General features: G+C 65.6%; 59 protein-coding genes and 1 pseudogene (1 of these 60 running past the window's edge). 34 read left to right on the top strand and 26 right to left on the bottom strand.

Translation table 11 applies throughout. The features are described 5' to 3' along the window. From SM191_RS10465 to SM191_RS10455, 3 genes are all read right to left on the bottom strand, one after another. Nucleotides 1-265, bottom strand: partial view of an aspartyl protease family protein gene (locus SM191_RS10465; RefSeq protein WP_341506148.1) — the beginning only. It extends 980 nt beyond the left edge of the window; 265 of the gene's 1,245 nt are visible here — the first part of the coding sequence; its start codon is at nt 263-265; its stop codon lies beyond the left edge, outside the window. Nucleotides 266-319: 54 nt separating this feature from the next. Next, nucleotides 320-1,480 (bottom strand): GGDEF domain-containing protein, encoded by a 1,161-nt coding sequence (locus SM191_RS10460; RefSeq protein WP_341506147.1) that lies wholly within the window; start codon nt 1,478-1,480, stop codon nt 320-322. 253 nt (nt 1,481-1,733) lie between these two features. Further along, nucleotides 1,734-3,260 carry a CpaF family protein gene (locus SM191_RS10455; RefSeq protein ID WP_341506146.1) on the bottom strand — a complete coding sequence of 509 codons (1,527 nt, stop codon included), beginning with the start codon at nt 3,258-3,260 and terminating at the stop codon, nt 1,734-1,736. 109 nt (nt 3,261-3,369) lie between these two features. On the opposite strand from SM191_RS10455, the gene SM191_RS10450 reads away from it, so the two are divergent. Beyond that, nucleotides 3,370-4,884, top strand: a complete 1,515-nt coding sequence (locus tag SM191_RS10450) for a S1C family serine protease (RefSeq protein ID WP_341506145.1) — start codon at nt 3,370-3,372, stop codon at nt 4,882-4,884. On the opposite strand, the gene SM191_RS10445 is transcribed toward SM191_RS10450, so the two are convergent. Then, a complete protein-coding gene (locus SM191_RS10445; RefSeq protein WP_341506144.1) occupies nt 4,860-5,699 on the bottom strand; it encodes a bifunctional transcriptional activator/DNA repair enzyme AdaA in 840 nt (279 codons plus the stop codon). The two genes, SM191_RS10450 and SM191_RS10445, sit on opposite strands and share 25 nt — an antisense overlap. Nucleotides 5,700-5,978: 279 nt before the next feature. Between SM191_RS10445 and SM191_RS10440 the strand changes: the two genes are divergently transcribed. From SM191_RS10440 to SM191_RS10415, 6 genes are all read left to right on the top strand, one after another. Continuing rightward, entirely contained in the window at nt 5,979-6,548 is a 570-nt protein-coding gene (locus SM191_RS10440) for a F0F1 ATP synthase subunit delta (protein WP_341506163.1), read from the top strand. A gap of 7 nt (nt 6,549-6,555) precedes the next feature. Beyond that, nucleotides 6,556-8,085, top strand: coding sequence for a F0F1 ATP synthase subunit alpha (gene atpA, locus SM191_RS10435; protein WP_007406897.1), 1,530 nt, complete (start codon nt 6,556-6,558; stop codon nt 8,083-8,085). Between the two features lie 99 nt (nt 8,086-8,184). Beyond that, on the top strand, nt 8,185-9,060 hold the full coding sequence (locus tag SM191_RS10430) for a F0F1 ATP synthase subunit gamma (RefSeq protein ID WP_341506143.1): 876 nt from the start codon (nt 8,185-8,187) through the stop codon (nt 9,058-9,060). Beyond that, nucleotides 9,060-9,641 carry a hypothetical protein gene (locus tag SM191_RS10425; protein WP_341506142.1) on the top strand — a complete coding sequence of 194 codons (582 nt, stop codon included), beginning with the start codon at nt 9,060-9,062 and terminating at the stop codon, nt 9,639-9,641. Before SM191_RS10430 ends, SM191_RS10425 begins: the two co-directional genes overlap by 1 nt. After that, entirely contained in the window at nt 9,641-11,113 is a 1,473-nt protein-coding gene (gene atpD, locus SM191_RS10420) for a F0F1 ATP synthase subunit beta (protein ID WP_341506141.1), read from the top strand. Before SM191_RS10425 ends, atpD begins: the two co-directional genes overlap by 1 nt. A gap of 74 nt (nt 11,114-11,187) precedes the next feature. Beyond that, entirely contained in the window at nt 11,188-11,439 is a 252-nt protein-coding gene (locus tag SM191_RS10415; protein WP_007405041.1) for an ATP synthase F1 subunit epsilon, read from the top strand. 396 nt (nt 11,440-11,835) lie between these two features. Here SM191_RS10415 and SM191_RS10410 read toward each other — a convergent pair whose 3' ends face one another. Both SM191_RS10410 and SM191_RS10405 read right to left on the bottom strand, forming a co-directional pair. Next, on the bottom strand, nt 11,836-14,007 hold the full coding sequence (locus tag SM191_RS10410; RefSeq protein WP_341506140.1) for a primosomal protein N': 2,172 nt from the start codon (nt 14,005-14,007) through the stop codon (nt 11,836-11,838). A gap of 41 nt (nt 14,008-14,048) precedes the next feature. After that, nucleotides 14,049-15,512, bottom strand: coding sequence for a sensor domain-containing diguanylate cyclase (locus SM191_RS10405; RefSeq protein ID WP_341506139.1), 1,464 nt, complete (start codon nt 15,510-15,512; stop codon nt 14,049-14,051). 394 nt (nt 15,513-15,906) lie between these two features. On the opposite strand from SM191_RS10405, the gene SM191_RS10400 reads away from it, so the two are divergent. The 10 genes from SM191_RS10400 (at nt 15,907) to SM191_RS10355 (ending at nt 25,203) form a co-directional block, all read left to right on the top strand. After that, nucleotides 15,907-16,599, top strand: a complete 693-nt coding sequence (locus tag SM191_RS10400) for a response regulator transcription factor (RefSeq protein WP_341506138.1) — start codon at nt 15,907-15,909, stop codon at nt 16,597-16,599. After that, complete coding sequence (locus tag SM191_RS10395; protein ID WP_307002260.1) at nt 16,596-17,951, top strand: sensor histidine kinase; 1,356 nt, start codon at nt 16,596-16,598, stop codon at nt 17,949-17,951. Before SM191_RS10400 ends, SM191_RS10395 begins: the two co-directional genes overlap by 4 nt. Nucleotides 17,952-18,120: 169 nt before the next feature. Further along, nucleotides 18,121-18,369 carry a hypothetical protein gene (locus SM191_RS10390; RefSeq protein WP_341506137.1) on the top strand — a complete coding sequence of 83 codons (249 nt, stop codon included), beginning with the start codon at nt 18,121-18,123 and terminating at the stop codon, nt 18,367-18,369. 158 nt (nt 18,370-18,527) lie between these two features. After that, a complete protein-coding gene (gene rpsM / locus SM191_RS10385) occupies nt 18,528-18,896 on the top strand; it encodes a 30S ribosomal protein S13 (RefSeq protein WP_058718060.1) in 369 nt (122 codons plus the stop codon). Between the two features lie 106 nt (nt 18,897-19,002). Continuing rightward, on the top strand, nt 19,003-19,392 hold the full coding sequence (gene rpsK / locus SM191_RS10380; protein WP_007405180.1) for a 30S ribosomal protein S11: 390 nt from the start codon (nt 19,003-19,005) through the stop codon (nt 19,390-19,392). 88 nt (nt 19,393-19,480) lie between these two features. Continuing rightward, complete coding sequence (locus SM191_RS10375; RefSeq protein ID WP_267434549.1) at nt 19,481-20,545, top strand: DNA-directed RNA polymerase subunit alpha; 1,065 nt, start codon at nt 19,481-19,483, stop codon at nt 20,543-20,545. Nucleotides 20,546-20,800: 255 nt separating this feature from the next. Then, nucleotides 20,801-21,223 carry a 50S ribosomal protein L17 gene (rplQ, locus tag SM191_RS10370; protein WP_341506136.1) on the top strand — a complete coding sequence of 141 codons (423 nt, stop codon included), beginning with the start codon at nt 20,801-20,803 and terminating at the stop codon, nt 21,221-21,223. A 266-nt stretch (nt 21,224-21,489) separates the two neighbouring features. Further along, nucleotides 21,490-22,044: a hypothetical protein gene (locus SM191_RS10365; RefSeq protein WP_341506135.1), complete on the top strand. Its 555-nt coding sequence runs from the start codon at nt 21,490-21,492 to the stop codon at nt 22,042-22,044. A gap of 32 nt (nt 22,045-22,076) precedes the next feature. Continuing rightward, nucleotides 22,077-23,630, top strand: a complete 1,554-nt coding sequence (gene guaA, locus SM191_RS10360; RefSeq protein ID WP_341506134.1) for a glutamine-hydrolyzing GMP synthase — start codon at nt 22,077-22,079, stop codon at nt 23,628-23,630. Nucleotides 23,631-23,874: 244 nt separating this feature from the next. After that, nucleotides 23,875-25,203 carry a tyrosine-type recombinase/integrase gene (locus SM191_RS10355; RefSeq protein WP_445949841.1) on the top strand — a complete coding sequence of 443 codons (1,329 nt, stop codon included), beginning with the start codon at nt 23,875-23,877 and terminating at the stop codon, nt 25,201-25,203. Between the two features lie 17 nt (nt 25,204-25,220). Here the strand turns inward: SM191_RS10355 and SM191_RS10350 are convergent, their stop codons facing one another. From SM191_RS10350 to SM191_RS10300, 11 genes and pseudogenes are all read right to left on the bottom strand, one after another. Further along, entirely contained in the window at nt 25,221-25,463 is a 243-nt protein-coding gene (locus SM191_RS10350; RefSeq protein WP_445949840.1) for a helix-turn-helix transcriptional regulator, read from the bottom strand. 151 nt (nt 25,464-25,614) lie between these two features. Beyond that, nucleotides 25,615-25,950: a DUF736 domain-containing protein gene (locus SM191_RS10345; protein WP_341506133.1), complete on the bottom strand. Its 336-nt coding sequence runs from the start codon at nt 25,948-25,950 to the stop codon at nt 25,615-25,617. Continuing rightward, entirely contained in the window at nt 25,947-26,177 is a 231-nt protein-coding gene (locus SM191_RS10340) for a DUF2274 domain-containing protein (protein ID WP_341506132.1), read from the bottom strand. Before SM191_RS10340 ends, SM191_RS10345 begins: the two co-directional genes overlap by 4 nt. 10 nt (nt 26,178-26,187) lie before the next feature. Continuing rightward, nucleotides 26,188-27,474 (bottom strand): TrbI/VirB10 family protein, encoded by a 1,287-nt coding sequence (locus SM191_RS10335; RefSeq protein ID WP_341506131.1) that lies wholly within the window; start codon nt 27,472-27,474, stop codon nt 26,188-26,190. Next, on the bottom strand, nt 27,471-28,481 hold the full coding sequence (gene trbG, locus SM191_RS10330; protein ID WP_341506130.1) for a P-type conjugative transfer protein TrbG: 1,011 nt from the start codon (nt 28,479-28,481) through the stop codon (nt 27,471-27,473). The genes SM191_RS10335 and trbG overlap by 4 nt, the downstream gene beginning before the upstream one ends. Then, nucleotides 28,478-29,041: a conjugal transfer protein TrbF gene (gene trbF / locus SM191_RS10325; RefSeq protein WP_445949842.1), complete on the bottom strand. Its 564-nt coding sequence runs from the start codon at nt 29,039-29,041 to the stop codon at nt 28,478-28,480. The genes trbG and trbF overlap by 4 nt, the downstream gene beginning before the upstream one ends. Before the next feature lie 92 nt (nt 29,042-29,133). Further along, nucleotides 29,134-29,313 (bottom strand): annotated as a pseudogene (locus SM191_RS19855) (DUF3363 domain-containing protein); the annotation flags it as partial. 1,146 nt (nt 29,314-30,459) lie between these two features. Beyond that, nucleotides 30,460-30,618, bottom strand: a complete 159-nt coding sequence (locus SM191_RS10315; RefSeq protein WP_341506129.1) for a hypothetical protein — start codon at nt 30,616-30,618, stop codon at nt 30,460-30,462. A 309-nt stretch (nt 30,619-30,927) separates the two neighbouring features. After that, the gene (locus tag SM191_RS10310) at nt 30,928-31,590 is read right to left on the bottom strand and encodes a lytic transglycosylase domain-containing protein (RefSeq protein WP_341506128.1); all 663 of its coding nucleotides are present in this window, start codon (nt 31,588-31,590) and stop codon (nt 30,928-30,930) included. Beyond that, on the bottom strand, nt 31,578-32,150 hold the full coding sequence (locus tag SM191_RS10305) for a S26 family signal peptidase (protein WP_341506127.1): 573 nt from the start codon (nt 32,148-32,150) through the stop codon (nt 31,578-31,580). Before SM191_RS10305 ends, SM191_RS10310 begins: the two co-directional genes overlap by 13 nt. Beyond that, on the bottom strand, nt 32,143-32,382 hold the full coding sequence (locus tag SM191_RS10300; RefSeq protein WP_341506126.1) for a helix-turn-helix transcriptional regulator: 240 nt from the start codon (nt 32,380-32,382) through the stop codon (nt 32,143-32,145). The genes SM191_RS10305 and SM191_RS10300 overlap by 8 nt, the downstream gene beginning before the upstream one ends. A 40-nt stretch (nt 32,383-32,422) precedes the next feature. On the opposite strand from SM191_RS10300, the gene SM191_RS10295 reads away from it, so the two are divergent. Further along, nucleotides 32,423-32,557: a helix-turn-helix domain-containing protein gene (locus tag SM191_RS10295; protein ID WP_341506125.1), complete on the top strand. Its 135-nt coding sequence runs from the start codon at nt 32,423-32,425 to the stop codon at nt 32,555-32,557. 22 nt (nt 32,558-32,579) lie between these two features. Here SM191_RS10295 and SM191_RS10290 read toward each other — a convergent pair whose 3' ends face one another. The 4 genes from SM191_RS10290 to SM191_RS10275 form a co-directional block, all read right to left on the bottom strand. After that, nucleotides 32,580-33,005, bottom strand: a complete 426-nt coding sequence (locus tag SM191_RS10290) for a hypothetical protein (protein WP_341506124.1) — start codon at nt 33,003-33,005, stop codon at nt 32,580-32,582. 51 nt (nt 33,006-33,056) lie between these two features. Beyond that, complete coding sequence (locus SM191_RS10285; protein ID WP_341506123.1) at nt 33,057-33,398, bottom strand: hypothetical protein; 342 nt, start codon at nt 33,396-33,398, stop codon at nt 33,057-33,059. A 61-nt stretch (nt 33,399-33,459) separates the two neighbouring features. Next, on the bottom strand, nt 33,460-34,152 hold the full coding sequence (locus tag SM191_RS10280) for a response regulator transcription factor (RefSeq protein ID WP_341506122.1): 693 nt from the start codon (nt 34,150-34,152) through the stop codon (nt 33,460-33,462). 5 nt (nt 34,153-34,157) lie between these two features. Continuing rightward, nucleotides 34,158-34,529: a helix-turn-helix domain-containing protein gene (locus tag SM191_RS10275; RefSeq protein WP_341506121.1), complete on the bottom strand. Its 372-nt coding sequence runs from the start codon at nt 34,527-34,529 to the stop codon at nt 34,158-34,160. A gap of 38 nt (nt 34,530-34,567) precedes the next feature. Here SM191_RS10275 and SM191_RS10270 point away from each other — a divergent pair, with 38 nt between their 5' ends. The 3 genes from SM191_RS10270 to SM191_RS10260 all read left to right on the top strand — a co-directional run bounded on the left by SM191_RS10270 (nt 34,568) and on the right by SM191_RS10260 (nt 37,320). Then, nucleotides 34,568-34,900 (top strand): hypothetical protein, encoded by a 333-nt coding sequence (locus SM191_RS10270; RefSeq protein WP_341506120.1) that lies wholly within the window; start codon nt 34,568-34,570, stop codon nt 34,898-34,900. After that, nucleotides 34,897-36,606: a hypothetical protein gene (locus tag SM191_RS10265; RefSeq protein ID WP_341506119.1), complete on the top strand. Its 1,710-nt coding sequence runs from the start codon at nt 34,897-34,899 to the stop codon at nt 36,604-36,606. Before SM191_RS10270 ends, SM191_RS10265 begins: the two co-directional genes overlap by 4 nt. Nucleotides 36,607-36,798: 192 nt before the next feature. Further along, nucleotides 36,799-37,320 (top strand): GNAT family N-acetyltransferase, encoded by a 522-nt coding sequence (locus tag SM191_RS10260; RefSeq protein ID WP_341506118.1) that lies wholly within the window; start codon nt 36,799-36,801, stop codon nt 37,318-37,320. 154 nt (nt 37,321-37,474) lie between these two features. On the opposite strand, the gene SM191_RS10255 is transcribed toward SM191_RS10260, so the two are convergent. Beyond that, nucleotides 37,475-38,365, bottom strand: coding sequence for an SDR family oxidoreductase (locus SM191_RS10255; RefSeq protein ID WP_341506117.1), 891 nt, complete (start codon nt 38,363-38,365; stop codon nt 37,475-37,477). 95 nt (nt 38,366-38,460) lie between these two features. Between SM191_RS10255 and SM191_RS10250 the strand changes: the two genes are divergently transcribed. Then, nucleotides 38,461-39,282 (top strand): helix-turn-helix transcriptional regulator, encoded by an 822-nt coding sequence (locus SM191_RS10250; RefSeq protein ID WP_341506116.1) that lies wholly within the window; start codon nt 38,461-38,463, stop codon nt 39,280-39,282. A gap of 121 nt (nt 39,283-39,403) precedes the next feature. Here SM191_RS10250 and SM191_RS10245 read toward each other — a convergent pair whose 3' ends face one another. Further along, nucleotides 39,404-40,288, bottom strand: a complete 885-nt coding sequence (locus SM191_RS10245) for a LysR family transcriptional regulator (RefSeq protein ID WP_320451407.1) — start codon at nt 40,286-40,288, stop codon at nt 39,404-39,406. A 166-nt stretch (nt 40,289-40,454) separates the two neighbouring features. Here SM191_RS10245 and SM191_RS10240 point away from each other — a divergent pair, with 166 nt between their 5' ends. The 8 genes from SM191_RS10240 to SM191_RS10205 all read left to right on the top strand — a co-directional run bounded on the left by SM191_RS10240 (nt 40,455) and on the right by SM191_RS10205 (nt 50,509). Beyond that, complete coding sequence (locus SM191_RS10240) at nt 40,455-41,525, top strand: catalase family peroxidase (RefSeq protein ID WP_306996648.1); 1,071 nt, start codon at nt 40,455-40,457, stop codon at nt 41,523-41,525. Beyond that, the gene (locus tag SM191_RS10235; RefSeq protein ID WP_306996646.1) at nt 41,522-42,118 is read left to right on the top strand and encodes a cytochrome b; all 597 of its coding nucleotides are present in this window, start codon (nt 41,522-41,524) and stop codon (nt 42,116-42,118) included. The genes SM191_RS10240 and SM191_RS10235 overlap by 4 nt, the downstream gene beginning before the upstream one ends. A gap of 114 nt (nt 42,119-42,232) precedes the next feature. Continuing rightward, entirely contained in the window at nt 42,233-43,120 is an 888-nt protein-coding gene (locus SM191_RS10230) for an SDR family oxidoreductase (RefSeq protein ID WP_341506115.1), read from the top strand. A gap of 116 nt (nt 43,121-43,236) precedes the next feature. Next, nucleotides 43,237-43,491, top strand: a complete 255-nt coding sequence (locus tag SM191_RS10225; RefSeq protein ID WP_341506114.1) for a hypothetical protein — start codon at nt 43,237-43,239, stop codon at nt 43,489-43,491. A 135-nt stretch (nt 43,492-43,626) separates the two neighbouring features. Continuing rightward, nucleotides 43,627-44,844 carry a TetR/AcrR family transcriptional regulator gene (locus SM191_RS10220; RefSeq protein ID WP_341506113.1) on the top strand — a complete coding sequence of 406 codons (1,218 nt, stop codon included), beginning with the start codon at nt 43,627-43,629 and terminating at the stop codon, nt 44,842-44,844. Between the two features lie 227 nt (nt 44,845-45,071). After that, nucleotides 45,072-47,321 (top strand): TonB-dependent receptor, encoded by a 2,250-nt coding sequence (locus SM191_RS10215; protein WP_341506112.1) that lies wholly within the window; start codon nt 45,072-45,074, stop codon nt 47,319-47,321. Next, on the top strand, nt 47,321-48,961 hold the full coding sequence (locus tag SM191_RS10210; protein WP_341506111.1) for an alkaline phosphatase D family protein: 1,641 nt from the start codon (nt 47,321-47,323) through the stop codon (nt 48,959-48,961). The genes SM191_RS10215 and SM191_RS10210 overlap by 1 nt, the downstream gene beginning before the upstream one ends. 105 nt (nt 48,962-49,066) lie before the next feature. Further along, entirely contained in the window at nt 49,067-50,509 is a 1,443-nt protein-coding gene (locus SM191_RS10205; protein ID WP_341506110.1) for an IS1182 family transposase, read from the top strand. 176 nt (nt 50,510-50,685) lie between these two features. On the opposite strand, the gene SM191_RS10200 is transcribed toward SM191_RS10205, so the two are convergent. Then, entirely contained in the window at nt 50,686-51,372 is a 687-nt protein-coding gene (locus SM191_RS10200; RefSeq protein ID WP_341506109.1) for a B3/B4 domain-containing protein, read from the bottom strand. A gap of 286 nt (nt 51,373-51,658) precedes the next feature. Then, entirely contained in the window at nt 51,659-52,552 is an 894-nt protein-coding gene (locus SM191_RS10195; protein WP_341506108.1) for a LysR family transcriptional regulator ArgP, read from the bottom strand. Between the two features lie 68 nt (nt 52,553-52,620). Between SM191_RS10195 and SM191_RS10190 the strand changes: the two genes are divergently transcribed. The 4 genes from SM191_RS10190 to SM191_RS10175 all read left to right on the top strand — a co-directional run bounded on the left by SM191_RS10190 (nt 52,621) and on the right by SM191_RS10175 (nt 55,227). Further along, nucleotides 52,621-53,244, top strand: a complete 624-nt coding sequence (locus tag SM191_RS10190) for a LysE/ArgO family amino acid transporter (protein ID WP_341506107.1) — start codon at nt 52,621-52,623, stop codon at nt 53,242-53,244. A 127-nt stretch (nt 53,245-53,371) separates the two neighbouring features. Continuing rightward, on the top strand, nt 53,372-53,689 hold the full coding sequence (locus tag SM191_RS10185) for a DMT family transporter (protein ID WP_341506106.1): 318 nt from the start codon (nt 53,372-53,374) through the stop codon (nt 53,687-53,689). A gap of 10 nt (nt 53,690-53,699) precedes the next feature. Then, complete coding sequence (locus SM191_RS10180) at nt 53,700-54,314, top strand: LysE family translocator (RefSeq protein WP_341506105.1); 615 nt, start codon at nt 53,700-53,702, stop codon at nt 54,312-54,314. A gap of 16 nt (nt 54,315-54,330) precedes the next feature. Next, nucleotides 54,331-55,227 (top strand): dihydrodipicolinate synthase family protein, encoded by an 897-nt coding sequence (locus SM191_RS10175; protein WP_341506104.1) that lies wholly within the window; start codon nt 54,331-54,333, stop codon nt 55,225-55,227. Here the strand turns inward: SM191_RS10175 and SM191_RS10170 are convergent. Then, nucleotides 55,220-55,631, bottom strand: a 412-nt coding sequence (locus SM191_RS10170; RefSeq protein ID WP_341506103.1) for a hypothetical protein, incomplete at its 5' end; no start/stop codon positions are given. The two genes, SM191_RS10175 and SM191_RS10170, sit on opposite strands and share 8 nt — an antisense overlap.

Here is a 55,631-nt window from a genome sequence, read left to right as displayed (position 1 = left end):
TGACCCCGGTATCCAGGATCGCGGTGACGGCCTGTCCGTCGATGGTCATCTTGAAGCGGACCTGGTTGCCGGGCGTCAGCTGGAACGGGATCCAGCGGGCCTCGGCATCGGGGGCCAGCGTCATGGTGCCGGGATCGCGCGCGGCGGCGGCGACGACGTCCTCTTCGGCGGCAGGGGCGGGTCGGGACGAGCGCGAGGCCAGCGGAGCCATCATCGCGGCGGCCAGCAGCAAGGGCAGGGGAAGCAGGTAGATCGACCGAGGCATCACGGCCCAACGCCTAGCCGAAGCGGAAGCTGCGCGCGCGACAAATCGGTGCGTTCAGGCCGCCTCGGCGATGCGGAGCAGGCCCTTGCCGCCGCGTTTGGCGGCGTAGAGCATGGTGTCGGCGGCATGGAGCGTGCGACGGACATCGGGGGGCAGGCCCAGTGCGACGCCGCCGATGCTGACCCCGATGCTGATCGGGGGATGGCCATCGAGATGAAAGGGGTCGCGCGCCGCCGCGATCAGTTTCTCGCCGATCTGCTCGGCCTCCTTCTGGCTGACGCCGCGCAGTATCGCCGCGAACTCGTCGCCGCCCAGCCGACCGATCACGTCCTGTACGCGAACGACCTTGCAGAATCGATCGGCTACGGCGCGCAACAGGTCGTCGCCGGTCAGATGCCCGTATGTGTCGTTGACCGGCTTGAACTCGTCCAGGTCGAGATAGAGGATATAGCTGTGGCTCGTGCTGTCACGCGACGCACGCTGGCATTCGGCGGACAGCGCTTCCATGAAATGCGCTCGATTGGGCAGGCCGGTGAGACTGTCGTGCAACGCCAGATGGCTGGCGAGATGCCGGGCCCGGATGAGCTTCACATGGGTGGCGTAGATCTGGCGGATCAGGGTGAAGATTCCGATGATCCAGAACGGCAACTGGATCAGGAACAAGTGCATTCCCGGCACGCCGGAAAAGGCGCCGAAGGTCGAATAGGGCGCAAGGAAGAGGATGATCTGGATAAACGCGAAGCGCGGCGCGCCAGCATTGTTATAGGCGCCGCCAAAGGCGACCGCGACGCAGATGATGCCGCTGAGCGTGGTCAGCATGACGTTGTTGGTTCGGGCCCCCTCGCCACATAGCAGCCCGACCATGGCCGCCCAAAAAAGACCGGCCAGCAACAGCGCCTTGAGCGACGAGGGACTGGGACTGGCGCCGATGGTCACATAGCGCAGGATCGCGGCGGGCGCGAACAAGGCCGTCAGCAGCGCGGCCAGCTCGACGTCGAGGAACACCGCATAGCAAAGCAGGACCACGCCGAGGCACAGCACGGCGAAGATGATACTGATCCGGTTGCCGAACAGAAGGTCGGTCAGTTCGGGGCGAAGGGTCTCCTCCGCCGGATCGAGCGGTGCGGTCAGCCAGGCGACCCAGCCTCCCTCCGTCGGGCGATATCGCGCACCGTGCTGGGCTGCGACGGCCGCCAGAGGCGCGCGATATGTCACCAGCCCCATTCCTTCCGTTCGTATGCCTGACCAGCCGCTGTCGTCCTGCGTCGATAAGCGAAATGTCGACCAGGGAAATTAGAAAGCGTGGATGGAAGATAGTATAAATAATGAGGCCCCCGCAACACCGTCATGAGGATCACATGGTCATTATTTCTCTATCACTCTGTATTGCGGCGATTTACTTCTGGTCGTAAATGGACCGAATGTTCGGCAGGCATAGCGGATTAATTGTTCCCCATGTTGCGGAACGTTACAAACATGCTTCCAACAGGGCCTTGTCGAATCCGAATTGCTTCGCCTTATCAAGCGTATAGGGGCGCAATCCTGCGGACCGGTACTCGCCGATGATCTTCCCGTCGGTGCCTTCGTCCAGATATTCGAAGCTGAACAGCTCCTGCGTTACGATGACGGGGCCCTCCATGCCGATGACTTCGGTGATGTTGGTCACGCGGCGGCTGCCGTCGCGCAGGCGCTTGACCTGGATGACCATGTCGACCGAGTCGGCGATCTGGCGGCTGATCGCGTCCTTGGGCACCTTGATGTCCGACATCATCACCATATTCTCCATGCGGGCCAGCGCCTCGCGCGGGGAGTTGGAGTGGAGCGTGCACATCGACCCGTCATGGCCGGTGTTCATCGCCGCCAGCATATCGAAACACTCCGCGCCGCGAATTTCGCCCAGGATGATCCGGTCGGGCCGCATGCGCAGCGCGTTCTTGACAAGGTCGCGGATGCTGATCTCACCCTGACCCTCCAGATTGGCGGGCCGGGTTTCCAGCGGCAGCCAGTGCGGCTGTTGCAGGCGGAGTTCGGCGGCGTCCTCGATGGTCAGCACGCGCTCACCCGGGTCGATCATCTTGGACAGGGCGTTCAGCATCGTCGTCTTGCCCGAGCCGGTGCCGCCCGAAATCACGATGTTGAACCGCGACGCGCCCGCGATCTTCAGCAGCGTCGCCATGTCCTGGCTCATCGACCCGCCCGCCGCCATCATGTCGAGGGTGATCGGTTTCGCCGAGAATTTGCGGATCGAGATGGCGGTGCCGCGAAGCGACAGCGGCGGCACGATCACGTTGACGCGGCTGCCGTCCTTCAGGCGCGCATCGGCCAGCGGCGTGGTCTGGTCTACGCGCCGGCCGACCGAATTGACGATGCGCTGGGCGACCTGGAACAGATGCTCCTCGTCGCGGAAGCGGATATTGGCAAGTTCCAGCTTGCCCTTGCGCTCGACATAGGTCTGCTCGGGGCCGTTGACCATGATGTCGGTGATGTCGGCATCGGCGAGCAGTTCCTCCAGCGGCCCCAGGCCCAGCAGCTCGTCGACCAGCACCTTTTCCAGCGCGAACTGTTCGCGCCGGTTGAGCGTCAGCTTCAGCTCGGCCAGCACCTCGCCGATGATCGGGCGGAATTCCTCGGCCAGTTCGTCCTTGCCCAGCGTCGCGGCGGCTTCGGGATCGACGCGCTCGAGCAGGCGGGGGAGCACCTGTTCCTTGATCCGGTGGATCGACGCCTCGAAACCCTCGCTCCGCGCCGGGGCCGGTTCGGCGGCGGCGGCCTGGCGGTCGGCCAGCCGCTGCATCGCGTCGGCGGCGGTGGCGGGCAGCGCGTGTTCCGCCACGGACAGCGCGCCAAGCGGCGGAAATTGCTGTCCGCCGGGGCCTCCTGCCTCGCTTTCGGGGCGGGGGGCGGGGCCGGGACCGTGCATCGGTCGCGCGACGCCGAAGGCCGGGCGGCTCCCCGTTGCGTTACCCAAACCCTGACGACGACCAAAGGCATTCATCGCGCAATTTCCCATGACATGCGCCCGGTCAGTAAATGCCAAGATTTACCATAAGCCTAACCGATCGCGGTTGCGGGGGATGGAAAGGGCGGGATATGGCCCTGATCCGATGCTCAGCCGGTTCGTCCTCGCAATCCTTTTGACCCTGGTCGGACTGGTACCCGCCGTCGCCGGGGCCGACGACATCGCCGCGACCGCGCGCGGCGTCGTGCGGGTCGTCACCATCGCGATGGTCGATAACGAAGTGGCGGGGTTCGGCCATGGATCGGGCTTTGCCGTCGCACCCAACCGGATCGTCACCAACGCGCATGTCGTCGAACTGGCGGAGCGCTATCCCGACAATGTCGTGATCGGCGTCGTGCCGTCGGAGGGCAGCAAATCCTATCAGGGCCGGGTCGTCGCCTATGATTCGCGCCGCGACCTGGCGCTGATCGAGGTGAGCGAGGCCAAGCTGCCGCCCGCCGCGCTCTTCACCGGTCCGGTGACCGAAGGCGATCAGGTGATCGCACTGGGCTATCCCGGCAATGTCGACCTGGCGACGGCACAATCGGCGGCAGACTATATCCGCCCGCTCTCTCCCGTCCGGTCGCAGGGTGTCGCCTCGGGGCGTCGCGCGCTGACGGGTATCGAGGTGCTGCTCCATACCGCCAGCATCGCGCGGGGCAATTCGGGCGGTCCGCTGCTCGATCCGTGCGGCCGGGTGATCGGGGTCAACTCCGCGCTGACCCGTGCCGATGACGGCGATTCGACCTTCGGCTTCGCGATCGCCGACACCGAACTCATGGCATTCCTGCGGGCCGCGCAACAGCCTTACACCTCGGTCGGCATGCCCTGCACCTCGATCGAGGAGCGGCTGCGCGAGGATAGCGCGGCGGACGCCCGCGCGCTCGCCGATGCCGCCGCGGCCAGGCGCGAGGCGGCCAATGCCGCCGCGATTCGTCGGGAAGAGGCGCTCGACGCCGCCCGCGCGGGGGCCGAGCGCACGCGCGAGAATGTCATGGCGATCGCCGCGCTGCTGCTGGTCGGCGGCGCGCTGGCGCTGGGCGGGGCGGGGCTGCTCGAATCGCGGGGGCAGCGGCGCCGGGCGATCTGGACCGGCGTGGGCGGTGGCGTGGCGATCGTCGCGGCGGTGGTCGTCTTCCTGCTGCGCCCCTCGGGCGAGATAACCCTGCCGCGCGAAACCGCCGCACTGCCCAGCGCGACCCCGCCGGGCAAGGCGCTGGGGCCGATGATCTGCACGCTGCAACCCGATCGCAGCCGGATCACCATCTCCTCGACGGCGGAAACGCGCATCGACTGGGGCGCGAACGGTTGCGCGGACGGCACCACCCAGTTCCTGGAAGGCGAGGGGAACTGGCAGCGGATCCTCGTTCCCGACGAGGAACCGACCGTGACCGTGGCGCGCTTCGATCCCGTGACGCGCAGCTATACCCAGACGCGCTATCTGCTGCCCGCCGCGACGATGGACGCGATCCGCAAGCTGCACCAGCCGACCACGCCCAGGGGCTGTGTGAAGACGGACACCGCGCTTCAGAATCTGGAAGGCGAACAGGCTCAGATCCGCCAGCAACTGCCGCCGCTGCCCAATGAAAAGCTGGTCTATAGCTGTCGTTCGGCACGCTGAGCGTGAGCCGACAGTTCCCGAGTCACCGCCTCGATAAAGGCGATGCGACGGGCCTGTTCGGGCAAATCATGGTCGGGCAAGGGGAGGGCGGCAATCATGCGAGAGATCGCGGCTGCTTCCTCGCCACCTAACGGCGTGATCCGGGCGGTGGAGAAATGCCCGGTCAGCGCCTGGTCATCCTCGTCAAAGGCCAGACGTGCTGGCCCGCGTGCCGTCAGGGCGATCAGCATGGCCCCAAGCGGCGTCGCCACCATCGTCCAGCCGATCGCCACACCGTCCCCGCCGCGCCGCCACTGGCCCGGCGCCATGCCGCGCCGCGCCTCGCTATCGGCATAGAAGCGGCTGGGGGCGGAATAGCCCGCTTCATAGACCGCCGCCGTCACGCTCCCCTCTTGCCGGAGCGCCTCATCGGCGCGCCGGTTGCGCAGGCTGCGGGCGTAAGCGGCGGGCGTCACGCCGGTCGCGCGCTTGAACAGCCGGTGGAAATGGTGCGGGGCATAGCCGACCGCCTCTGCCAATTCGGTCAGCGAGGGGGCGGCATCGCTTTCCTCCAGCAGCGCCACGGCACGCGCCACCGCCTGCCGATCGCGAGTGACCTGATCGGGCAGGCAACGGAGACAGGCGCGAAAGCCGGCGGCCCGTGCGGCCTCCGGCGTCGGATGAAAGCGGACATGCTCGCGTCGGGGACGGCGTGCGGCGCAACTCGGGCGGCAATAGATGCCGGTCGAGGTCACCGCGACCACGAACCGCCCGTCCGCCGCCCGGTCGCGGCGGGAGAAGGCGTCCCAGGCCGCGTTCTCATCCAGGGCGGACACGATATCATGACGAACGGGGTGGGACATGAAAGGCACAATCCATCGCCCCGAACCGCCGGGGCGCGACCATCCTAGCAAAGCCGCTGTGGCATTCATCCCACGGCTTGCGGCCAAAGCGGTTAACTTCGCGTCACCATCCTGTCACAAGATGCGCCACGCAGCTTGCATCCATGGGTTCCCGATGCTAACCGCCCGCCAACCCATCGGAGGCGCGTTTTTCGCGCCCCGTTCCCCATGGGGCCAACCCGTTCGTTGTTCGAGGAATTCGCATCCGTGGAGATGTCCGGCGGTACTATAAGCGGCACAGGCGGCATCCAGGCGAGCCTGGGTGGACGTTATGCGCTCGCGCTGTTCGAAACGGCCGCCGAGAGCCGTTCGATCGACACGATCGAGGCGAGCCTCGTGACCCTTCGCGATGCGCTGGCAGCCGACAAGGATCTGGCCGCGCTGACCAAGAGCCCGGTCGTGGCGCGTGGCGCCGCAGTCAAGGCGATCATGGCGGTCGCCGATACGCTGGGCCTTGACGGCGTGACCAAGAATTTCCTCGGCGTGCTCGCCGAGAATCGGCGCCTGTCGGCGTTGCCGCAGATCATCCGCGCGTTCCGCCAGTTGGCCAGTCGCCATCGCGGCGAGGTCGCGGCCGAAGTGACGAGCGCCCACCCGCTGACCGAGGATCAGGTCGCCGAGTTGAAGCAGCAGCTTTGCACCCGTGTCGGTCGCGACGTGTCGGTCGACCTGTCGGTCGATCCCGACCTGCTCGGCGGGCTTGTCGTCCGCATCGGTTCCCAGATGATCGATAGCTCGATCCGCACCCGTTTGAATGCGCTCGCCAGCGCGATGAAAGGCTGACGTTCCCATGGATATCCGCGCCGCAGAAATCTCCAAGGTCATCAAGGACCAGATCGCCAATTTCGGCACCGAGGCCCAGGTCAGCGAGACCGGGCAGGTGCTGAGCGTCGGTGACGGCATCGCGCGCATCTACGGCCTCGACAATGTCCAGGCGGGCGAGATGGTCGAGTTCGCCAATGGCGTGCAGGGCATGGCCCTGAACCTCGAAGCCGACAATGTCGGCGTCGTGATCTTCGGCTCGGACGCCGAGATCAAGGAAGGCGACACCGTCAAGCGCACCGGCACCATCGTCGATGTGCCTGTCGGCCGTGGCCTGCTGGGCCGCGTCGTGGACGGCCTGGGCAACCCGATCGACGGCAAGGGCCCGATCGAGGCGACCGAGCGCCGCCGCGTCGAGGTGAAGGCGCCGGGCATCATCCCGCGCAAGGGCGTGCACGAGCCGGTGCAGACCGGCCTGAAGGCGATCGACGCGCTCGTTCCCGTCGGCCGTGGCCAGCGCGAACTCATCATCGGCGACCGCCAGACCGGCAAGTCGGCCGTCGCGATCGACGCCTTCATCAACCAGAAGACGGTCAACGCCGGCACCGACGAGTCGAAGAAGCTCTACTGCATCTACGTCGCCGTGGGTCAGAAGCGCTCGACCGTGGCGCAACTCGTCAAGACGCTCGAAGAGAATGGCGCGATGGAATATTCCATCGTCGTCGCCGCGACCGCGTCGGAGCCCGCCCCGCTTCAGTTCCTCGCGCCCTACACCGGCACCGCGATGGGCGAGTATTTCCGCGACAATGCGATGCACGCGCTGATCGTGTTCGACGATCTGTCGAAGCAGGCCGTCGCGTACCGCCAAATGTCGCTGCTGCTGCGCCGTCCGCCGGGCCGTGAAGCGTACCCTGGCGACGTGTTCTATCTGCACAGCCGTCTGCTCGAGCGTGCGGCCAAGATGAACGACGCCAACGGCGCCGGTTCGCTGACCGCGCTGCCGATCATCGAGACGCAGGCGGGCGACGTGTCTGCCTATATCCCGACCAACGTGATCTCGATCACCGACGGCCAGATCTTCCTCGAAACCGACCTGTTCTTCGCAGGGATTCGCCCGGCGATCAACGTCGGCCTGTCGGTCAGCCGCGTCGGCTCGGCCGCGCAGACCAAGGCGATGAAGAAGGTGTCGGGCTCGATCAAGCTGGAACTGGCCCAGTATCGCGAAATGGCCGCCTTCGCGCAGTTCGGCTCGGACCTCGACGCCTCGACGCAGAAGCTGCTCAACCGCGGTGCGCGCCTGACCGAGTTGCTCAAGCAACCGCAGTTCAACCCGCTGCCCTTCGAGGAGCAGACGGCGTCGATCTTCGCAGGGACGAACGGTTACATCGATAACGTGCCGGTCGCGCAGGTCGTTCGCTACGAAGCGGCGATGCTGGCGTATCTGCGCAACGATCATGCCGATGTGCTGGCGATGATCCGCGACACCAAGGATCTGGGCGACGAGGCCAAGGGCAAGCTCAAGGCCGCGCTCGACCAGTTCGCGAAGATTTTCGCATAATTGTCCGTCGCCCCGGCGAAAGCCGGGGTCTCGTGCCGCAAGCGCGCGCTCGAGGTGAGAGATCCCAGCCTGCGCTGGGATGACGAAGTGGGAAACTAGATGGCGAGCCTCAAGGCCCTCAAGATCCGGATCAACTCGGTCAAGTCGACCCAGAAGATCACCAAGGCGATGAAGATGGTCGCGGCCGCCAAGCTGCGCCGTGCGCAGGAGTCGGCGCAGAACGGCCGTCCCTATGCCGAGCGGCTGGAAGCGGTGATGGCCGGCCTGGCCACCCGCGTCGGCGGCGTCGGCGCGTCGCCGCTGCTGGCGGGCACCGGCAAGGACGATGTCCAGTTGCTGGTCGTCGCGACCTCGGAGCGTGGCCTGGCGGGTGCGTTCAACACGAACATCGTCCGCGCCGCGCGCCGCAAGGCCGAAGAACTGACCGCGCAGGGCAAGACGGTGAAGTTCTACATCGCGGGCAAGAAGGGGCGCGTGCTGAAGCGCTTCTTCCCCAACGCGATCCTCGCCGATCATGACATGAGCGCGATCAAGGCGGCCAAGTTCGACGACGCGCGGGTCATCGCCGACGACCTGATCGCCCGGTTCGAGCGGGGCGAGTTCGACGTGGCGCACCTGTTCTATTCCAAGTTCGTCTCGGCGCTGGTGCAGGACCCGGTCGCGCAGCAGTTGATCCCGGTGCCGATGCCCGCGCCGAGCAAGGCGGAGGCTTCGGTCGAGGCGGTCGCCGAATTCGAGCCGAGCGAAGAGGACATTCTCGACGCGCTGCTGCCGCGCAACGTCGCGGTGCAGATCTTCCGCGCGCTGCTGGAGAACCAGGCCGGTTTCTACGGCTCGCAGATGAATGCGATGGACAATGCCACGCGCAATGCGGGCGACATGATCCGTCGCCTGTCGATCCAGTATAACCGCACCCGCCAGGCCGCGATCACCACCGAACTGGTCGAGATCATCTCGGGCGCCGAGGCGCTCTGATGCGTCTCGCGCTCCTTCTGGGCCTGACGGTCGCTCTGGCCGGATGCGGCCAGGCGTCCGATCAGCCGAAGGACGCAGCCCGCGCGACGCCGACGCCGTTCGTGAAGGGCGGCTGGGCGACCGTGCTGGGCGATGCGCCCGAGACGGTCAGCCTGCTCGACCGGATGGGCTTTCGCATGAGCGGTTACGCCCCCGTTCAGGGCACGTACCGTGCGATCGCGCAAGCCACGCCGATGGCCGATCCGTCGGTGACGCCGATCAACATGGCCAATCTGATCGTCGAGGGCGATGCGAAGCGGTTGAACGAAGTCCGTTTCTCGCTCGATCTCGTCAATCTCGACACCAGCCCGTTCGCCAAGACGCAGTTCATCCGTTGGGTGACCAAGCCGATGGGTCAGCTCGGTCTGGACGGCAAGGACGCGGTTGCGGCTGCGATCCAGACCGAAAGCGCCACCTCCGGCCACCTGACCGGCGCCGATTACCATGTTACCCGTGACAAGATCGACGGTGGCCGCCGTCTGGTCGTGACCTTTACCCGCCCCGAAGCTATGTCGGGCTCTACCGAACCAAGGAAGCAATGATGGCAACCGCCGCTGAGGACATCCGGCCGACCACGGCCACCAACAATGTCGGCACGATCGCCCAGGTCATCGGCGCGGTCGTCGACGTTCACTTCCCCGAAAACCTGCCCGCGATTCTGTCGGCGCTGGAGACGGACAATAACGGCAACCGCCTGGTGCTCGAAGTCGCGCAGCATCTGGGCGAGAACACCGTCCGTACGATCGCGATGGACACGACCGAGGGCCTGACCCGCGGCCAGACCGTGACCGACACCGGCAACCAGATTCAGGTGCCGGTCGGCCCCGCGACGCTGGGCCGCATCCTGAACGTCGTCGGCGAGCCGATCGACGAGCGCGGCCCGGTGGCGACCGACCTGCGCGCGCCGATTCACGCCAAGGCTCCCGAGTTCGTCGAGCAGTCGACCGAGAGCGCGATTCTCGTCACCGGCATCAAGGTCATCGACCTGCTCGCGCCTTATGCGAAGGGCGGCAAGATCGGCCTGTTCGGCGGTGCGGGCGTCGGCAAGACGGTTCTGATCCAGGAACTGATCAACAACATCGCCAAGGGCCATGGCGGCACCTCGGTCTTCGCGGGCGTCGGTGAGCGCACTCGTGAGGGCAACGACCTGTATCACGAGTTCCTCGACGCGGGCGTGATCGCCAAGGACGCCGAGGGCAACGCGATCAGCGAGGGCTCGAAGGTCGCGCTGGTCTATGGCCAGATGAACGAGCCGCCGGGCGCGCGCGCTCGCGTCGCGCTGTCGGGTCTGGCGATCGCGGAATATTTCCGCGACCAGGAAGGCCAGGACGTGCTGTTCTTCGTCGACAACATCTTCCGCTTCACCCAGGCGGGTGCGGAAGTGTCGGCGCTGCTGGGCCGCATTCCGTCGGCCGTGGGCTATCAGCCGACCCTGTCGACCGACATGGGCGCACTGCAGGAGCGCATCACCTCGACCAACAAGGGTTCGATCACCTCGGTCCAGGCCGTGTACGTGCCCGCCGACGACTTGACCGACCCGGCACCGGCCACCTCGTTCGCCCACTTGGACGCGACGACGGTGCTCAATCGCGCCATTTCGGAGTTGGGCATCTACCCGGCGGTCGACCCGCTCGACTCGACCAGCCGCGTGCTGGAGCCGCGCATCGTCGGCCAGGAGCATTATGAGACGGCCCGTGCGGTGCAGTCGCTGCTCCAGCGCTACAAGGCGCTTCAGGACATCATCGCGATCCTGGGCATGGACGAGCTGTCCGAAGAGGACAAGCTGACCGTCCAGCGCGCCCGCAAGATCCAGCGCTTCCTGTCGCAGCCCTTCCACGTCGCGGAAGTCTTCACCGGCATCTCGGGCAAGTTCGTCCAGATCGAAGACACGATCCGCTCGTTCAAGGCGGTGGTCGACGGCGAATACGACCATCTGCCGGAAGCGGCCTTCTACATGGTCGGCGGCATCGACGAAGCCGTCGCCAAGGCCGAGAAGCTGGCGCAGGACGCCTGATGATATGGGGGGGGCGGTTCGCGCCGTCCCCTCTTTCCTCTCCCCGGCGGGGAGAGCGATGCGAGTATTAGACCATGCTGCACTTCGAACTCGTCACGCCCGAAAAGCTCCTCCGCTCGGAGGAGGTGCATATGGTGGTCGTCCCCGGCACCGAGGGCGATTTCGGCGTGCTGGAGGGCCATGCGCCCTTCATGTCGACCATCCGCGACGGCGCGATCCAGGTCTATCGCACCGACAAGGGCGAGCCGGAATCGATCCAGATCCGTGGCGGTTTCGCCGAGGTGGGGCCGAAGGGCCTGACCGTGCTGGCGGAGCATGCGGGGTAATCCGGATTTTCCGGTTATCGGGTTTTGAAACGGTCGCGGCGGAAGTCGCGGCCGTTTTCGTTTGTCGTGAGGGCGGGGCGTGGCCTTCGACTTCGCTCAGGCTGAACGGATGTTGGGATAAGGGCTGTTCCCCTCACCCCGTTCAGCCTGAGCGAAGTCGAAGGCCAAGGGAAAACACCGCGGCTTCAGGCCAAATTGTTCACGCGAAGCCGCGAGGCCGCGAAGAAGATTTTGGTTCGCGCGGAGGCGTGGAGAACGCGGAGGTGTCTCGCCCGATGCCTCTACATCCCCTGATCTTACAGGTCGGCGATGGCAGGCGGCGTTGCCGCGAATAGGACACCTCCGCGCTCTCTGCGCCTCCGCGCGAACATTCCTCCTTCCTCTATCGAACGCCGATCACAGGAAACTATACGGGTCCACATCCACCGCGACCCGCACTTTCGCGGACCATTCCAACCCGCCCAGCCACTCCCGGATCACATCCTGTACCGCCAGCGCGCGCCGGGCGTGGACCAGCAACCGATAGCGATGCCGCCCCCTCAGCATCGCCAGCGGCGCGGGCGCGGGGCCGAAGACGTGCATCCCGTCGACCTTTGGCGCGGCGCGGGCGATGGCGTTGGCGGTGGACTGGGCCGCGCCCTGATCCTCGGACGACACGATGATCGCGGCATAGCGCCCGAAGGGCGGCGCATCGGCATCGCGCCGGGCCTCGGTCTCCGCCGCATAAAAGGCCTCGGCATCGCCCGTCACCAGCGCCTGCATCACCTGCGCCTTGGGGCTGTGCGTCTGGATGAAGACATGGCCCGGCTTGGCGCCGCGTCCCGCTCGCCCAGATACTTGCCGGATCTGCTGAAAGGTCCGCTCCGCCGCGCGCAGGTCGCCGCCGTCGAGGCCTAAGTCCGCGTCGATCACCCCGACCAGGGTCAGATTGGGGAAATGATAGCCTTTGGTGATCAACTGCGTGCCGACCACGATGTCGATATCGCCCGCCTCCATCCGCCCGACGAACTCGGCGGCCTTGGCGGGGGACCAGATGGTGTCGGAGGTGACGACCGCGATCTTGGCGTCCGGGAACAGCGCGGTCGCCTCGTCCGCGATCCGCTCGACGCCGGGGCCGCAGGCGACCAGCGAATCCTCGCCCCCGCATTCGGGGCAGGCGCGCGGGGTGGGCATGACATGGCCGCAATGGTGGCAGGCCAGCCGCCGGACCAGCCGATGCTCGACCATCCACGCAGTGCAATTGGGGCATTGGAAGCGATGCCCGCAGGTCCGGCACAGGGTCAGCGGGGCATAGCCGCGCCGGTTGAGATAGAGCAGCGACTGTTCGCGCTTTTCCAGCACCGCCTTCATCGCCGCGACCAGCTTGGGCGCGATCCAGCGGCCGCGTTCGGGCGGGTCCTGGATCAGGTCTATCGCCTCGATCGTCGGCATCTGCGCGGGGCCGAAGCGGCCGGGCAGCTTGACCTCGGTATAGCGGCCGAGCGCGACCTGCTGGCGCGTCTCGATGGCGGGGGTGGCGGAGGCGAGGATGACCGGGCAGGACTCGAACTTGCCCCGCATCACGGCCACGTCGCGCGCGTGGTAATGGACGCCGTCTTCCTGCTTGAAGCTGGTTTCATGCGCCTCGTCGACGACGATCAGGCCGAGATTGCGATAGGGCAGGAACAAGGCCGAGCGCGCGCCGACCGTCACCAGCCCCTGGCCGCTGGCGATCGCCCGCCACGCCCGCCGCCGCTGCGACGAGCGCAGGCCCGAATGCCAGGCCACCGGCTCGCAGCCGAAGCGGTCGTGGAATCGCTTGAGGAACGGCTCGGTCAGCGCGATCTCGGGGAGCAGGACCAGCACCTGTCGCCCCTCGGCGATCGCCTCCGCCACCGCTTCGAAATAGACTTCGGTCTTGCCCGATCCGGTCACGCCGTCGAGCAGCACCGGCTGGAACGCATGCGCCGCAACGCCCGCGACCAGCGTGTCCGCCGCCGCGTGCTGGTCTTCGGACAGTGCGGGGCGGTGATGATCGGGGTCGGGCAGGGGAAAGGGGCTGTCGATATCGACCTCCACCCCCTCGATGGCGCCGTTCTTGACCAGCCCCCGGATCACCGCGTCGGAGACATCGGCCATCGTCGCCAGTTCGCGGATCAGTCCCTGCCGGTCGCCGATCCGCTCCAGTGCCTGGGCGCGCTGCGGGGTCAGGCGGTCGGGGACATGGCCGGTGACGCGGTATTCTGTGACGGTCCGTGCCCCCTCCAGCGCGGAGGTCGAGGACAGCGCCATCCGTACCACCGCGGCGGGCGGGGCGAGATAATAGTCCGCCGTCCACTCGATCAGCCGCCGCAGCGCATCGGGCAGGGGCGGGACGTCCGCCACGCCGAGCAGCGGGCGGAGGCGATTGTCGCCGACTTCCGCATCGGACGGCATCCGCTCCGGCTCCCACACCACGCCCAGCAACTGGCGGGGCCCCAGCGGCGCGACGACGATCGACCCCGGCTCGACCGTCATGCCATGCGGCACGCGGTAATCGAGAGGGCCGAGCGCGGAGTTCAGGACGAGGACGCGGGCGCGCGAGGACATGCCCCCGCTATATGGGGCCGTGGGTCGGGGAGGGAAGGGGCTTAGCGGGTGGCCTTCCGTCGGTCCCCCTTGCGCCGCTCACCCACCCGGTCGCGCTTGGCGGCATAGAGGCGGCTATCGGCATGGTGCATGAAATCGCGGATCGTCCGACAATTCTCGGGCCGCAGCGTGACGCACACCGTGCCCGCGCAGCTCATGGTCAAATCGTCCACCGTGATCGAGATGGTCAGCAGCGTCTCGATCCGGGCGCGGAGCGACTCGGGCTGGGCGAGCAGGGCGGGATCCTGAACGATCACCCCGAACTCGTCCCCGCCCAGCCGCGCGACGAAACAGTTCTTCAGCCAGTCGGTCCGCAACCGGGTGCCGACGATGCGCAGCACTTCGTCCCCGGCGGGGTGGCCCAGCGTGTCGTTGATCAGCTTGAACCCGTCCAGATCGATCAGCACGAGCCCAAGCGGCCGGTCGTTCGCGCCCGCCTCGCCCATCGCGGTTTCCAGCGTGCGGTCGAACGCGGCGCGGTTGGACAGGAGGGTCAGCGCATCGGTGTCGGCATTGCGGCGCAACTGGACCTCCAGCGCGTGGCGCTCGGTCACGTCCTGGAACATGCCGACCAGGCTTTCGGGGTGGCCGTTCGCCATTTCCCGCTCGCCCATCACGCGGACCCGACGGTGGCGGCCAAGTGCCGTCACGAAATCCAGCTCGATGTCGAACGGATCGCCGGTGCGCGCGGTGGCCTCGATCGTCGAGCGCAGGATGGCGCGCGAATCCGGGGGGTAATAGGACAGGCCCTGATCGATCGTGACCGGCTTGCCGGCCGACAGTTCGTGAATGCGATAGACGCCTTCCGACCAGAACGCCTTTTGATCGCCCAGGCGTATCCGCCATGACCCGATCAATGCCAGCCGCTCGACCTGCCGGACCGTCCGGTCCTTGGCGCGCAGATCCTCGGCCTGGCGCTCGCTCAGCTCGGCCATTGCCGTCGCCCGCCTGGCGACCGCGCGCGCGGCGATCAAAGCCTCGGCCAGCCTGGCGAGATGGCGAAGCGCCCGCTCCCCCGCCGGGCTCAGCGAGCGTGGGGTGGCATCCATCACGCACAGCGATCCGATGGCCTGGGGCGATCCGTCCAGGTCGGGCACGCGGATCGGCATGCCCGCATAGAAGCGCGTCCCCGCCTCGCCCGTGACGAAGGGATTGACCGCGAAGCGCGGATCGCTGGTCAGGTCGGGGACGATCATCAGGTCGGGCGACCGGATCGTCTGGTCGCAAAAGGCGACGTTACGCGGCATCTGGCTGGGCAGGGGACCGATCGCCGATTTCACCCAGAAACGGTCGCGGTCCGCCAGCGTCAGCGCCGCGACCGGACAATCCAGCATCTCGGCGGCCAGCGAGACCAGCGCATCGAACTCCGCCTCCGGTTCGCTGTCGAGCAGGGCATGCGCCTGAAGCGTGGCGAGGCGTCGCTCCTCGGCGGACGACGCATCGCGGGGGAGGGCAGAGATCAGCATGATAGAGGGACCATAAATGAAAGAATTATCAAAAGTTTAAACATGGCTTGGAATCTCGGTCGCCAATCCGGTCCGAATCCGGACCGTTGAGGGTCGACCGTTGCTCGCGATCCCGTGGCGAATGACGCATTTGTCACATTATGGTCACTCCGGGGTATCCCGCCACCCTGTAGCCCCACGTCACGCAGTTCAACGAGCTCGGCGCCCGACACTCCCGGGGGTGCCGTCGGGGCCGGCGGAGAGCGTGCTTTCCGCCGGCCTTTCCCTGGGCCATTTTCCGGCCTAGTCGCCCCCCAAGGACGGGGTGACTTGGGGCGGACGGGGTCCAAGGGCTCGAACATGCCGAACGACGCCGTTGGAGCGAAGATCGCCCTATGCCGGAGCAGACGAACCGATGAGCCGCAAGATCCTGATCGTCGAAGACGATGCTTCCACCTCCGCCTATGTCACCAAGGGGCTGGCCGAGGCGGGTTATGCCGTCGAGCAATGCGGGGACGGCCGGGACGGGCTGTTCCTGGCGAGCGAGGGGATATTCGACCTGATCATCGCCGACCGGATGCTGCCGCGCCTGGACGGGCTGGCGATGGTCAGCGCGATCCGCGCGGCGGGCATCTCCACCCCGGTGCTGATTTTGTCGGCGCTGGCCACGGTCGACGACCGGGTCGACGGGCTGAAGGCGGGCGCGGACGATTATCTGTGCAAGCCCTTCTCCTTCGCCGAGCTGTCGGCGCGGATCGAGGCGCTGGTCCGTCGGTCCGACCGTGCCGCGTCCGAACCGACCCGCACCAAGCTGTCGGTCGGCGATCTGGAGATCGACCTGCTCGCCCGCACCGTCACCCGCGCGGGCAAGATCATCCCGGTCGGCGCGCGCGAGTTCAACCTGCTGGAATTCCTGGCGCGCCATGCCGGACAGGTCGTCACCCGCACGATGATGCTGGAGAAGATCTGGAACTATCATTTCGACCCCGGCTCCAACGTGGTCGACGTGCATATCGGGCGGCTCCGGCGCAAGCTGGAGGAAGGGTTCGGCAGCCCGATCCTGCATACGGTGCGCGGCGCGGGCTACAGGCTGGCCGTCGAGGGGTGAAGCCGCGGCTGACGATCTCGGCACGGATCGCGCTGCTGTCGATCATCCTGGCGCTGGTATCCAATCTGGCGCTGGTCGGGTTCATCTGGAAACAGACCAGCGCCGATGCGGTCGCGGCGCTCCACCGCGAGATCGTCGAACAGGCGGACGCCCTGCGCGCCGTCTGGCGAACGGGCGCGCTGCCCGCGCTGGCCGATGCGATCAAGGAGGCGCGCGAGCCCGGCGACGTGTCGCTGGTCCTCGCGATATTCGATACGCAGGGGCACCGGATCGCGGGCTATGCGCCGCGTCATCTGGCGGTGCCGCTGTCGGACACGCCGTTTCGGATCGCGGTGCTGGGCCGCGACGGCGTCTGGGCCAGCCGCGAGGCGGGCTATACGCTCCATCCCATCGGCCATGACTGGTTGCTGGTCGGGCGGCCGCTCGACCTGATCGAGGCGCAGCAGGTGGCGATCGAGCGCGCGCTGGCGCTGGCGGTGTTCCTGTCGTTGATGCTGGGGGTGGGGACCGGGCTCGTCCTGGCGCGCTATGTCGCGGGGCGGCTCAACGCCATCGTCGCGGTCATGGATGCGGCGGGGGAGGGCGATTTGTCGCGGCGCGTCTCGCTGGTGCGGGGCGGCGACGGCGATGGCGACGCCTTCGACCGGCTGGCGGTGCGACTGAACGCGATGCTGGGCAAGATCGAGCAGTTGATGGCCGAGTTGCGCGTCGTCACCGACAGCCTGGCGCACGACCTGCGCTCGCCGCTCGCCCGATTGCGGACCAAGACCGAGCAGGCGGTGCTGATCGCCGATCCGGCCCAGCGCGAGGCGGCGCTGGGTGGCCTGCTGGTCGAAACCGACCTGATCATGCGGATGCTGACCATGGTCATCGAGATCAGCCGTTCGGAATCGGTGACCCGCGACCGCTTCACCCTGGCCTCGCCCGCCGAACTGATCGAGGAGATCGGGGAACTCTACGCCCCGGTGGTCGAGGATGCGGGGCTTCGGTTCCTGATCGCGGTCGAGGATCGCCCCGCCCCCCTGCCGCTGCACCGCGAACTGATGAGCCAGGCGCTGTCCAACCTCATCGACAACGCCCTGAAGCACGGAGCGTCGGGCGGGGAGGTGACGCTGCGGCTGCGGCGCACGGTGGAGGGCATCGTCTTCCAGGTCGAGGATCACGGCCCCGGCATCGCCGAGGCGGACCGGGCGCAGGCGTTGAAGCGGTTCGGCCGCCTCGACACCGCACGGACGACGCCGGGTGCGGGGCTGGGCATGGCGTTGATCGAGGCGGTGGCGCGGCTGCATGGCGGGCGGTTCGAACTGGGGGATAATGGACCGGGGCTGATCGCGCGGTTGGTGATTCCCTGATCCTCCCCGGCACGGGGAGGGGGACCGCCGCGAAGCGGTGGTGGAGGGGGATTGCCGCACGGGGTCTCCCATGTGGAAGCCCCCCTCCGTCAGCGCTGACGCGCTGCCACCTCCCCGTGCCGGGGAGGATCATACTTGCCCCACCGCCTCAGGCGTTTACATCCCGCCCATGGATTCGCTTTCTCTGTTCGGCCTCGCTGCCGTGTCCTTCACGCTCGTCTGCTATGCGATGGAGGCGGGGTCGCATTGGTGGACGCTGGGCTTCGTCCTGGGGTGCGCTGCGGGATCGGCTTATGGCTTTCTCCAGGGCGCCTGGCCGTTCGGCGTGGTGGAGATCGTCTGGGCGATCGTGTCCTTCCGTCGCTGGCTGACGCTTCGCCGGGTGCAATCGGCGACGTTTCGGGAACCGATCGCTTGACAGAGGGTTTCGCGGGCCCTAACTGACCATCCTTCCACCACCCCCGGTTTGACGACGCGCGATTTGCGGGCGTCGCGCTTCCGCGTGGCGGAACCATCGCGTTGAGATGGAGCATGTGCGGCCATGCCATGCTTCGTGGAGCTAGGAGAACAAGTTTCATGGCACGTATCGCGGGTGTTAACCTCCCGACCAACAAGCGCGTTCTGATCGCGCTGACCTATATCCACGGCATCGGTCCGGCCAAGGCGAAGCAGATCGCTGCCAAGCTGAACATCGCCGCCGATCGTCGCGTCCAGGACCTTTCGGATCAGGAAGTCCTCCAGATCCGCGAAACCATCGACGCCGATCACACGGTGGAAGGCGATCTGCGTCGCGAAACCGCGATGAACATCAAGCGCCTGATGGACCTGGCTTGCTATCGCGGCCTGCGTCACCGCAAGGGCCTGCCGGTCCGCGGGCAGCGCACGCACACCAATGCGCGCACCCGCAAGGGCAAGGCCAAGCCGATCGCGGGCAAGAAGAAGTAAGATTTTCGTCCGGGGGACGAAAATCACTTTTTCTCCGCCGGAGGGCGGCGCGAGGCAGACTGCTTCCCGCTCTCCGCATCAGAGATACAGGTCAGGATAGAATTCAATGGCACGTGAACCGCAGCGCATTCGCCGTCGCGAGCGCAAGAACATCACCGCCGGCGTCGCGCATGTGAACGCCAGCTTCAACAACACCATGATCACCATCACCGACGCGCAGGGCAATGCCATTTCGTGGTCGTCGGCGGGCATGATGGGCTTCAAGGGTTCGCGCAAGTCGACCCCGTATGCCGCCCAGGTCGCCGCCGAAGACGCGGGCAAGAAGGCCGCCGAGCATGGCGTCCGCACCCTGGAAGTCGAAGTGAAGGGTCCGGGTTCGGGCCGCGAATCGGCGCTGCGCGCGTTGCAGGCGGTCGGTTTCCAGATCACTTCGATCCGTGACGTGACCTCGATCCCGCACAACGGCGTGCGGCCTTCCAAGCGTCGCCGCGTCTGATGCTTCCCATGGCCGGCTGACGAGTCGGCCATGCCTCTCTCCACGGCTGGAACCGTCCCCGTTCCGGCCCATAACTCAGGGGAACCACGTGTCTGTCAACGCAAAGAACTGGCAGGAACTGAAGAAGCCCAACGCGCTCGAAAAGAAGGGCGGCGATGGCAAGCGGAAGGCGACGTTCGTTGCCGAACCGCTGGAGCGTGGCTTCGGCCTGACGCTGGGCAACGCGCTACGCCGCGTTCTCCTGTCGTCGCTCCAGGGCGCGGCGGTCACCTCGATCAAGATCGAAAACGTGCTGCACGAGTTCTCGTCGCTGGCCGGTGTGCGTGAAGACGTCACCGACATCGTCCTGAACGTCAAGCAGCTCGCGATCCGCATGCAGGGCGAAGGCCCCAAGCGGCTCCAGCTTTCGGCGACCGGCCCCGCCACCGTCAAGGCCGGCGACATCGCCGTGTCGGGCGATATCGAGGTCATGAACAAGGACCTGGTGATCTGCCATCTCGACGAAGGCGCGACGCTCAACATGGAGCTGACCGCCGATATCGGGAAGGGCTATGTCCCCGCCGCGTCCAACCGTCCGGCCGATGCGCCGATCGGCCTGATCCCGGTCGATGCGCTCTACTCGCCGGTTCGCCAGGTGTCGTACAAGGTCGACCCGACCCGCGTCGGTCAGGACCTGGACTATGACAAGCTGACGCTCTCGGTCGAAACCGACGGCACCGTCACCCCGGAAGACGCCGTGGCCTATGCCGCGCGCATCCTCCAGGACCAGCTGGCGCTGTTCGTGCACTTCGACGACTCGGCGCTGACCCGCGCGGCCCCCGTGGGCCAGGCGGCGATTCCCGCCGCCGGTGGCGAGCCGCAGAGCGACGCGCAGCAGATCAATCGTTACCTTCTCAAGAAGGTGGACGAGCTGGAACTGTCGGTGCGTTCGGCCAACTGCCTCAAGAACGACAACATCATCTATATCGGCGATCTGGTCGGCAAGACCGAAGCCGAGATGCTGCGCACTCCGAATTTCGGTCGCAAGTCGCTGAACGAAATCAAGGAAGTGCTGTCGTCCATGGGTCTGCGCCTGGGCATGGAAATCCCCGGCTGGCCGCCCGAGAATATCGAGGAAATGGCCAAGAAGCTGGAACAGGAGATCATGGGCTGAGCCGCACGCGGATAGCGATGCTATCCGCGAGACGGCGAAAGCCCGGCCGGCGGGTCGCCCACGGGCGACCCGTTCGACGTCAGGATTGCGGCTTTGCCGTGATCCGGTCCTTCGGCCCGGCCCCTCCACCAGCTTCGCTGGTCCCCCTCCCCAAGCAAGCTTGGGGAGGATTTGAATAGGTGAAGGTGACGGCCTCAACGGTCACCAGGTCTGGGGTACCGTGACACGGCCCCTTAACGAACGAAGGAACTACCCATGCGTCATCGCGTCGGCGGCCGTAAGCTGCAACGTACCTCGGCTCATCGTATCGCGCTCTTCCGCAACATGGCGGCAGCGCTCATCAAGCACGAGCAGATCACCACCACCGTCGCCAAGGCGAAGGAACTGCGTCCCTATGTCGAAAAGCTGGTCACGCTGGCGAAGAGGGGCGGTCTCTCCAACCGTCGTCTGGCCCATGCCCGCCTGCTCGACGACGCGCAGCTGGTGAAGCTGTTCGACACGCTGGCGTCGCGCTATGCGGACCGCAACGGTGGCTATACCCGCATCATCAAGGCCGGCATCCGCGCGTCGGACGCCTCGCCGATGGCGATCATCGAGTTCGTCGACCGCGACGTCTCGGCGAAGGGCCAGGATTCGGGTCCGGTCATGAACGAGGAAGATTTCGACGAAGCCGCCTAATCTTTGCGAGCCTCGAAGACCTTCGAGAGAGGGCCGTCCCAGCGATGGGGCGGCCCTTTTTTGTTGTCTTGGACGCGGACGACAGTGCGCTCCCCCTCCTGTAGGCGGGAGGGGGCCGGGGGGAGGGCAAGGAGCCTCGCAGAGACCATCGCTCGTGGCCTTCCCTCCCCCATCCCCTCCCGCCTGCGGGAGGGGCGTGCTCAGCCGCTCTGTTCAGCATTCTGAAAGGGGTCTTCGTTTCTCCTGCGAAATAAGGGGGGCACATCATGCGCAAGATCACGACCATCGCGAGCCTGACGGCGATCGCATCGCTATGCGCCTGCGCTACCCAAACGAACTGGAACCCCGGCATCTCCACGCCGACCGCCACCTCGCTCTATTATCAGCGCGACCAGAACAGGGTGGACCCGATCGGCACGGCGGCGCTGATGGTGGCGGGGATGGGTTTGCAGGCGGCAGGCCTTCGTCCAGACCAGCCTGGTGCCTCGCGGCCGGGAAGCGCGCCCGGGGCCGATCCGACCACACCCGTCCGTGCGGTGGAGACCCCCTCCGCCCCCCGTGCCGAGATCGACGAGGAAGCCGCTGTCCGCGCCTGTATCCTGGCGGCGGAGGACGAGGGGAAGCGAAGCCACGCCCATGCGCTGCTCGACAAACTGGCGTCCGTCGATCCGCTCGGCGACGGGTTGCTCGTGCGCGGGACGCTGCGTCTGCGCGAACAAGCGAACGCCGCCGAAGGCCTCCGCCCGTTCCGCTGCCGTGTCGATTCACAGGCGGTGCGGATGATCGCGATCGACCCGGCGGAAAGCATCGCCGCCCGGTAGATTTTCGACAAAGACATCGCTATCGGACCGCCATGGAGCACCCCGACAGCATCCTCATCGTCGATTTCGGCAGCCAGGTCACCCAGCTCATCGCGCGCCGTGTGCGCGAAGCGGGGGTCTATAGCGAGATCGTGCCCTTCCAATCGGCCGGTGAAGCCTTCGCGCGGATCAACCCCGCCGCCGTCATCCTCTCGGGCGGCCCCGCCTCGGTGGTGGACGAAACCAGCCCCCGCATTCCGCAGGCGATCCTCGACAGCGGCCTGCCGATGCTGGGCATCTGCTATGGCCAGCAGGCGCTGACCCAGCAACTGGGCGGCCAGGTCGAGAAGGGCGACAGCGGCGAGTTCGGCGAGGCGTTCATCACGGTCGAGAATGGCTGCACCCTGTTCGACGGCCTGTGGCAGACCGGCGAGCGGCATCAGGTGTGGATGAGCCATGGCGACAAGGTGACTGCACTGGCACCGGGCTTCCAGGTCGTGGCGACGAGCCCCGGTGCGCCCTATGCGATCATCGCCAATGAGGAACGCCGCATCTACGCGATGCAGTTCCATCCGGAGGTGGTGCACACCCCCGACGGCGCCAAGCTGATCGCCAATTTCGTCCGCCACGTCGCCGGGCTCTCGGGCGACTGGACGATGGCCGAGTTCCGCGCCGCCAAGATCGCCGAAATCCGCGAGCAGGTCGGTACGGGCAAGGTCATTTGCGGCCTGTCGGGCGGGGTCGACTCGTCGGTCGCCGCGCTGCTGATCCATGAGGCGATCGGCGACCAACTGACCTGCGTGTTCGTCGATGGCGGCATCCTGCGCCAGGGCGAGGCCGAGCAGGTCGTCAGCCTGTTCCGTGGCCATTACAACATCCCGCTGGTCCATGTGGATGCGCAGGACCTGTTCATGGACGGCCTGGCGGGTGTCACCGACCCGGAAGCCAAGCGCAAGTTCATCGGCAAGACCTTCATCGACGTGTTTGAGGCCGAGGCCAGGAAGATCGGCGGCGCGGAGTTCCTGGCCCAGGGCACGCTCTATCCCGACGTGATCGAGAGCGTCAGCTTCACTGGCGGCCCGTCGGTGACGATCAAGAGCCACCACAATGTCGGCGGCCTGCCCGAACGCATGAACATGAAGCTGGTCGAGCCGCTTCGCGAATTGTTCAAGGACGAGGTGCGCGTGCTCGGCCGCGAACTGGGCCTGCCGGACGTGTTCGTCGGCCGCCATCCCTTCCCCGGACCCGGCCTTGCGATCCGCATCCCCGGCGAGGTGACGCGCGAGCGCTGCGACATCCTGCGCAAGGCGGACGCCATCTATCTCGAGGAAATCCGCAAGGCCGGGTTGTACGATGCCATCTGGCAGGCGTTCGCGGTGTTGCTGCCGGTGCGCTCGGTCGGCGTGATGGGCGATGGCCGGACCTATGACTCGGTGCTGGCGCTGCGGGCGGTGACTTCGGTGGATGGGATGACGGCGCAGGCCTTCGACTTCCCCGGCGACTTCCTGGCGCGCGTGACGACCCGGATCATCAACGAGGTGAAGGGCATCAACCGCGTCGTCTACGACTATACCAGCAAGCCCCCCGGTACGATCGAGTGGGAGTGACCCGGGGTGGTTCCGAGGCTATCGTTTCATAACACTAAGTGACAGGCGTTAAAAGATAATTTCTGATATTTCTCACGACGACTATCGGTCGCTATCGCCCTCCAGCGGAGAAATTTGACGGTAAAGCTGGCGGTAAAATTTCTCGCCGTCAGGGGCCGATTCCGTTTTACCGTCGTGAGAAATTGCTGTCGTGACGGTAAAAATATAAGTCTATCATGCTGAATTATTAGGGAAAAAACTATTATTGTTGCTTGAAATCCCTGTGACGGTAAAATCGGAGGCGGTGAGGCCGATTTTACCGTTGCGAGGTGCCGCTATGCTTACGGATACCGCTCTTAAGCAACTGAAACCGAAAGATAAAACGTACAAGGTGGCGGATCGAGACGGCTTATACGTCACCGTCGCTCCGACGGGCTTGATCACCTTCCGTTTCGACTACCGCCTGAACGGTCGCCGTGAGACCCTTACGATAGGCAGGTACGGTCGCGCCGCTCTTTCCTTGGCGAGAGCGAGAGAGGAATGCCTCGAGGCAAGGAAGGCGCTCACGGAAGGGCGTTCACCGGCCAGGGAAAAGCAGCGGGAGAAGCGTAGGCTCAAAGAGGCCAAGAGCTTCGGCGAGTTCGGGGAGCGCTGGCTTCAGGAAGCACGCATGGCTGACAGCACTCGCGCCATGCGACGCTCCGTTTTCGAGCGCGATATCCTTCCCACGTTCAGACATCGCCTATTGAGCGAAATCTCTCATGAGGACGTCCGCGCCATGTGCGCGAAAGTCAAAGGCCGTGGAGCGCCTGCGACCGCGCTTCATGTCCGCGACATCGTGAAGCTGATTTTTGACTTCGCGATCTTGCATGGCGAGAAGACGACCAATCCCGCCGCCGAGGTGGGGCCGTCATCCATCGCGACGTTCGTGCCTAGGGATCGCTCGCTTTCGCCGACCGAGATCCGTTTGATGCTGACGGAGCTTGAGAACGTCGCGACCTTGCCCACGATCCGCTTGGGTCTTCGTCTCGTCCTTCTCACTATGGTTCGGAAGAGTGAATTGCAGGACGCCGTGTGGAATGAGGTCGACTTCGAGAACGCCGTCTGGACGATCCCGAAAGAGCGGATGAAGCGGTCGAAGGCGCACAATGTCTATCTGTCGCGCCAGTCGTTGGACATTATGATTGCGTTGAAGACCTGCGCAGGAAACTCGCGCTTCCTGTTACCGTCCCGCTACGACGCTGATGCGCCCATGTCCCGAGCGACGTTCAACCGAGTTACGATGTCGGTGGTGGAGCGCGCGAAGAAAGCGAAACTCCCGCTTGAGCCGTTCACCGTACACGACCTTCGCCGAACCGGCTCGACCCTCCTCAACGAGCTGGGCTTCAACAGCGACTGGATCGAAAAGTGCTTGGCCCATGAAGACGGTCGCTCGTCGAGGGGTGTCTACAATAAAGCCGAGTATGAGCCTCAGCGCCGCCACATGCTCCAGGAGTGGGCGGACATGATTGACGCCTGGGTGGAGGGCCGACGTCGCCTGCCGACGCTGCTTCCTCCGGCGTTCGATCTGTTGCCAGCCGAAATGGACGTGTGACAGCAGCCCCAGCGGGCTTAGGGGCGAACGGGACGGGTGCGTCGACGCCTGACATCGGGTCCGTTTCCGGGCACAGAGTTGCTTTGCCCGCTTCGCTTGCGCGCCTCGACCCAGGCCTGAACCTCGGCCAAGTCCCACACGACACAGCGCGGCGTGAGATAGAAGCGGCGAGGAAACTCACCACGCTGCTCCATCTCGTAGATGGTGGTGTCGCTGAGCGGGACGATCTGGTGCAACTCGGGCCGACGGATCGTCCTCAATTGGCGCAAGGCTCCAATCATCGGGGCCTCCAGCGCCCTATCCCGCGCGAGTGAAGGGACGGGCGTATCGCATGTGTCCCAGCTCTTAGACGCTGTTTCCGGAGGCTCGTCGTTGTTGGTCGGGCTTGGGACGGGGGGAGGGGAGGGCGGTTCAGCGGCCATGATCCTGCTCCGTCGCAATCACGGCTAGATCGGCGCTCGTACCATCGTCCGCGACGAACAGCATCGCGCTCAGCGGGGTCGGCCACGCCGGATCGCGCAACACCACCCGTAGATAATCACGCGGCGCCTCTCCCTTGGAGCGGCGCGACCAAGCTTCGCCACACCGACTCCAGCCAAGCAGGACAAGGTGCGTGGGCGCACGCTCGGTCGGCCGACTGTCGTTCGGTACGATCCGTATCTTCCGGTCGAGCGTGAGGGTGTGGAGGCGGCCTTCCCATCCGCCCTGCTTGGAAGGTTTGAAACGACCGATGACGTCCACGCTCATGCCTTCCCGATTTCAGGAGGCACGCCCTTGCGCGCCTTGGCGAACTCACGATCGCCGGCGAGGAAGGCGTCGAGCATGAACGGGATCAGATCCGCGACCTCGGCCTTTTCTCCATAGGCTTCCTTGTAAACGGCGGCATAATCCGACAGCGCCCGGTTCAGATCGGGCATGACGGTGATGGTGATCTTCACCGGCGTCCGATCGGGAAGTTTGGCGAGTTTGAGCATGGGGCTTCTCCTATCGGCCCGCCCACGGACGCAGCACGAGATCCTTGTGGACGATCACGCGCAGCGGCCAGCCGGGACGGACCCGGAGGGTGGGCTGGATGTTGAGGTTCTTGGCGACGAGCTGTTGCTCGGCTTGGCTGGCGGACTGCTGGCTGGATTCTCGCACGGCCCGGACCAAGTCGCTTTCGTCGTCCAGCGTCAGTTCCGTGCCGACGCCGAGGAGCGTGGCGAGCCCGATGCCTTTGAGCAGCCGCCAGGTGTGGTGATCCACCTGATCCTCCAGCCCGGCGTAACCGGCGGCGTCCGTGGCGGGCAGGTTGTCGATCTGGATGGAGGCGCCGTCCGGCAGGATGATCCGCCGCCAGACCACCAGCGCCCGGTTCTGCCCGAAGGCGACGACGCTGTCGTAGCTGCCGATCAGCCGCGAGCCCTGAGGGATCAGAACGATCCGCCCGGTCACGGTGTCATAGACGGTCTCCGTCACCTGGGCCGTCACCAGCCCCGGCAGGTCCGAGTTCAGGCCGGTGATCAAGCTAGCGGCGATGACGCTGCCCGCCATCAGTTGATAGGGCGAAGCTGGCGTCTGGAGCGCATGGTTGTTGTAGACGCCATCCACGGCCCGCTGGTCGATGAAGTCGAGCTTGCGCTGCTGGCCGTTCGGATCGCGCTCGGGGTCGAGAGCGATACGGCCGCCGCCATCGGCCGCCGCCGTCCCACCCTGGATCGGCGCAGCCGGGACGTCGGCAACAGCGGCGATCGGGACTGCGGCGCGCGCGGCGGATTGGACAACCACGCCGGCCTCGCGCGCCTGGTTGGCCTGGGCGGCGAGACGCTGGCGCTCGGCTTCGGCCGCCTGCTTCTGCGGCGTCATTTGAGGTGGCGTCGTCGATGCCGCCTCGCCTCCCCGAGCCGCTTCATGCTCGGCTTCGAGCCGGCGTTGACGGTCGAGGATGGGTCGCCCGAGATCGCCGGGCAGCGGCGGACCCAGCTTCGGGGTCGCGCCATAGTCGCCGGGCAGATTGGCGACGGCGTCAGGCGGCGTGCGGCGATCCGCGATCACCCCATCGTCGGCTTGATCGACGACGTGGATCGCGCTCGGCCCCAAGGCCATCCAGGCGACGCCGGCGATGGCCAGCGCGCCCGTCGCCGCGCCGCCGATGACCACGCCGCGCTTGAAGCGGACGATGCGGCGCGGCGCGGCCCGAAGGGTCAGGGCCTCCGCTGGCTCTTTCAACGGCGGCGCGCTCGGAGGAGCCGCCGTTACCGGCCCGTTGGGATCGTCGGGCGTGTCGGTCATGGCCGCGCCCTCCGGCCCTGAGCGACCCGCTCGTTGGCGACGTCCGTTCGGCCGATCCGGACCACCTGCTGCGGGTTCTCGCCCAGCCTCAGCTCTGCGGCGGCGAATAGCCGATCGACGATGTAGTGGTTGCCGCTGACGCGGTAGTTCACCAGCTGCGCGTCGCCCTGCGGACCGACCACGAACAGCGGCGGGGCTTCGCCCTGATCGAGACGGCCGGGGAATTCGATATAGACCTTGGCGCCGTCGTCCCAGGCGCGCACCGGCCGCCAGGGCGGACGATCGCCGGTGATCACATATCGGAATCGCAGATTGGTCAGGGCGACGCCGTCCGCGATGGGGCGCGTCTCCTCGGCGCGGGCGTTCTGACGCTGGAGCGCCATTAGTCGGTCCGCCGGATAGGTCCAGGACACCGCCGCCATCGCCGTCGTGTCGGTGCTCTGCAGCGCCAGATGATAGGCCCGCCGATCTGTGGTGATGACCATATTGGTCGCGAGGCCGGCGGCGAAGGGTTTGACCAGCACATGGACGCGCTGTTGATCGCCGACGCCGCTGGTGGTGTCGCCGATCACCCAGCGCACGGTGTCCCCCGCCGAGACGGCGACCAACCGCTCCCCTGGCTGAAGCGCGATGTCCGAGACCCGCTCGGGGGCGGCGTAGAGCCGGTAGAGCGCGCCTTCGGTCCAGGGATAGACCTGCACGGCGTTGATGTAGCCCGCGCTTGACGGTTCCTGGGTCGCGGCGCGGTTGGCCGCCTCGACGCGGGCGGTCGGTGTTCCGGCCTCCGGTCGCACTGATCGAGAGCGCCCCGACGGTGCGGGCTGCAACTGCCCCGGCAGCGGCAGGGGCGTCGGCACCTCGACGATCTCGACCGGCCGAGGCGGCTCGGGAACGGCGACCGCCGGCTTGAAGTCGGCGGCGTCGTAGGTGATGGCGGGCGGCGGGGTCGTGCCGGCGCAGGCGGCGAGCGCCAGGGCCGAGGCCCCAGCCATGGTGGAACGGATCATGGTCTGACTCCTTCAGGATCGGGGGTGGTGTCGAGCGGCGGCGGCGATGTCATGGTCTCGGGCGAGGCTCCCGCCGGTTCCGACTGAGCCGACCGTCTGTCCGCCGCCTCGGATGTTGTCCCCGTCGCGGTCGCGACCGGGTCCAGCTCGCGCGACCAGTCGATGGCGTCGACGAACAGGCCGAGCGGATTGCGGCGCAGGGCGTCGGCGGTCCGGGGCGGCCGGATCACGACCGTCAGCATCGCGGTCCAGCGTTCGGTGCGGGCCAGGCTTCCGCGCTCATAGGTCTGTTCGACCCACTTGACCTGGAAACTGCGATCGGAGGCCCGGACCACGCTCGTCACCTGCACCGAGACGCTGCGCTGACCGATCTGGCCGAACGGGTCGTTGGCGCGGGCATGGTCGTTGAGGAACAGGGCCGCCCGGTCGGTCGTGAAGTCGTAGGCGTCGAGCCAGTTCTTCTTGACCAGAACGGGGTCGGTGGAGACCGAGCGGACGTCCGTGATGAAGCGGCCGAGATGCCAGGCGATCTGTCCGTCCGTCGGCTTGTAGTTCTGGATCGCCGGCGCGACCGAGCGGGCTTCGCCGAGCCGGTCGGACGCTCGATCCCGTGGGCGGTGAAGGCGCGCTGCATCGTGCGGACGATGTCGCCCCGTTCGCCCATCCGTTTCAGGGTCTCGTCGAACCCCGGCTCCAGCCGCCAGCGACCGCCGCCCAGATCCTGCGCCAGGCCGAGCCGGCCGAGCGTCTGCAACCGCCCGGCGCGCAGGGTCTGCTGGAAGGGGTCGCGATCGACGGCGGCGACGATCCCGCCCTCATCCCTGTCGCGCATCAGCCGACGGTCGATCGAGGTCAGCCGCTCCTGTCCGATTTCGGCGCGCAGACGGTCGGCGATCTCGATGTCGGCGCGCGGCCCCAGGTCGAGCGACACCAGTTCGGCGGCGCGCTCGCGCATCCCCTGGGTCAGATACTCACGGGCGACGATCAGATCCTTGCCCCGATCGTCCTTGCCGCGGACGATGACGTGCGTGTGGGGATGGCCGGTGTTGAAATGGTCGACCGCTACCCAGTCGAGCTTGGTGCCGAGATCCTGCTCCATCTGCGCCATGAGGCGACGGGTCAGGGGCTTGAGGTCATCGTATTCGGCGCCGTCCTCGGCGGAGACGATGAAGCGAAACTGATGACGGTCGCCGGCCTGGCGGTCGAGGAAGGTGCGGCCGTCTGCCTGGTCCGCCTCGGCCGAATAGAGCCGGCCGGGCTCCCCCTCGCGTGTCACCCCGTCGCGCTGGATGTAGCGCAGATGAGCGCGGGCGGGATCGAGGCCCTTGGCGCCGTCGAGACGGACGATGCGCGACTTGATGACGACGCGGCGCTGGCGGAAGGCGGCGAAACGGTCGCGCGAGGCCAGCACCCGGCCGACGCCGGATCCTCGGCCGATCCGCGCGCCGGTGAAGCCACGTCGCCCCGGTCCCGCCGCCCGTCCGCCGCGCGCCAGATTGGCCGCCTTCATGACCTGACCGACGAAGCTGCGACCGCGCGCCTTGCCCTGGGCGCCCAGGCGGCCGAGGCGGGGTTCGAAATCGTCATCGACGGGCATGGCGGGGTCTCCGGTCGGCCGCGAATCCGGGCCGTTCAGGATCGACATGGCCCGTCGCAAACCCCTTGCCTATTGGCGCTACCGAAAGCCCCGCAAATGCTGGCTTTGAGCGGCGCATGGCGCCATGTGCCGGATCATGGCGCCATCGGCGCCATAAAAACCGATGTGCAGACAGACACTTGCAGCGCGCTTCGGAGAAGTGGCGCTGTTGTTTCATCTTGCCTTACACGCGCCTTACCCATCCTCCGGCCCTCAGCGCCTTTCCGCCGCCTCCGCCACCTCCACGGCGTCACGGTTTCGTCGGGAAGCCGGGCGTCCGACGATCACCGGAAAGAGGGAGAAACGACGCCTTGCGACGCCGCTTCTCCCGATGGAACCCGCTCAGTCCGGGTTCGCCAGCCAGGCCTCGAACGCCTCGTCCAGCGCCGCCTTCTCCCTCTCGGCGGCCTGCAATTCGGCCTCGATCCGGCGGCATTCCTCGCCGTCGTTGCAGTTCCAAAGCTCGGCCCGCAGTTCCTCGATGTGGTGTAAGAGCGTCATCGTCGTCTCCTGTTTCTGGTGAAGGATGACGTCGCCTTCCGGGGCGGAGCGGGCCGGGTCAGGGATCGCGGACGCAATCGCGTCCGCGACCGCGCAGCGGCGATGGGGGTCACGATTTTTCCCGGCGGCGCACCCTGTCGAGGGGGTGCGACGACCACGATCCGCCGGGAAAAATGGTGGGGCCCCGTCGTCCTTGACGCGGCCCGTTCCGCCCCGGATGCTGGGCCGTCCTGAGCAGACAGCCCCTGTCCCGACGCCCGCCGCAGCGTGACGACGGCAGGGTGGGAACGGGCGGCCGGATCGGGTGCGCTAGGGTTGGGCCGGGGTCTTGCGCTGGATCGCGAACAGGCCGCCGGACGTCGGCGGCGCGTCCCCTTGCGCGGGCGTGGACGGGGTGCGTCCGACGGGAAAGAACAGCCGCTCGCCCGAGAGGATCGCGGGCGGCAGGGCCGGATCGGCGGGCGTGCGGGCGAGTTGGGCGATATAGGCGCGGGTCTCGGCGGGAAGCGGCCGCCCGGTCGCCAGATGTTCGGCGTAGCGGCCGGGTCCGGCGTTGTAGGCCCCGAACAGACCGGGATAGCCGAAGCGGTCGTGCATCAGGCGGAGATAGGCGGTTCCCGCCAGGATGTTGTCGCGCGGGTCGTAGGGGTCGGGACCGAGACCATGGCGTCGCCGCATCTCGGCATAGGTGTCGGGCATGACCTGCATCAGCCCCATGGCCCCCGCCCGGCTGACGATGGGACGGCCGTTCAGATGGGTGCGGCCGGCGCTTTCGGCCTGCATGACGGCCGCGATCCAGGGCTCGGGAACGCCGAAACGCCGCGACGCCTCGGCGATCAGCGGACGCCACCGTTCGGCGGCGGGAGGGAAAGGAACCGGACTCTGCGCGGCGGGCGCCGCGGCGGCGACTGCCGCCGCCGGCCCCGTCGCCGCCAGCAGCGCGGCCAGGACGACGCCTTTCAGCGGAGCCATAGCGGCGTCGCCCGGCCGATCACCGAAGACTGCGAGACCGGCCCGAAATACCGCCCGTCGAAGGAGTCCGGCGCGTCCATCAGCAGCAGGATCGTGTCGCCGTCGAGTGTCCGACAACCATGCCACCAGGGCAAGGGACGGCCGCGCCGATCGGCTTCGCGGCGTGTGGCGACGCGGTCGCCGTTGACGAACAGCCAGGGTCCGAGGGCGCAGACGACGTCGCCGTCCGCCGCCGCGACGCGTTTCAGCAGCGGCACGTTCATCGGCAGATAGCGGCGCTCGGCGGCGAGACGGCGGACGGCGGCGGGGGTGCGGGCGAGCGCCATGTCGCCGACGCGAACGGGCTCGCCGGGGTGGATGCGCCACAGGCCGACCGGCGCGCTGGCGGAGGGATTCCAGATCAGGCGCGGCGCGGGCGCGAAGGCGGCGACGCCCGCTGCGAGCCCGACCAGGGCGAGGCCGGCGGCGGTGGCGACGAGCCAGCGCCGCGCCCGGTCGCGCCGGTCGCGGCGGAGCGGCGGCTGCCAGCGGACCGGCGACGGGAGGCGGGGCTCAGTCATCCCGGCCGCTCCGCGAGGCGGGGTCGCGGTTGGTCAGCGACCAGTGTTCGAGGTCGTCGATATGGTAGCGGATGAAGCGGCCGTGGCGGCGATAGCGCGGGCCGCCGCCCTGCTGGCGCATCAGCTCCAGCGTGGATTTGGCGAGGCCGATATAGAAGGCGGCCTGCGCGGTGTTGAGGAAGGGGCTGCCGCGCTTGGCGCGCGCGGCGCGGGTGTTCGGGTCGTCGTCCACGGCGTCCTCCGTCGCTGTATCCAGGGACGACGGGAAGGATATGCTACAAACCAGCGACAGGCCGATCACCGCGATCGCCTACGACCTGGGCTTTCCGAGTCACGGTCATTTCAGCACCCATTTTCAGAGGTACATGGGCGTTTCGCCGTCGTGTTATCGCAACAGCCGATTGTAGCCACCCGCGCCGTCGCCGTCGTTCACGAGGCGCGCGGGGCAGTCCTGTGTGGACGGATCAGGCTCGAGGCGAGAGCTGCCAAGAGAACGAACCAAAGCAAGTAGGTGGTAGCGGCGTAGGCCCGCGCCAGGACCTCGCGGTTCACCGCCATCGTAATATGAGACATCACGGTGAGCAGTTGGGCGGCGATCATGACCCGCAGCCACCAAGAGCTGCCGGTCATGGCCAGGAAGACCAGAAAGACAAGGAATGCGGTATCGACAGCAAAGATGTTCCATTGCGGATCGGACCAGTCTTTCCAGTTCTGCACCAGAGGCGTCGCTACGAAGGCGACTGCCCCGGCGATGCTCGCCTTCTTTGCTTTCGTGGAACCCATCCATAATGTCAGTCCGCACACGATGATCGTCGCGACGAGGCCGACGATTTGGATCGGGGTCTGCATAAACACAAGGCGGCTCTCCCACGTCATGGGGTAGCGTCGATCCAAATGCCGAGGGCGTCAACCGACGACGTGCAGGCCGGTCGAGCGCGGAACATCGTGTTCGGGTTTGCCCATGCCCGTGCCGGCGAGACGGACCTGGCCGAGCCCGATCAGCGCCTTGTCTTTATCAAGGACGCCGTGCGCACCGACGAGATGTGTGCGGGCTTCGCCGAGGGCGCGGATGGTCGCACAGGCGCCTTCCATGGCCGCGGCGGCTATGGTCGCCGAGTATTGATTTTCGAGGCGGATGGTCGACATCAGGCTGATAAGGTCCGAGGCCTTGATCAGAGCGGCGTCGATGGCGTTTTCACTTTCGAACAAGGCCGTAGCGATGCGTTGTCCGACCTCCAGTCGTTGCATAGGGGATCCTTCCTCCGCCAGCGGCGGGATTCTGTGGCCTCTTACGAGGAAAACCGTGCGACTACCGGCCGGTGAGTTGCCGATCGATCTGCTGAAGAAAAATCTGCGTGCTGCCGACAAAGCCCAAGGCGCCAGTGAGTAGCATGCCGATCAGGACGGCGATGCCGAGCACCTTGACGAGTTCGAGAAGGGCGGCTTCGACGGTCCACGAAGCCATGGCCAATCGGAGGGGCGATCCTCGATCGGCAACAGCACCAGTCCGACGCTGATGATCTCGCGGAGCAAATCCTGCTTCGACAAGTAGGGGGCCTGTTCCCGCGTCGATGTGATTAACCAGCATATCGCCTCCCGTTGATAGGGTGTCTCCGCGAGGCTCCCGAACAGCGCCTCCAGAGCGTCCCAACTCGCGTTCGGCGGCGCTTGGCTCTGGTGGCGCATGTGATCCTCCCTTCCCCGACGAAGGAAAGGCCGGATCGGCGGCTCGTTGAATGGGGAGCGATTCCCCTACTGATTTTCTCCGTAGATGGTACGCGACCAAGGCTCGACCTGCCTCGACACGCTTCCTGATCCCGAGCTTACGGCTTGCGCTCTCGGCATGCTTATCGACGGTCTTGGGAGAAATGCCGAGCTGGATGGCGATCTCCTTGGAGGTGCCGGTTCGACCGACCGCGAGCAGCACCTGATACTCGCGCGGAGTCAGTTGCGCGATTTGACCCGGTTCGATCGACTTGGGGGTCGGCGTCAACTCCAACATGAATTCTACGCCTTCACCGGCGCCGCCAACTTCCTTGCAAGGCTGATGAGGATCCGCCGGTCACGTTCGCTGTCAATCCGCCGCCAAGCGTCGAACAGTTGATTGGTGCCAGGCAGGCCGATAGCGACATCCAGGTGATCTTTCGCGGTCGGGGTGGGTTCACCCATGAGGTAGCCGACCGTCACCCTCAGCGCCGCAGCCGCGAGATAGACCTTGTTGGCCGACATGCGATTGTCGCCGCTCTCGTACTTTTGGAGCTGCTGGAATGAAACCGCCATGGCGATCGCCAGCTCCCTCTGAGTCATGCCGATCAGCAGACGTTGGGCTCGGACCCGCGATCCAAGCTCTACGTCGAAGGGATCGTTCGACTTTTCCATATCTCCTCGCTCGGTGAGCGCCCAGCCTGACGCAACGCTTGACCGACATCCTCGACGAATTCCGCTCGGTCATCGTCGGCCCTCGAGTCGAGCGCTTCCAAGGGTACGACGCGCTGGCGCGTCGTGCCGAGGAGCTGATCGGCTGGATGCAGCGGATCGAGATCGCTCTGGGTGCGACCCCGCCGGGATCGGAAAAGGACTGGCACGATCTGGCGACCGCCGCCGAAGCGCTGGTGGCCATCACGGCGGCGCAGGAAGCGTGGCTTGCGGATTACGACGCGGCATTGGCCCGCGCGATCGAGCAAGCGCGCGGCGACATACGATCCCTCAACATCCAGCAAGGTAACGTGAACGCGGGAGACGATTCATGAGCATCATCGACGAAATCGCCGCAGCGGTCGCGCAGGCCGGCCTCGACGACGGCATTGATCCGTCCGTCGGTCTGCGGTGTGGCTGGGACTATTGGGTGCCGGGCCAGCCGCTGACCGATCGCTGCGGAATTGCCCGCACGCCACACCGCCTTCCCATCGACCTGGACCCGCTGCCCGAAGGCGCCGTTGCGATCATCGACGGTACGATGACCGCGGCGCAACTCGGCGGATCGATCTGGCGGCAGATCCTGATCCGCCCGCGCGATTCTCGCGCCATGGGCCATGACCCTTTCGCCGTCAGCAGCATGGCCGCGCATTGCGGACGTGCCGAGCATCTGGTCACGCTGGTCGGTCATTCGCCCCGCGACCTGGCGATCTATCTCGACGACCTGCGACTGCGCGACCGTGCGGTCTTCGACCGGGTGATCGCCAAGGACTTCAAGGGCGCGATCGCGCTGCGCCCGACGATTGCCGATGATCCGTGGCCCGACCGCGTGCGCGCGTTGTGGAAAGCGCCGGAGGCAGACTATCTCCCGCCCTTCCTCGTCGCCGTCCTTTACGCCGAACTTGCCCGCCTGGCCGTCAACCACGACGGGCTTCTCGTCATGGCATTCGACGGAGGCATCGAGCTCTCGACGCGGCGCTTCGTGCCCCGCGTCCCGCTGGCGGGCGGTCCCCATCAACCGTCAGCGATCAAGCGGGCGATCGAGATGCTGCCCTATCAGTCGATCGCCCTGAGTGCGCCGGGGACCATCCTGCAGCGCGGCGATGCCGAAGCGGCAGCGGCCTGGGCCAAGGTCTGCGCCGCAAGTCTGTCGGCGGTGGCCGAAGAGCGGGAGGGTCTCGATATCGCGCCCGCCACGCCCCAGCAGGCCAAGGCGATCGCCCGCGATTTCGAGGCACATCCCGCCTTCTGGCTGGAACAGCGCAATGATCACGGATGGTCGCGCCAGAACCGCCCCGCCGCGACATATTGGGGGCTGGATTGGCGCCAGCACGCCTCGGTCGGGCTGGTGGAGATCATGATGACGGCCCAGGACTGGAACTGTCGCTGCCGGCCGGGCGGACGGAGACTCAGCACCATGTCGATGCGGCGCGTGTCCTGGGCGATCGCGACGATCAGCTATGCATGGATGACGGAGAACAACCCGGCTGCCGCGGTCTGGCTGTTGCGGCAGGCGCAGGGCAAGAACGAAGATTCGCTCGACGCGTTCAGCCCCTTCGCGATGGACGATATCCTCAAGGAGAAGTCGGGAAACACGCTGCGCAAGAAAGCCCTTGCGCTGGTTGCCGATCGGCCGAAGCCGGGCGAGCTGGGCTATACGGCGCGCTATCAGGCCCATTTGTGGCTCAACGCCCGTGGGGACGACATCGCGCATTACCGGCAGTATAAGTGGGACGCGATCATGGGGTACCATAAGGCGAAGGCGGGTATCTTGCCCAAGATCCTCCGGGATACGAGCCGAGTGCCCGAAGAAGTGGCTGCGGTTTTGGGGCGAGCACATGGCGTATCGCCGATCCACGGTGACATCGGACATAATAAGCCGCCATCCTCCGCCATGGCCGACGACATTGCTGCCGCTCGCGGTTCGCAGAACGTCGGCATGATGATTTCGCCCTTGGCGACCGACCCGATGCGCGAAATGCTGTTACGAAAGCCGAGGGCTCAGTCGAAAAAGAAGGAGGCGAAGACCAAAACGCGATGACCTCGTCCATGCCACCCATTTTTAGCGGATGGCATGGACGGCAATCCGTCGGACGCTAATCGTCCTACACTTGGCCGATCGTCACTACGTTCCGCTGGTCGGCAGTGGGGTGAAATCAAACCGTTCCGGCGTCGATATGCGGGTGACGGCGCACATGGCCGATAGCGTGTCGGCGCAGATGAACCCGGCAATTTGAGTGAGGCGGCTTTTCCACAAGGATCGAGTTTCAGGAAAGAGAATGAAAGCGACCGACGTAAGCAATATGGCCGAAAACATGAAGGCTGTGCGGTAGCAGAGGCGTTTATGGCGGTCACGTTGAGGTTGCAGAAGATGACGGAGGCTGACCCGGAGCGTGGTTGGGCACCGGCCGAGTTCTACGACATAATTGCTGGCGGCGAAGTGGTTGGCACAATCCAACTTCGCCTCGGCAATACTGATTACATGCGCCTGTATGGCGGGCATGTGGGATACAAGGTCGAGCCGGAACATCGAGGGCACGGCTATGCGAGCCAGGCGCTGGCGGCATTGGGGCCGATCGCTCGGAACCACGGTTTCGACGAAATCTGGGTCACCGTTCGGCCGGACAATACTGCCTCTTGCCGCACGTTGGAAAAGGCCGGAGCCAGCTTTGAGGGAACATTAGCAGTCCCGGTCGACAGCGACCTATATGCACGGGGCGACCTCCACATGCGGCGCTATCGTCTATCCCTGTAATCGGCTCCGGCAGCTTCCCAATGGGATGGTGAAACGGGGAGGCCAACGGCTTCCCAAAAACCCATTAAGTGACATTCCGAGAAGGTTGGAAGTAGCCACGCGGCGTTGCTAGGCCGCATGAGTACCCGTCGATAAATACGGACTGAGGAATACGTCAGCCTGCGGCCGTCATACCGCAGATGTCGGTGAGCAAAGTCGGACCTTCGGGTTGCCAACCCAAATGCTTCCGCGTCAACGTGCTAGATGCTGACATGTCCTTCGATGCGAATGCTGCAAGCCAGCCGAAATGCGCACCAGCCTCGTCCGTGCTCACGGACCTCAACGGCAGGCCGAACGTCTGGCCGATCGCCTCGGCAATGTCGCGCAAGCTGATCGCGCCTTCAGCGGTGCCATGGTAGCGCGCGCCGGCCTCGTTCCGCTCCAGCGCCATCCGGTAAAGACGGGCGGTGTCGAGAACGTGCGCGGCCGACCATGTGTTGGCGCCCTCGCCGACATAGGCTGAGACGCCCTTCTTACAGGCAAGCCCGATGAGGTCGCTGACCAACCCTTGCTTGCGGGTGTCATGGATCTGAGAGTTACGCAGCACGATGACGTGGATACCGCGCCCGTACAGCGCCTCCCCTGCCAATTCGGAGGCTACCCGCGGGTTGGGACTATAGGCATTGAAGACATCCTCCGATGCCGGCTCGCCCAGTGCGGTCGATCCCATGGCGGTACTGGACGTGATGATGAGCGGCTTGGATGTACCTTCCAGGCCTGCGCCCAGCGCCTCGATGGCACGCCGATCCTTCTGGCAGTTTTCCAGGAAGTCCGCAAAATTATGGTCGAACGCCGTGTGGATCACACCGTCGCAGGCGGCCGCGCCTTCTGTCAGGCTTTCCAGATCCTCGATATCGCCCCGATGCGCCTCGGCCCCCGCCGCAACCAGCGCGTCAGCGCCAGCATCCGATCGGGTGAGGCCCAACACGCGATGCCCGGCACCCAGCAGCTCGGGGATGATGTGGGAGCCGATAAAGCCGGTCGCCCCGGTCAGAAACACGCGCATCGAACATTCTCCATGGCAGATGCAGCCATATCAATCCACGCGCTATCCCGTAAAAGTAGTGAGGGTATCCTATTATAGTTACTAACGGGAAGACGATGGCGACTGACTTCGACAATGGTCTCGGCCGCTATCTGAAGGATCGCCGTAGCCGGCTTGATCCGGACGCGTTCGGCTTTTCGACACAGCGTCGCCGGACCCCCGGCCTGAGACGCGAGGAGGTGGCGCAGCGCGCCAACATCAGCCCGACTTGGTACACCTGGCTTGAACAGGGACGGGGCGGGGCACCCTCGCCCGACGTGCTGAACCGCATCGCGCGCGGGCTGATGCTGACCGACGCCGAGCGCGAGCATCTGTTCATGCTGGCGCTCGGCCGCCCGCCCGAAGTCCGTTATAAGGCAACCGATACGGTGACGCCGCGCTTGCAACGTCTGCTCGACATGATGATCGCCAGCCCGGCGATCATCAAGACCGCGACTTGGGACGTGGTGGCGTGGAACCAGGCTGCGGCGCTCGTGCTGACCGATTACGGCACGCTGCCGCCTAAGGAGCGCAACATATTGCGGCTCGTCTTCTGCAACGACCGGATCCGCGGATCGCAGGAGGATTGGGAAAGCACCGCCCGTTTCGTCGTCGGCGCCTTTCTAGCCGATGCGGCGCGGGCCGGTGCTGTGTCGGAAGTCGGCCAGCTCGTCACCGAGCTTTGCGCGACAAGCCCGGACTTCGCGGCGCTCTGGGCGGACAACGACGTGCGCTTCCACGGCGAGGGGAGTAAGCGGCTCCGCCATCCCGAGTTAGGGCCGATCGAGCTGGAATATTCGGGCTTCGCGGTCGATGGCCGCCCCGATCTTGGCATGATCGTCTACAACCCTGTCGATCCCGCCGTCGCCGATCGCGTCCGGTCGCTCGTTGCCGGGTAGCTTTGCGCTTTCGCGAAAGGGAATGGCGATCGAGACCACAACCTCAATCAGCTGATTTATGGCGAGGAGCCGGTTCCGTTAGGCTGGCGGATGCGTGCGAGCGTCCCCTTCCCTCCGCGTCCTACTTCGGGTTCTTCAAGTGGTCGATAAGGGACCTGAGCGCGGCGGACACATGCCGACGCCCGGAATAGTAAAGGAACAGCTCGCTGAACTGTGCGCGATAATCGGGCAGGCATCGGATCAGCCGTCCGCTGTCGATATGCGCCCGCGCGCCCTCTTCGAAAACGAAGGCAAGGCCGGCACCTTGCAGGGCGGCTTCGATCATGAGCGATTGATCGTTGAGGATCAGCGACCCCGTGACGTTCGTCTTGCTGATCTGGCCGTTACGCTCGAACATCCAGGGTGTCAGAACGCCGCTCGGTAGCCGGTACAGGATACAGCGGTGGTGGACGAGGTCGTCCGGGCTCATCGGCAGGTCCCGCCCGGCCAGATAGGCGGGCGAGGCAAGAACTGCGAAGTGGAAGGCCTGGTTCAGGCGCACCGCGATCATGTCCTGCTGCATGGCGATGCCGAACCGGATACCGGCGTCGAACCCCTCGGCGACGATGTCCACCATTCGGTCATTGGAATCGATTTCCACCGACAAGCGGGGATAGGTCGAGGCCAGCGCGGTGACCGCGCCGATGATGCTGACGCTGACCGAACGGGGGACGGTGAGACGAAGCGATCCGTGCGGCTCGCCCCGGAAATCATCGACGGCATCGACGGCCTGGTCGAGTTCGCCCAGGGCCTGCTTGGCACGGGAATGTAAGAGGCGGCCAGCCTCGGTCAGCGAGACGCTCCGCGTCGTCCTGTTGAGCAGCCGAACCCCCAGCCGTTCCTCCAGCGTCCGTACCGCGTGGCTGAGCGTGGACCGTGTCACCCCGCGATCGAGAGCGGCCCGCTGAAAGCTGAGCCTGTCGGCGACGGCCACGAACGCGGCGATTTCCTGGAGATTTCGGCTCATTGTTCGATATCATTCAACAGCTTATTCGGGATTGTCCATCTAATCCTTCCGAATTTTCACGGCTAGAACGCGCATGCCAGAGGCAGGCCAGCCCCCGCCGGGATGATCGGCTTGCCTCTGAATGTGCCACCCGGATCGGCTGTCCGACCGGTATCAGGAGTCGTATATGGCTGACCGCCATTCGTTGAAACGCGCTTGGCTTCCGCTGGCGAGCATCGCGGCGATCGCCGGATCGCTGGTCGCGGCCTTTGCCTGGAGCGCCGGACTGGTCGGCAACCGGATCACCACCGCGACTTTCCTGGCCGATACGCCCAAACCCTTCCCGGCGGGCTATCGTCGCGCGCATGGCAAGGGCATCTGTTTCGATGGAGTCTTCCATGCGAGCGGTGCCGCTGCGTCAATTTCGACATCGCGGGTGTTTTCACAAGCGCAGGCACGGGCCATCGGCCGTTTCTCGATCGGGACGGCGGATCCCTATGCGCCGGACAATTCGACGCGCACCGTCAGCATGGCCATGCTGATCACCGCCGATGACGGTGAACAATGGCGCATGAAAATGAACAACGAGCCGCTCTTCGCGACCCATGATGCGAAAGGCTTCCTCGCCCGAATTGCCGCCTTTGCGCCCGATCCGGCGACCGGCCAGCCCGATCCGACGAAGGTCGCGGCGTTCTACCGAGATTATCCCGAAGCCCGCCGCGTCATCGAAGCGAAGGCCAAGGCGCCGTGGCCGAGCAGCTTCGCGGGCGCGCAATATCATGCCATCCACGCCTATTTCTTCATCGGCCCCGACGGGCGGCGCCAGCCGGTGCGATGGAGGTGGCGTCCCCATGCCCCATTTACCGGCTGGAGCGTCGAGGAACGCGCCAAGGCCGATCCCGATCACCTGTTCAAGGATATCGCCGAGCGCCTGACACACGGGCCGCTGCGCTGGGACCTCGTGCTGCAACTGGCGGAGCCGGGTGACCCGGTCGACGATCCGTCGCAGCCCTGGCCCGCGACACGCCGGCAGATCGTCGGCGGCACGTTGGAGGTCACGCGCGTGGTCGACCAGGCCAAGGGCCTATGCCGGGATATCAATTTCGATCCGACCCTCGTGCCGAAGGGCATCGCGCTCACGAACGATCCGGTGCTGGCCACGCGTGGCGGGATCTACGCGCATTCCTACAATGCCCGCCTCCGCGAGATCGGCTATGGTCGTGCCACGGATGCGGTCGGCAGGGGAGCCGGTCGATGAACGACAGCGTGTCCGATGCCGCACGGGATGAAGACCAAGCGCAATGCGTCGAGGCGGACCGAGGGCATTTCAACGTCCTGGCGCGGGTGCTGCACTGGGGGATGGCGGCGGCAATCTTCGCCATGCTCTTTATGGGTGTCGGCATGACGACGTCGCTGACCTGGCGTCCGGTGCTGCTCGACCTGCACCAGCCGCTCGGGCTCGCCATCCTGCTGCTGGTCGTCGTCCGGCTGGCCAACCGGTTGCGTCACGGCGCCCCGGCGCTACCGCCCGAGACACCCCGGCTCCAGGCGCTGGCGGCGACCGCCAGCCACTGGATGCTCTACGGCCTGATGGTCCTGCTCCCGCTGATCGGCTGGGGGATGCGATCGGCCGGGGGCTGGCCCGTCAGGATGATCCAGGGATGGAATTTGCCGCCGATCGCCCCGACCGACCCGACGGTTTATGCCCTGTTGCGCGATGCGCATAGCATTCTGGCGTGGTTGCTGTTCGCGGTGGTGATCGCGCATCTGTCGGCGGCTTTGCTGCACGGCTGGATTTACCGCGACGGGGTGTTCTCGTCGATGGCGCGGGGCCCGGCGCGTTCCGCTTAGCCGACCCGCCTGACGTCGCCCGGCCCGCACACCGCTTTTCCGCAACTATTTTCCCGGCCCTCGGGCCGAACACCGACACGGTCGGAGAAAGAGCAGTACGTCATGGCAATATTGTTGACCGGAAGCACCGGCCATACGGGCATGGAAATTGCCCGCATCCTGGCGTCGCACGATGTTGCGGCGAAGGCTCTGACACGCTCGCCCGACAAGGCCCGCTTGCCCGCCGGTGTGACGCCGGTCCGGGGCGACCTGTCCGATATCGAGGTCATGCGCGACGCGCTTCAGGGGATCGAAACGCTTTTGCTGCTGGCGCCCAATGTGCCGGATGAGTTGGATCAGACACTTACGACGCTTGCCCTGGCACGGGATGCGGGCGTGCGCGGGATCGTCTATCTTTCCGTCTTCGAATGCGATCGTCATGCCGACGTTCCGCATTTTGCTTGCAAGGTCGCAGCGGAACGGATGATCGAACAATGCGATCTGCCCGCGACGATCCTGCGCTCCGCCTATTTCATGCAGAACGACCTAGAGCAGAAATCGCCGCTCTTGGATCATGGGGTCTACGGCATGCCGCTGGGGCATGTTGGCATGGCCGCCGTCGATACGCGCGACCTTGCCGAAATCGCGGCCATGCAGCTCCTGCGGCGCCACGCGGCCCCGACCCAGCTGGCGCGGGAATGCCTTAATGTTGTCGGCCCGGACGATCTGACGCCGGAGTCGATCACGCAAATCTGGAGCGACGCCCTGGCCCGCGATATCGCCTATGCCGGTGATGATCTGGACGCGTTCCAGGACCGGCTCAAGCCGTTCGTCCCGGCCGGGTTCGCCTATGATCTGGGCCTAATGCTGCGCGCCTTCCAGCGTCACGGCGCCCGCGCCAGTGCGGAAGACCGTGCGACCATGTCGAGACTGCTAGGTCGCCCGCCTAGGCGCTATGCGGCGTTCGCCGCCGAGACCGCGAAGGCCTGGGCAAGCGCGTCGACACCGGTTCGGTGTGACTGAAACGGGACGGTCATCGATCCCTCGCGCGGTGCGTAGTGGCCGGATCATTCGGTGGCATAGGCGTGGCCTTCCTCCTTCGTTCTAGCAAATGAGCGACGGCCGAGACGTCTAGGGCTATGTCATATGGGATCGAAAAAAGAGAACTAAAAGGCATTCTTGAAATCATATCGGCAAGCGTTTTGGGAAAGCTCACGCATCCTTCAACAATGTCGGCGGATAAGATATCAGCATGGGTCGATCACCAAGCGGGGCTTGGTCGGCAGGGCTTGGGACTGCTGCCGGAGCAGATTTTTATTTACGCACCTGACAGGCATGTCGCCGACAGCGGGAACGGGATCGTAGGTGCCCAACGAACCGTGCGCATCTGCTGACTTGGGTCTGAGAGGGCTGTATGCAGGTCCGGTGAGCCCTTCCCCCATCGAAATCCACCGGACACGCCAGCCTTTTGCGGACGACCTCCCGTCGGCGAAACAGGCGCACATAACAGGCCGGGCATAAGCGCTCCGATGGCGAGGCAACTGGATGATCCGCGCGAGCTGTTGATCGATGCAACCATTGCACTGGTTGCCGAGAACGGACTTGCCGCCTTTTCGCTGCGCACGGTAAGCGCGGCGATCGGGCGAAGCACGGGGGTGGTCTTCCATCATTTCGGCGGCAAGGACGGGTTGCTCGCCGCCGCAGCCGAGGTAGCGCTCGGGCGCGATACGGCATTCCACACCGTCATGTTTGAAGACTTCGACGGCATCTGTAGCGATGCGTCGATCACCGCCGATGTCGTGTCACACTATGTCGCGGCGCGCGCGGCCAGCGCGGACCCCGTAATCCGCTTCTGGTGGGAACTGACCTTCCATACCGACAGGTGGCCGGGTGCTGGCGCAAGCCGTCTGCGGCACCATGCGATGCAGGTCGATTTCTGGCAGCGAGTGTTAGTACCGCTGGGCGCGCGCACTGATCTTGCCGCGTGCATCACCGATCTCGTGTCGATGGAATCCATCTTTGCGTCGGTCCTGCATCGTGAACCCTCTTACGATCTCCTGATGCGCGAGACGATCCGACAGGTGGTGGGACACCGCGGTCGGACGCCAGACAGTGTCGCGCACCGGCTGTCGTTGTCGGCACCGCCGGCGGCACCGCGCATCTCCATCGGCGAGGGGATGGCAGCGCAACTTGTCGAGAGCGCCGCGCGACAGATATCGTTGTACGGCGTCGGCGCATTAAACCATCGCCGGCTGACGGCGATCGCCGGAGCCTCGTCATCAATGATTGTCTATCATTTCGGCAATACCGAACGCTTTGCCGAACAGGCCATTTGGGCGGCGCTGTTGCAGAAGCTACCATCGACGCTCGATTACGAGGCGGCGGTCGTCGGTGAGCGTCAGGACCCTGCAAAATGGTCCACCGGCTTGCTGCGGATGCTGGGGATCGGCAACGCCGACGCCTTCTATGTCGGCTATGCCCGCATCGTCGGGCAGACCTGCTTGCTCGCGCGAAACAACCCGGCGTTCGTGCCGCTGGTGCGGCATCTGCGGATACTGGAAGGCGCCGGCATCCACCATGCGAGCCGGACGGAATGGCCCGCCTCATTCGAACTGACACGGGCGCAGGCGGCGGCGTTCGCTATCTGGATCAAAGGCTTTGCATTGAGCGAAGCCCCGGTGATCGGCGAGGCGGCTGCCCGCCAGCGCCTGACGGATGTCATCGATATCCTCACGGCAAGCCTGTAGGGTACATCGAACGGGCGTTACGCTGTTTGGATGGATAGAACTGCTGCTGCCCGCCAATGAGCGATCATCAATCGAATCGCCGTCATAAAACTGTTGCGGATCGTCGGTAGTGCCACTGCCAACAACAAAACAACCGTTACGTCCGAGGCTATCAATCGCAACCGCGCGCTGAACGCCCGCGGTTGCGATCGCCAGCTCTCGCGTGCGGTAAAAGGGGCGCTTCGATCATGCAGATACTCTCCTCCCGCCGGTTCCGGCATTCGACCGTCGCGTGCGGTGCGCTGGCCGCGGCGCTTCTGGCCAGTCCGGCTTTCGCCCAGTCGACACCGCCGGCCGCGAGCGCCGACGTCCCGACCGGGGATGATGCGGAGATCGTCGTAACGGCGCAGAAGCGCACGCAGACGCTGCTTCAGGTCCCCTCGGCGGTACTTGCGATCAGCGGCGACCGGTTGCGTGAAACCGGCACCACGAACTTCCTGCAACTGACCCAGCAGACACCCGGCGTCATCGCCTCGAACCAGTTGGTCGGTGGCCGGACCATCCAGACCTTTACCATTCGTGGCATCGGCTATGATGATTTCCGCCCCAATGGCAGTCCCTCGGCCGCCGTGCATTTCGACGGCGTCTATCAGGGATCGTCAGCGCTGATCGGTGGCCAGATGTTCGACGTGGCACGGGTCGAGATCCTGAAGGGGCCGCAGGGAACACTTTATGGCCGCAACACCACCGCCGGCGCGGTCAACGTGATCTCGCAGAAGCCCGGGACCACGTCCGAAGGCTATGCGATGCTTGACTATGCGCGTTTCGGTAGCGTCCGCGCAGAAGGCGCAGTCAACGTACCGGTCAACGATGCCGTCGCGGTTCGCGTTTCGGGCGTCTACGACCGGACCGACGGTTTCCTGACCAATGTCGGGTCAGGCCGGTTCGGCGGCAGCACGCCCAATCCTGCGATCCCGGCCAACGGCAACCCGGCGCGCGACGACCAGGCAGCGGGATCGACCTTCTACGCCGGACGCGCGCTGGTATCGGTGCAAGCCGGTACTGGCACGGAGTTGCTGCTGAACCTGCACGGCTTCGACGAAACGGGCGGTCAGGCGCAAGCCGAGCGGACGCTGGCGACCGGGACCTATGCCGCCAATGCACCCTATACCTTCGACGCCAACGTCGTCCCGCGGCTTTCCAAGCAGAATTACGGCGGGTCGCTGACGCTGACGCAGGATGTGGGCGACACGGTGGAGATGACCGTAGTCGGCGGCTACGAACATTTGAAGCAGCGCTACACCTGGAACGACGGACAGCCGATCCGGCAGTTCGACATTGCCTATCGCGACCGTCTGGAACAGGGATCGGTCGAGGCGCGGTTGCAGAACCGCGTCGGGACCACGTTCGACTGGGTCGTTGGCGGGGCCTATTTCCGCGACGATACCACCCTCGACAGTACGCTTGATAGTTCGGACGTGTTTCGCACCGTGTTCGACGCGGCCTATCGTCAGAAACGCAGCAGTTGGGCAGTGTTCGGCGATGGCACCTATCATCTGAACGATGCGCTCAAACTGGGGATCGGTTTGCGGTACACGCGCGAGAACAGCCGCTTCCTCGGTGCCACCGTGGATGCCAACCCCTATGGAACGTCCGTGGCCGGAGCAGCGCTGCCGGGTATTCCCGTCGCCTTCGACAACCGGTTCGAGGACGGACGCCTGTCGGGCAAAAGCTCGCTCAGCTATTCGCTCAGCCACAATGCCGAGGTCTATGCCTCGTTGGGGCGCGGTTTCAAGGCAGGTGGCTTCGATGGATCGACGATCTTTTCGGCACCCGAGGCCCTGCCGTTCCGGTCCGAGAATGTCTGGGCCTATGAGGGGGGCGTCAAATTCCTGCCTCGCGGCGGGCCGATGCAGATCGAGGCATCTGGCTATTATTACGACTATACCGACCTTCAGGCCAATTCGACCCTGGAGCCTACGCCGGGCGTCTTCACCAACATCCGCACGAATGTAGGCAAGGCCACGGTATATGGCGGTGAATTGTCGATGACGGCGCGTCCGGTGACGGGGCTCGAGCTCCGTCTCGGCGCAGCGTTGCTGCACAGCAAGGTGACGGAAATCCGGTCCGCGAACGCGGCGGAGGCGGCACGCCGCCTGGGAAACCCGCTGCCCAACGCCCCGGCAATGACGCTGAACGGCTCGGTCCGCTACGAGATCCCGCTTGGCGAACGGCTGACGCTGACCCCGCTCGTCACCGGCCGCTTCGTCAGCAAGTATTTCACCGAGCTGGATAACTACCATGCGATCGGCGATTATTTCATCGGCGATGCCCGGATCGAATTGAACGTCGACCGGCGCTGGTCGATCGCGGGCTATGTCCGCAACTTCTCCGACACACTGTACGAAAATGGTGCGGCCGCGGCGTCACGGACCGTGTTCAACGTGTTCCGGGGCGCGCCGCGAACCTACGGCCTGTCACTGGGCGCGCGGTTCTGATGTCGGGCATCGATCGACGCACGGTGCTGGCAGGCGGCATTGCCGGCACCACACTCGCCGCGACCGCGCGCGGTACCACGCCACGGACGACGCCGTTCGCCTATGGCGTGGCGAGCGGCGATCCCGGTGCGGACCGGATGCTTCTGTGGACGCGGGCGCGGCGTACCGGTGGCCGCCCGGTTGACGGTGCGTGGCAGGTCGCGACCGACGCGGCGTTCGGCAGCATCGTCGCACAGGGCGCGTTCCGCGCGACCGACGCGACCGATCACACCGTCAAGGTCGATGTTACCGGGCTGAACCCCGGCACCGATTACTGGTATCGCTTCACCGCCGATGGTGTCGCCTCACCGGTCGGACGGACGCGGACGCTCCCTACCGGATCGCTCGACCGGCTCGATATCGTGCTGGCGTGCTGCGCGATGTACACCCAGGGCGAATTCCACGCCTATCGCGCGATCGCCGAGCGGCCGACGCTCGATCTGGTGCTGTTCGTCGGCGATTACATCTACGAATATGGCACCGGCGGTATCCGCCTCGCCCCCGACATACGTCCGGCCGAACCGTCCGGTGATGCGGTGACGCTCGCCGACTATCGAACCCGCTATGCCCAGTGGCGCCGTGATCCAGCGCTCCAGGCCGCCCATGCGCGGGCGCCGTGGATCTGCATGTGGGATGACCACGAGATCGCCAATGACGACTGGACCGGCGGCGCGCAGCACCATGATCCCGCTCGCCAGGGGCCGTGGGAGGCGCGGAAGGCGGCGGCGGTGCGCGCCTATCTCGAATGGATGCCGATCCGCGATCCGCAAGGGCCGGATCGCCATGCCATCAACCGCGCCTATGCGTTCGGCGACCTGGCGACGCTGGTGCTACCGGAAACCCGACTGGAGGCGCGCGATCGCCCGTTGACGCTGACCGGCGACCTGCACGGCCGCACCCCGTCCGACATCGCTGCATTCCGGCATCTACTGGCCGATCCCGACCGGAGGATGGTTGGGCAAGCGCAGATGGAATGGCTTGGCTTCAGCATCGAAGAAAACGACGCGGCGGGGCGGCCGTGGCTGCTGTTCGGCAGCCCGACAATCATGGCACGTTACGTCTATCCCGATCTGAACGCGATGCTCTCGCCCGACGCACGCGCTGCGCTCGATGCCCGACGTCCGGGCTTTTCCGCAGTGTTCGAGCAGACCGGACTGGGCTTGCCGCTGTTCAACCTTGACTCGTGGGACGGCTATCCCGCCGAACGCGACCGGGTGTACGACCTGTTCGAGCGCGCCAGGGCCGATGTCGTCGTGCTGTCGGGCGACAGTCACATGGCCTGGATCAACGAGCTGCACCGCGGCGACCGGCGGATCGCGGTTGAAGTGTCGGCGTCGACGCTGACCGGCCCGTCAATGGGCCATCTCCTGCATCTCGACGATACCGCGCTCGGAGCGGCCTTTGCCCGTGAGAACGACGACGTCCTGTGGTGCGACCATCTCGCGGTGGGCCTCGTCGCCCTGTCGGTGACGCGCGACGCGATCAAGGCGCAATTCCTGTCAGTCGATGCGCCCCGCGCCAGGAACAGCGGTATGACCGTCGCGAAACGGGTTAGAACGCGGCGAACGGCAGGTCGGCAAAGCGGATGGGAGATGCTTTGACCGAGCAACCTCGATCCCCTTGAAAATGGTTGCCCGATGCTGACCGTCTTTCCCGCTTGAGATGGCAGACCGTGCGAAAACTCGGCGGTTGATTCCATCGGGTCGGTGACCGGCGTATGCTGTGTCCATGGCGTATATCGAGGGTCATGCGCGCGACTTGGGGCTGCTGTTGCCGGCATCGGTCGAGGATTATGTGGCGGCGGACAGCCCGTCGATGCGTTTGTCGACGAGCTTGATCTGGGTGAGGCCGGCTTCCGTCGGTCCCGGCCGAAAGCGACGGGGCGTCCGGGATATAACCCGGCCGACATGCTCAAGCTCTACCTGTATGGCTACCTCAACCGGGTGCGGTCGAGCCGGCGTCTGGAGGCGGAGGCGACGCGCAACCTGGAACTGATCTGGCTGCTGCGCGGACTTCGGCCCGACTACAAGACCATCGCCGATTTCCGTCGCGACAATCGGGGGGCGTTCAAGGCGGTGTTCCGCGCCTTCGTCGTCCTGTGCCGCAGGTTCGACCTGTTCGGACGCGAGTTGCTGGCGGTGGACGGCACCCGACTGAAGGCAGTGAACAATCCGGGACGCAATTTCTCGCGCGACAAGCTGACCAGATACATGGCGGCGGCCGACGAGCGGATCGCGGGATACCTGGCGGAGCTGGATGCCATCGACCGCGGCGAGGATGGCCAAGGGCCCGATCGCCGCAAGGCACTGGCCGCGAAGATCGCTCACGTGCGTAAGCGGCGGCAGGTGCAGGCGGCGATGCTGGAACAGTTGAACGCCAGCGGCGAGAGCCAGATCTCGCTGACCGATCCCGATGCGCGCGCGATGGTCTCGGGCCAGAAAACCGTTGTCGGCTACAACGCGCAGGTGGCGGTCGATGCGAAGCACAAGCTGATCGTCGAACAGCACGTCACCAATGCCGCGACCGACATGGGTCTGCTGGCAGTGACCGCCGGCGCGGCCAGGGAGGCGCTCGGCGTCGAGCGCATCGATGCCGTGGCGGACATGGGCTATTACAAGGGTGAGGACATCGAGGCGTGCGAGGCGAATGGCATCACCCCGTATGTCGCTAGGCCCGAGCGGGGCAGCGCGGTCGCCAACGGCCGCTTTCCCAAGGAGCGTTTTGCTTACGACCCGGAAGCCGACGCCTACCGCTGTCCCGGCGGCCAGCTTCTCGACACCCGCTACCGCTCGGTCACCAACGGCCATGTGTCGATCCAGTATTCCAGTCCCGCCGCCTGTGCCGCCTGCACCATCAGGGCGCGCTGTACCGGGGGCCGCTGGCGCCGCATCAACCGCTGGGAGAACGAGGCGGTGCTCGAGCGCATGGCTAGGCGGCTCGCCGCCCGGCCCGGCATCCTCGACGTCCGCCGGGAAACGGTCGAGCATCCGTTCGGCTCGATCAAGCAATGGATGAACCAGGGCGCATTTCTCATGCGCGGGCTGGAGAAGGTCCGCGGCGAGTTCAGCCTGACCGCGCTTGCCTACAATCTGAGGCGGGCCATCACGCTCGTCGGTACCCCGGGGCTGATCCAGGCGGTGACGGCCTGATCCGCGCCGCCAAGGGCGTCGATACAACCGGATATGCTCCCCATCGCGCCGATATGCCGCCCGCACAGCCCAAAAAACTAATCAAGCGTCTCCCCCGACCCACCTTGCCGAAAAAACGTCAGGTCGGCACCGTGCCACCGGGTTTCCGCACGGTCTGGATGGTGTTTCGGGAATGGTTAGGCGGTCGCCATAGTTTCGAGCGTAATCGTGCAGCCGGGGATCAGCGTCCGCAGCCCTGCCTCAAGAGCAGTCGCGGCTTCATTCAGCGCGTCGATCGGCATAGTATCGAGGCTTTCGAGAACGAACCACATCCGCCCGGTAAAGCTATCAAGACGGGTGCGGGTGCCCTGTCGCCAGTTCCAGCGTCGGCACGTCACGCCAACGTCGTCGCGCCAGATAACCTCGCCGGGGGCAGGATGCTCGATCGCAGGCGTCCCGTTGGCAATCGTGTCAAACTGCTCGGTGCCATCCGCGACCGTGAGGCGAGGAGGGCCAACATAGGCGTCGATGTTTTCGCCGCCCACCGGCACGGCGAAGCGAAGCGATACGGCATTGTAGATGTCGACGACGGGATTGATCGCCGGCAGCCCACCGTCCTTCAGCACCCGCTTGCGAAGCGCCTGCGCTGAACAAGGAGTGCGGTTCGGCTTGGCCCCGAACCCGGAATAGACATCTGACCAGCTTGAAAGGTGCGCCTCCGCCCATGTTGGCCCGCCTTCCTGAACCACACGACACGCATCCGTGAGAACCGCCGGGTCGAGCGGCTTCGTAGCCACACCATGCGCGTCGACGAACAGGCTGACCGCCCGGAAGTCGGGCGCGAGCGTCGAAATTTCAGGGTCGATAATCGGGCGCGGAAACATGGATAGCTCTTTCAAAAGAATGCTTATTTGCCGGCGTCATTGCGCCACGGCGCTGCATAATTGTGCCGGACTGCGGCCTCCGACGTCCGCAACATCGTTTTCCAGAATCCATCCAACCTCGCGTTGCGTGTCAGCGCTGGTTGGGTACGGCTATTTGATGGGCGGACGATCGTGGCAGACATTGCAAACTCCGGGTCAGGGTGCAGCCCGTATCGGGTCATTCGCTATCTGGCCCTTGACGAGGAATAAGTGAAACTCATCTTCCTTCAGCCAATGAAGCTGCGCTTCATTGCAGATCGCTTGTTGCAGCTTCTCGTATAGCTGTGGTCAACCGGCGCAGCGTCGCAGCATGGAGACGGGCAACCGTCCAGTAGAGCTTCACGTCGAGACGCAAGGCAGGTTGTAACTCCACAAGCCGTGCGGACGACAGATGGTCGGCAACGAGCTGCACCGGGTTCATCCCCCATCCGACACCGGCGAGGATGAAATCGAGCAAACCGTGGGTGGAAGGCACCCAATGGATCGGGCTGGTAAGATCGACGCCATGCGCCTCCCGCGTCCAACGCGCCTGCATGGTATCGTGTCGATCGAACCTCATGTGTGGTGCGCGGGCGAGGGCTTCGGCATTCACCCCATCACTGAAATAGCGGTCGACGAACGCCGGCGTTGCGCAGGCGACATATCGCAACGCGCCCAGCGCGCTGGTCTTGCAACCCTGCACCGGCTCGGGATCATCGGTGACGGCCGCCAACACTTCGTTCGCGCGCAATCGGTCGGCCGTCCGCGTCTCGTCGTCGAGCGTCAGTTCAAGCGTGATGCCCGATCCGGGATCGAACGCCGCAATGGCGGCTGGAAACCAGGTAGAGAGACTGTCAGCATTGACCGCGATCCGCAGCGTCATCGGTGCATCGGCCTCTGCCGCACCACGACCGAGTGAGGGCGCGAGATCATGTTCAAGAAGGCGAACACGGTCGAGATGGGCGCAAAGCGTGCGTCCCAGCTCGGTGGGTTCGCACGGCTGACCGCGCACGATCAGGATCGCGCCAAGCCTTTCCTCCAGGCCACGCACCCGCTGCGAGATGGCAGACGGGGTGATGCCGAGCGAGGCTGCGCCGCGCTCGAATGTCCCTTCCCGGACAATGGCGGCAACCGCCGCGATCGAAGCATAATCCAACATCATGAAGTCATGCTTCATCCCGTTAAGGCAAACAAGCTTCACTGAACTGCTGTGGCTAGTCATTGGGGGGCATGGTCAACACCGTCCCCCCCTTCTTCACCGGCTTCGCCCTGTCAGCCGCACTCATCATGGCGATCGGTGCGCAAAACCTCTTCGTGCTGCGCCAAGGGCTGCGGCAGGAACATGTCGGTCCTATCGTGCTGTTCTGCGGGAGTGTCGACGCGCTGCTCATCATCGCCGGCGTCGCGGGTGTCGGCGCGTTTCTGGCCGCCATTCCCCAACTCACACTTGCCCTGTCGTTGGGCGGAGCGGCGTTCCTCGGTTGGTACGGGGTCAAGGCACTGCGACGCATGGCAGCGCCAGACGCGATGGTGGTCGGTGACAGTGCCGGCGTAACGCTGGGTCGAGCGCTGACCGCAACTGCGGCGTTCACGCTGCTCAACCCGCACGTCTATCTGGACACGGTGCTGCTGATGGGAACTGCCGCCTCGACGCAGGCCTCCGCTGTCCGGCCGATCTTTGCGGCGGGTGCAGCGACCGCGAGCTTCACCTGGTTTGCAGCACTTGGCTACGGAGCGCGCCTCCTGAAGCCGGTGTTTGCGCGGCCTGCGGCGTGGCGCGTGCTGGATGCGTTCGTCGGCATCGTCATGCTGACATTGGCGGCGTCGCTGCTGCTGCACGCGCTGCCAGTATAATCCTGATCCCGGCTTGTCCGGCGATGATACGGTCGAAGATGACGACCGAGCGGTGACCACGTTCCCGCCTCCACCTGGAGCCTCAAGACCGGGACGGCCCGGCAGCTCAATCAGTGTGGAGTTTGTCATGGCGTGGGTAATTTTGGTGATCGGTGGTCTGTTCGAGGTGGTGTGGGCCTATGCGATGAAACAGTCGCAAGGCTTTACCCGGTTCTGGCCAAGCGCGATCACCGCTGCGGGCGTCCTCATGAGCATGGGGCTTCTGTCGTGGTCGATGCGAACGCTGCCGCTCGGCACAGCCTACATGGTGTGGACCGGGATCGGCGCGGTCGGTGCCTTCGCGGTTGGCATCGTGATTTTGGGCGAGCCAGCCAACGCGATGCGGCTCGTCGCCGCATTGTTGATCCTGAGCGGCCTCGTCATGATGAAGCTGGCAACGCCATGAAGGGGGAACGATGAAAGAGCTGCTGCTGGTCTATGTTGCCTATGTGATCGCCGCGGGCAGTCCTGGCCCGAGCACGATGGCGATCATGTCGGTCGCGATGGGACAGGGGCGCCGCGCCGCCCTGGCCTTGGCGGCCGGCGTCATCACCATGTCGTTCGTATGGGGGCTGATTGCGGCGACCGGCCTGTCGGCGCTGTTGGCGCGCTATGCGCAGGCGCTTGTCATCCTGAAGATCGCGGGCGGCCTCTACCTCCTGTGGCTCGCGTTCAAGTCGGCACGGTCGGCGCTGCGCAGCGATGACGCTGCCGTGTCGGCTCCACGCGAGCGCCCGAGTGCGAAGGCGCTCTACCGGCGTGGGGTGCTGATGCACCTTGGCAACCCAAAGTCCGTGCTGTCCTGGCTGGCGATCATGACGCTCGGTGTCGGCGCGCACGCCTCGATGGGGCGTGTTGCCACGGCCTTCCTGGGCTGCGTAGCGCTCGGCGTCGTCCTGTTCGGCGGTTACGCGCTACTGTTCTCGACCGCGCCGATGGTGCGCGGTTACGCGCGCGCTCGCCGCTGGATTGAGGGGACGCTGGCGGTGGTTTTCGCCGGTGCTGGCCTCAAGCTCCTGACCGTCCGCTGATCTGAAAGACCTGCTCATGCCCAAGCTCTTCACCGGCCTGTCGGCCTTTCCGCTGACCCCGGCCGATCCCGATGGGATTGTCGACACTGCCGCCCTTGGCACGTTGGTCGACCGCCTGGTTACGGCGGGCGTGGACTCGATCGGGCTGCTCGGCAGCACGGGCATCTACGCCTATCTCGATCGCGCCCAGCGCGGCAGGGCGATTGCAGCGGCGATGGAAGTGACGGGCGGTCGTGTGCCATTGATGGTCGGTATCGGCGCACTTCGGACGAGCTGGGCGATCGATCTTGCGCGTGATGCGGAGCGCGCAGGGGCGTCCGGGCTGCTGCTCGCGCCGGTGTCCTATGCGGCGCTGACCGATGGCGAGGCTGCGGCGCACTATCGGGCGGTCGCCGGCGCCACGGCGCTGCCCCTGTGCATCTACAACAATCCCGGAACCACCAACTTCACCTTTTCCGATGCGCTGATCGCTGATCTGGCGACGGTGACTGGCATCGTTGCGATCAAGATGCCGCTGCCGGCGGACGATGACTATGCCGGCGAGCTGGCCCGGCTGCGCGCCACGACACCGGAGACGTTCGCGATCGGTTACAGCGGTGATTGGGGGGCTGCTCCATCGCTTCTGGCGGGGGGTGACGCTTGGTATAGCGTCGTCGCCGGCCTGCTGCCCGACTTGGCGCTGCGTCTGACCCGCGCTGCGCAGGGTGGAGATGCGAACGAGACGGCAGCGATCGATGCAGCCTTCGCGCCGCTATGGGCGCTGTTCAAGGCGCATGGCAGCCTACGGCTTATGTACGCGATTGGCGATCGGCTATCGCTACCGGTCGGTAATCCGCCACTGCCTATAATGCGAGCGGGAGCCGACGTCGTGGCAACCGTTGGAGCGGCGCTCGACCGTCTAGGTGCTAATTAATTGGCCGGTCGCTTCCCACAAACGAACCCGAGGTAGGATTCCGGTTGAGCCGGGTGGTCCAACGTATGCCCCGGGCATGGGCATTCTCAAAATCCGTTCCCGATTGCCATTTCCCAAAACCACCGTTCTGTGATGGGAAATCGGGAACGCCATCAACCAGCCTGCGATAGACAGCAAGACGTCGAAAACTCGCCTCCTTCTTGTCGACCTGACACGGTGAACCGATAACGCAGGCACTTCTGGAAAATTCGCGAGCGCCCCCCGCAACGGCGTCGCGCTGAACCTGCCACGCCCGGCCTATGAGCCGGCGCGCATCACCTCCAACGACCCAGGCGACCTCCCCGTCGCCGGTCGGTGATGCGCGCCTCAACGATCCGGGGCTTGTCAGCGCGGCCTTCGACGAT

It is taken from the genome of Sphingomonas sp. 2378, assembly GCF_038084995.1.
Taxonomy (GTDB): domain Bacteria; phylum Pseudomonadota; class Alphaproteobacteria; order Sphingomonadales; family Sphingomonadaceae; genus Sphingomonas.
The sequence above is the reverse complement of the archived record's forward strand: the minus strand, read 5'-3'. Positions and strand labels throughout refer to the sequence as shown.

Bases quoted from the DNA above. Each gene is read 5' to 3' on its own strand.
- SM191_RS10295 (WP_341506125.1), top strand. From the start codon at position 32,423: ATGCTACAAACCAGCGACAGGCCGATCACCGCGATCGCCTACGACCTG.
- SM191_RS10285 (WP_341506123.1), bottom strand. From the start codon at position 33,398: ATGCAACGACTGGAGGTCGGACAACGCATCGCTACGGCCTTGTTCGAA.
- SM191_RS10425 (WP_341506142.1), top strand. From the start codon at position 9,060: ATGCGTCTCGCGCTCCTTCTGGGCCTGACGGTCGCTCTGGCCGGATGC.
- SM191_RS10440 (WP_341506163.1), top strand. From the start codon at position 5,979: ATGTCCGGCGGTACTATAAGCGGCACAGGCGGCATCCAGGCGAGCCTG.
- trbG (WP_341506130.1), bottom strand. From the start codon at position 28,481: ATGATCCGTTCCACCATGGCTGGGGCCTCGGCCCTGGCGCTCGCCGCC.
- atpA (WP_007406897.1), top strand. From the start codon at position 6,556: ATGGATATCCGCGCCGCAGAAATCTCCAAGGTCATCAAGGACCAGATC.
- SM191_RS10430 (WP_341506143.1), top strand. From the start codon at position 8,185: ATGGCGAGCCTCAAGGCCCTCAAGATCCGGATCAACTCGGTCAAGTCG.
- SM191_RS10250 (WP_341506116.1), top strand. From the start codon at position 38,461: ATGGCGACTGACTTCGACAATGGTCTCGGCCGCTATCTGAAGGATCGC.
- SM191_RS10220 (WP_341506113.1), top strand. From the start codon at position 43,627: ATGGCGAGGCAACTGGATGATCCGCGCGAGCTGTTGATCGATGCAACC.
- SM191_RS10340 (WP_341506132.1), bottom strand. From the start codon at position 26,177: ATGCTCAAACTCGCCAAACTTCCCGATCGGACGCCGGTGAAGATCACC.
- rpsK (WP_007405180.1), top strand. From the start codon at position 19,003: ATGGCACGTGAACCGCAGCGCATTCGCCGTCGCGAGCGCAAGAACATC.
- SM191_RS10215 (WP_341506112.1), top strand. From the start codon at position 45,072: ATGCAGATACTCTCCTCCCGCCGGTTCCGGCATTCGACCGTCGCGTGC.
- SM191_RS10245 (WP_320451407.1), bottom strand. From the start codon at position 40,288: ATGAGCCGAAATCTCCAGGAAATCGCCGCGTTCGTGGCCGTCGCCGAC.
- SM191_RS10415 (WP_007405041.1), top strand. From the start codon at position 11,188: ATGCTGCACTTCGAACTCGTCACGCCCGAAAAGCTCCTCCGCTCGGAG.
- SM191_RS10235 (WP_306996646.1), top strand. From the start codon at position 41,522: ATGAACGACAGCGTGTCCGATGCCGCACGGGATGAAGACCAAGCGCAA.
- SM191_RS10280 (WP_341506122.1), bottom strand. From the start codon at position 34,152: ATGTTGGAGTTGACGCCGACCCCCAAGTCGATCGAACCGGGTCAAATC.
- SM191_RS10315 (WP_341506129.1), bottom strand. From the start codon at position 30,618: ATGACGCTCTTACACCACATCGAGGAACTGCGGGCCGAGCTTTGGAAC.
- SM191_RS10180 (WP_341506105.1), top strand. From the start codon at position 53,700: ATGAAAGAGCTGCTGCTGGTCTATGTTGCCTATGTGATCGCCGCGGGC.
- SM191_RS10400 (WP_341506138.1), top strand. From the start codon at position 15,907: ATGAGCCGCAAGATCCTGATCGTCGAAGACGATGCTTCCACCTCCGCC.
- SM191_RS10175 (WP_341506104.1), top strand. From the start codon at position 54,331: ATGCCCAAGCTCTTCACCGGCCTGTCGGCCTTTCCGCTGACCCCGGCC.
- SM191_RS10255 (WP_341506117.1), bottom strand. From the start codon at position 38,365: ATGCGCGTGTTTCTGACCGGGGCGACCGGCTTTATCGGCTCCCACATC.
- SM191_RS10185 (WP_341506106.1), top strand. From the start codon at position 53,372: ATGGCGTGGGTAATTTTGGTGATCGGTGGTCTGTTCGAGGTGGTGTGG.
- SM191_RS10305 (WP_341506127.1), bottom strand. From the start codon at position 32,150: ATGACTGAGCCCCGCCTCCCGTCGCCGGTCCGCTGGCAGCCGCCGCTC.
- guaA (WP_341506134.1), top strand. From the start codon at position 22,077: ATGGAGCACCCCGACAGCATCCTCATCGTCGATTTCGGCAGCCAGGTC.
- SM191_RS10190 (WP_341506107.1), top strand. From the start codon at position 52,621: ATGGTCAACACCGTCCCCCCCTTCTTCACCGGCTTCGCCCTGTCAGCC.
- SM191_RS10345 (WP_341506133.1), bottom strand. From the start codon at position 25,950: ATGAGCGTGGACGTCATCGGTCGTTTCAAACCTTCCAAGCAGGGCGGA.
- SM191_RS10365 (WP_341506135.1), top strand. From the start codon at position 21,490: ATGCGCAAGATCACGACCATCGCGAGCCTGACGGCGATCGCATCGCTA.
- SM191_RS10390 (WP_341506137.1), top strand. From the start codon at position 18,121: ATGGATTCGCTTTCTCTGTTCGGCCTCGCTGCCGTGTCCTTCACGCTC.
- SM191_RS10310 (WP_341506128.1), bottom strand. From the start codon at position 31,590: ATGGCTCCGCTGAAAGGCGTCGTCCTGGCCGCGCTGCTGGCGGCGACG.
- SM191_RS10455 (WP_341506146.1), bottom strand. From the start codon at position 3,260: ATGAATGCCTTTGGTCGTCGTCAGGGTTTGGGTAACGCAACGGGGAGC.
- SM191_RS10275 (WP_341506121.1), bottom strand. From the start codon at position 34,529: ATGGAAAAGTCGAACGATCCCTTCGACGTAGAGCTTGGATCGCGGGTC.
- SM191_RS10335 (WP_341506131.1), bottom strand. From the start codon at position 27,474: ATGACCGACACGCCCGACGATCCCAACGGGCCGGTAACGGCGGCTCCT.
- SM191_RS10225 (WP_341506114.1), top strand. From the start codon at position 43,237: ATGTCATATGGGATCGAAAAAAGAGAACTAAAAGGCATTCTTGAAATC.
- SM191_RS10200 (WP_341506109.1), bottom strand. From the start codon at position 51,372: ATGTTTCCGCGCCCGATTATCGACCCTGAAATTTCGACGCTCGCGCCC.
- rpsM (WP_058718060.1), top strand. From the start codon at position 18,528: ATGGCACGTATCGCGGGTGTTAACCTCCCGACCAACAAGCGCGTTCTG.
- SM191_RS10195 (WP_341506108.1), bottom strand. From the start codon at position 52,552: ATGATGTTGGATTATGCTTCGATCGCGGCGGTTGCCGCCATTGTCCGG.
- SM191_RS10240 (WP_306996648.1), top strand. From the start codon at position 40,455: ATGGCTGACCGCCATTCGTTGAAACGCGCTTGGCTTCCGCTGGCGAGC.
- SM191_RS10410 (WP_341506140.1), bottom strand. From the start codon at position 14,007: ATGTCCTCGCGCGCCCGCGTCCTCGTCCTGAACTCCGCGCTCGGCCCT.
- SM191_RS10450 (WP_341506145.1), top strand. From the start codon at position 3,370: ATGCTCAGCCGGTTCGTCCTCGCAATCCTTTTGACCCTGGTCGGACTG.
- SM191_RS10405 (WP_341506139.1), bottom strand. From the start codon at position 15,512: ATGCTGATCTCTGCCCTCCCCCGCGATGCGTCGTCCGCCGAGGAGCGA.
- atpD (WP_341506141.1), top strand. From the start codon at position 9,641: ATGGCAACCGCCGCTGAGGACATCCGGCCGACCACGGCCACCAACAAT.
- SM191_RS10210 (WP_341506111.1), top strand. From the start codon at position 47,321: ATGTCGGGCATCGATCGACGCACGGTGCTGGCAGGCGGCATTGCCGGC.
- SM191_RS10265 (WP_341506119.1), top strand. From the start codon at position 34,897: ATGAGCATCATCGACGAAATCGCCGCAGCGGTCGCGCAGGCCGGCCTC.
- rplQ (WP_341506136.1), top strand. From the start codon at position 20,801: ATGCGTCATCGCGTCGGCGGCCGTAAGCTGCAACGTACCTCGGCTCAT.